Genomic DNA, 56,302 nt, shown 5'->3' with positions numbered 1-56,302 from the left:
ACATGCGCCGCGAAGGCTACGAGCTGGCCGTGTCGCGCCCGGAAGTGATCATCAAGGAAATCGACGGCCAGCTGATGGAGCCGATCGAGCAGCTGGTGGTGGACATCGAAGAAGTCCACCAGGGCGGCGTGATGGAAAAGCTGGGCACCCGCAAGGGCCAGTTGAAGAACATGGAATCGGACGGCAAGGGCCGCGTGCGCCTGGAGTACCAGATCCCGGCCCGTGGCCTGATCGGCTTCCAGAACGAGTTCAAGACCCTGACCCAGGGTTCGGGCCTGCTGTTCCACGTGTTCGACCACTACGGCCCGAAGGAACAGGGCGCCATCGCCAAGCGCATCAACGGCGTGATGATCGCCAATGCGCCGGGCGTCACGCCGGCCTACTCGCTGGGCCCGCTGCAGGAACGCGGCAAGCTCTTCGCTGCCGAAGGCGACAACGTGTATGAAGGTCAGCTGGTCGGCATCCACTCCAAGGACAACGACCTGACCGTCAACGCGATCAAGACCAAGCCGCTGACCAACATGCGCGCTTCCGGCAAGGACGATGCGATCCAGCTGACCCCGGCGATCAAGTACTCGCTGGAACAGGCCCTGGACTTCATCGAAGACGACGAGCTGGTCGAGATCACCCCGAAGGAGATCCGCCTGCGCAAGAAGTTCCTGACCGAGAGCGACCGCAAGAAGGCTTCGCGCGGCGGCTGAGCCAGCACCCCGTGAACCAGAGCGGCTACAACCCGGATCCACACCGGCATCCGGGTCTGCACGTCATCGCCCTGCTCGAAGCGAGCAAGGCGATGCTGGCGCTGTTGGCCGCCACCGGGCTGGAAGTGCTCGGACCGCAGCCGCTTCGGCACGGCATCATGGTCCTGATCCGGCGTTTCAGCCTGGATCCGGACCATGGCACCCTGCCCTCGCTGCTGCATATGATCAGCCCCGACGCGGTCCACCTGGCCGCGGCGGGGATGATCGGCTACGGCCTGCTGCACCTGGTCGAAGCCTGGGGCTTGTGGCGGGCCAAGGCCTGGGCCTCCTGGCTGGGCTGCCTGACTGCCTCGCTGTACCTGCCCTTCGACATCTTCGCGATCATCCGCCACCCCGGCTGGCCGTCGTGGACGATCCTGGCGATCAACCTGATCGTGGTCTACGTTCTCGCCCGCGACCTGCGCAAGCGCCACCGCTGAGCACCGGCTACACTGGGGATTGGAGCCGACCAAGCCGCCCCATGCGCCCGTCCTTGCCGCCTCTGCTGACCTGCCTGCTCGCCGCGCTGCCTGCGCTGCTTTCGGCTGGCTGCAGCCCGGCCACGCCCAGCGCGCATGCGGCCGAACCTGCGAGCCGCAACGTGCCGTTCCCGTACGCTGAAACCGATGTTGCCGACCTGCAGGCGCGGATGACCGCCGGTGAACTGGACAGCACCACCCTGACCCAGGCCTACCTGCAGCGCATCGCCGCCCTGGATCGGGCCGGCCCCCGCCTGCGCGCGGTGATCGAGCTCAACCCCGATGCCCTGAAGGAAGCCGCGGCGCGCGACCGCGAGCGCCGCGATGGACGCCTGCGTGGCCCGCTGCACGGCATCCCGGTACTGCTGAAGGACAACATCAACGCGGCGCCGATGGCCACCAGTGCCGGCTCTCTGGCCCTGCAGGGGTTCCGCCCTGACGATGCGTATCTGGTGCGGCGCCTGCGCGAGGCCGGGGCCGTGGTGCTGGGCAAGACCAATCTCAGCGAATGGGCCAATTTCCGCGGCAACGATTCGGTGTCCGGCTGGAGCGCGCGCGGCGGCCAGACCCGCAATCCCTATCGCCTCAGCCACTCGCCTTGCGGCTCCAGCAGCGGCAGCGCGGTAGCGGTCGCCGCCAACCTGGCCAGCGTGGCGATCGGCACCGAAACCGACGGCAGCATCGTCTGCCCTGCGGCGATCAATGGCATCGTCGGCCTCAAGCCGACCGTCGGCCTGGTCAGCCGCGATGGCATCATCCCGATTTCCTTCAGCCAGGATACTGCGGGGCCGATGACACGCAGCGTCGCTGACGCTGCGGCCGTACTGACCGCAATTGCCGGCCGCGATGATGCCGACCCGGCCACCGCAACCATGCCCGGCCGTGCGGTGTACGACTACACCGCGCGGCTGGATCCGCAGGGACTGCGTGGCAAGCGCATCGGCCTGCTGCAGACGCCGCTGCTGAAATACCGCGGCATGCCGCCACTGATCGAACACGCCGCCACCGAGCTGCGTCGGGCCGGTGCCGTCGTGGTGCCGGTGGAGCTGCCCAACCAGGGCGCCTGGGCCGACGCCGAACGCAAGGTACTACTGTACGAGTTCAAGGCCGGGCTGGAGCGTTACTTCAGCGCCCACCGCGCTCCCCTGCACAGCCTGGCCGAATTGATCGCCTTCAACCGGGCGCACAGCAAGCAGGAACTGGGCCTGTTCGGCCAGGAACTGCTGGTGGAAGCTGACGCTACCGCTGGCTTGGCCGACCCCGCCTATATCCGCGCACGCAGCGATGCGCGCCGGTTGGCGGGCCCGGAAGGCATCGATGCCGCCCTCGCCGCCCACCAGCTCGACGCCCTGGTCGCGCCTACCACCGGCGTGGCGTGGCCGATCCGCAGCGAAGGCGACGACTTCCCCGGCGAGAGCTACAGTGCCGCCGCCGTCGCCGGCTATCCCAGCCTCAGCGTGCCGATGGGCCAGATCGATGGCCTGCCGGTCGGCCTGCTGTTCATGGGCACCGCCTGGAGCGAACCGAAGCTGATCGAAATGGCGTACGCCTACGAACAGCGCACCCGCGCGCGGCGGCCACCGCACTTCGGCACCGACACGCTGATCGACGCCGGCGAGCCTTGATCCGGTAGTGCCGGCCGCTGGCCGGCGCTACCGTTCGGGTTCCGGCTCCATCGGCACGATTGCCGCCTCACCGTCTTCAGCCCCCGGCGAACGCACATCTGCAGTACGTGCGCGTGGACCACGCGGCATGTCCAGCTCGTCAGCATGCTGCAGCCGCGCACGCAGCTGCGGCAGCGACTGCGGATGCTCACGTGCGAGGAAATCGAGCATGCGCTCGCGTACCAGGCAACGCAGGTCGAACGCGTCGCCAGAGCTGCGCGCACTCACCAGCAGGCGCACCTGGATCGCACGCTCGCTGGTTTCGGTCACCTGGGTCACGCAGACCCGGCCATCCCACAATGCCTCACCCCGGCAGATGCGCTCCAGCTCAGCGCGGATCGCCGCGATCGGGGCACGATAGTCCAGCCACAGAAACGCCGTACCGAGCAGATCGGCGCTGCGCCGGGTCCAGTTCTGGAAGGGGTTCTCGATGAACCAGGTCAGCGGCACCACCATCCTCCGCTCGTCCCAGATGCGTACCACCACGTAGCTGCTGCCGATCTCCTCGATGCGTCCCCACTCGCCCTCGACGATCACCACATCGTCCAGCCGGATCGGCTGGGTCACTGCAATCTGCAGGCCAGCGATCAGGTTGCCGAACACTGGCTTTGCGGCGATACCGGCCACCAGGCCGATGAGGCCCGCCGAGGCCAGCAGCGCGGTGCCGATCTTCTGCACCATGGGGAAGGTCAGCAGCACCAGCGAAGTGCCCAGCACGATGATGCCGCCCATCAGCACACGGCTGAGCACCCGCGTCTGGGTCTGGATGCGGCGCGCTTCCAGATTATCGGAGACATCGATGGGATGGCTGCGCAGGATGGCCCGCTCACCCGCTGCCACTGCGCGTACCAGCAACCAGATGAAGCAGGCGGTCAGTGCGATATGCAGCACCCGTTGCAGGTTGCCCAGAAGGGGATCCTGCAGCGGCGTGGCCTGCAATGCAGGGATCAACAGCAGCAGCGGCCATGCGGTGGCCATTGGCAGCCCGAGCACACGCCCGATGCGCGCGCGCCGCCGATCACGCCCTTTCAGCCGATGGTAGATCCACAGGATCAGCCACGCGCCGATACCGCCCACCAATGCGGCCAAACCCAACGGCCATGCGTAGGCCTGTGCGCTCTGCCAGTGCACCGTTGCCACCTCCAGTCGAACAAGCAAGTGGACAGCCTCGCGCATGGCGCATGAGCGTCACGTCAGTCGTTTGTAAGGAGGGTGTTGGTCGGCAGGGCTTGTAGCCCTGCACCTGCCCAGAAGCCGAAGCAACAGCAACGGCAACAGCAACAGCCGAAGCAGAAGCGGGTTTGCTGTGGGATGGCGGGGTGGGTCCGGTTGCGGGGGGCGCTGCAAGTACCCCTCCGGGGCCCGGCCCAGCCGCTGGCGGCTGTGCGTTCGGGCGCTTGCGAAGCAGTGCTTCGCAAGCAAAGCGCCCTCACCCATGTAAGCTCGGTCGCCGCTTGCTCGTGTGCGCTTTCCTGCGCACACGGCAAGACCGGGGTTGGGCGTCCTGCCCAACCCGCCCGAGGCATGCCTCGGGCCCATGCGGCTCACGCCCCCGCAACCGGACCCACCCCGCCTACGACAGATCTCCGCGATCTGCAGTAGATCCGCGCCATGCGTGGATGAATCTCCATCGGAATCGAATATTTCGAATTGGATTCCAAAAGCATCCACGCATGGCGTGGATCTACCGTGTCGACCAAGGTCGACACTTACCCGCAGCCGCCGGAATTCGTCAGAGGCGGGGCGGTGTCGGAGTGCGGGGTGTCAGCCGCATGGGCCCGAGGCATGCCTCGGGCGGGTTGGGCAGGACGCCCAACCCCGGTCTTGCCGTGTGCGCAGAAAAGCGCACACGAGCAAGCGGCTGCCAAGCCTACAAGGACGTACTTGCGGCGTCCCCGCACTCCGATACCACCCCGCCTTCCCACGGAATGCCCGCGTTTGACGTTGAAGTTGACGTTGATTCGGCAGGTGCAGGGCTGCAAGCCCTGCCGCAACGCACTTACCGCACTTGCTCCTGCTTGCGCACGATCGCCATCGCGATCTCCAGCGACTGCTCGTAGTTCAACCGCGGGTCCACCGTCGAACGATACGCACGCTCCAGGTCGCGCTCGGTCAGTTCGCGCGCGCCGCCGATGCACTCGGTCACGTCCTCGCCGGTCAGTTCCAGGTGCACACCGCCCAGGCGCGTACCGGCGGCGGCATGCAGGTCGAACGACATCTCCACCTCGCCACGCACGTTGTCGAAGCGGCGTGTCTTGAAACCGTTGGCGGTGCTTTCGGTATTGCCATGCATCGCATCGCACACCCACAGCACGCGGCGACCATCACGCTTGACCGCGTCCAGCAGCGGCGGCAGTTTCTCTGCGATCTGCGTTGCGCCCATCCGGTGGATGAAGCTCAGGCGGCCCGGCTCGTCATGTGGGTTGAGCACATCGATCAGGCGCAGCAGCTGGTCCGGCGTCACCGACGGGCCCACCTTGATCGCAATCGGATTGCGCACGCCACGCAGGTACTCCACGTGCGCGCCATCGAGCGCGGCCGTGCGCATGCCGATCCACGGGTAATGCGTGCTCAGGTTCAACCAGCCCTGCTGGCGCGGCACCTGGCGGGTCAACGCCTGCTCGTAGGGCAGCAGCAGGGCTTCGTGCGACGTGTAGAAGTCGATGCGGTTGAGATTGTGCACGCGGGCCCCGGCCAGGGTCTCCATGAAGTGCACCGCATCGCCGATCGAGGCCACCATCTTCTGGTACTCGGCCGCCAGCGGCGAGTGGCTTACCCACTCCAGATTCCAGTATTCGGGGTGGTGCAGGTCGGCGAAACCGCCGTCGATCAGCGCACGCACGAAGTTCATCGTCATCGCCGAATGCGCGTGGGCCTGCAGCATCCGCTTCGGGTCCGGCAGGCGCGCCGCTTCGGTGAACGCCGGTGCGTTGATCACATCACCGCGGTAGCTGGGCAGGGTCACGCCGTCGCGGGTCTCGGTGTCGGCCGAGCGCGGCTTGGCGTACTGGCCGGCGAAGCGGCCCACGCGGATCACCGGCTGGCGCAGGCCGTGCACCAGCACCAGGCTCATCTGCAGCAGTACCTTCAGGCGGTTGGAGATGGTGCCCGATTCGCAGTCGCTGAAGTTCTCGGCGCAGTCGCCGCCCTGCAGCAGGAAGCGCTTGCCTTCCTGGGCCTCGGCCAGCTGCTGCTTCAACGCCAGGATCTCCCACGAGGTGACCAGCGGCGGCAGCCGCTTCAGCTCGTGCAGAGCGGCGTCCAATGCCACCGGGTCCGGGTAGGTCGGCATCTGCAGCGCGGTCTTGCCACGCCAGCTCTCCGGCGACCAGGCAGCGCCAGCGGTGGTCGCGGCGGGATCGGACGCGGGTGGAACGGCGGACAGGCTCATTGCAGACTTCCGGGGTGGGGGGCGGTCATGGTCGCAGAGCCAGCCGCTGACGCAAAGGCCCACACCCACCGCCCCAGCCACCTGAACGGCAGGGAAAGGCCAGCGCCGGCAGCCAGATCCAGCATGGTCAGCCGCACGGGACAGGCGCATGATTTGTTACGGAGTAACACTTCCACGTCATGGACCGGCCCCTTCCACGCCCAGCCGCCCCCTCTCTCACCATGAAGCCCTCACCCCTCGCTACCGGCATTGCCTTCGCCCTGGCCCTGGCCAGCCTGCCCGCCTTCGCCGCAACGACCGACGACACCTCTTCCTCCGTCAAGGATCTGGACGCAGTCACCGTCCACGCCCAGCTCGACCAGGCCCGCAACGCGCTGTCGCCGGACATCGGCAGCAGCCAGTACCAGATCACCGCCGAGGACATCCAGAAGCAGCCGCTGGGTGCCTCCGCGCCGCTCAGCCAGGTACTGCTGCAGGCCCCGGGCGTGGTCCAGGATTCCTATGGCGGCGTGCACGTGCGCGGCGACCACGCCAATCTGCAGTACCGCATCAATGGCGTGCTGTTGCCCGAATCGATCTCCGGCTTCGGCCAGACACTGGATGCCCGCACCATCAAGAGCATCCGCCTGATGGATGGCGCGCTGCCGGCGCAGTTCGGCGAGCGCACCGCTGCAGTGGTCGACATCACCACCCGCAATGGCGCCGAGCTCGGCAATGGCGGCAGCGCCGGTCTGACCGCAGGCTCGTTCGGCAAGATCAATCCGAATGCCTCGTGGTGGGGCAACCAGGGGCGATGGAGCTGGTTCCTTACTGGCAACTACGACCAGAACGAGGTTGGCCTGGAGAACCCGACCCGCTCGCGCAAGCCGCTGCACGACGACACCCACCAAGGCAAAGCGTTCGCTGACCTCACCTACCTGGTCAACGAGAACACGCGCCTGAGCGTGTTCGCCGGCTTCGCCAACAATCGCTTGCAGATCCCGGTCAACCCCGGCCAGACCCCGCAGTTCGGTTACCTGGACACCACCACCTTCGACTCCAGCCAGCTGGATGAAACCCAGCGCGAGACCACCCGCTTCGGCATGCTGGTGCTGCAGGGGGCGCTGGGCAGCACCGCCTACCAGCTGTCAGCCGGGCAGCGCTACAGCGATGTGGCGTTCAACCCGGATGTCATCGGCGACCTGGTATTCAGTGGCGTCGCCTCGCAGGTGCAGCGCAGCAACCGCGCCAACACGCTGCAGGCCGATTTCTCCACCCCGCTGGGCAGCGACCACACGCTGCGCTATGGCCTGTACGGCAATTACGAGAACGCGCGTGCGAACAACAGCAGCTGGGTGTTTCCGGTCGATGACGCCGGCCAGCAATCCAGCACCACGCCGCTGCTGATACCTGACCACAGTGCCTTCCATGCCAGCACGCAGGCGTTGTACGTGCAGGATGAATGGAAGATCGGCGACGACTGGACCGTCAACTACGGCCTGCGCGGAGATCGCTACAAGGCCTTTGGCCACACCGAGGGCCAGCTCAGCCCCCGCGTGGGCGTGGCCTGGAATGCCAGCGACAGCACCACCGTGCATGCCGGCTATTCGCGTTACTTCACGCCACCGGCCAGTGAGCTGATCGCCAGCAGCGACATCGCGCTGTACGACGGCACCACCAACCAGCAACCCAGCGGCGGCAACAACACGCCACTGGCCGAGCGCAGCGACTACTACGACATCGGCGTGTCGCAGCAGGTGGGCGAACACCTGACCCTGGGCCTGGATGCCTATGACCGACGCGTCGCGCGCCTGCAGGACGAAGGCCAGTTCGGTGCCGCCTACATCTACTCGACGTTCAACTACCGCCGCGGCCATATCCATGGCCTGGAGTTCAGTGCCGACTACAGCGACGGTCCGTTCAGCGCCTACGTCAACGCAGCGTACAACAAGGCCATCGGCACCCAGGTCATCACCAGCCAGTACAACCTCGATCCGGACGCGCTGGCCTATGTGGCCAACCATTGGATCCACCTCGACCACGACCAGAAGCTGACCTCATCGGGTGGCTTCAGCTACGCCTTTGCCGGACACAACCGGGTCGGCGCCAACTACGTGTTCGGTAGCGGCCTGCGTTCGGACATCGAGGGCGTGCCCAACGGCGGCGAGCTGCCGTCCTACCTGCAGGTGAACCTCAGCGCCGGGCATGACTTCAATGCCGGCAGCGGCCATCCGCTGCATGTGCAGCTGGCGGTCATCAATGCATTGGACCGCAGCTACCAACTGCGCGATGGCGGTGGCGTCGGCGTGTTCGCCCCGCAGTGGGGACCGCGCCGTGGCGCCTACCTGAGCCTGCAGCAGGATTTCTGAGGACGCCAGGGTGCCTGGGGTCGGACCCCTTTCCGCAGGAGAGGGCTCCGACCCCGCCTTAGTTCAGCGCTTGACCTTGCGCAGCGACACCACCAACGCCCACAGCGCCAGCAGCACGAACCACACGCCCGACCACATCGGCATGGTCAGGCCCAGGAACGTCCAGTCGATATTGCCGCAGTTGCCGGTACCGGTCAGCACCGTGCGGAATACTTCCAGCGGCCCCATGGTCTCGCGCAGGAAGCTCAGCGGCGGGCCGCAGGTCGCACCCATCTCCGGTGGCAGCATCTGCACGTAGACGTGGCGCGCAGCGATGCCTACGCCGACCGCGGCGGCAATGAAGGCGAGCACGCCGTAGGTTGCCCGGCCAGGACGGTTGGAGGGCCCGTGCAGTGCACCGATCAGGAACAGCAGGCCCAGCGCGGCGAACGCCAGCCGCTGGAAGATGCACAGCGGGCACGGCTCCAGGCCCATCTTCAGCTGCAGGAAGATCGCGTAGCCCAGCAGGCCCGCGCAGATCAGGAAGCCCAGGAAGAACTGGGCGCGGAAGGGCCAGCGCAGTGGATTCATCGTCAACGCTCGAATGGATCAAGGCGCCAAGCGTAACCGAGAGTGCATGCCATTCGAACCGCCACAGGTGACGCCTGTCGGAACGGTGCGGGTCAGATCCCGCAGAAACGCAAAAGCCCGGCAGAGGCCGGGCTTTCGCTGTGTCGCGTTGGAGCGGTCCGATTACTCGGCCACTTCCTCGGCCACGACCGGACGGTCAACCAGCTCGACGTAGGCCATCGGCGCGTTGTCGCCAGCGCGGAAGCCACACTTCAGCAGGCGCAGGTAGCCGCCCGGACGGTTCGCGTAGCGCGGGCCCAGGATGGTGAACAGGTTGCCCACGGCTTCGTTGTCGCGCAGGCGAGCGAAAGCCAGACGGCGGTTGGCGACGGAGTCGACCTTGGCCAGGGTGATCAGCGGCTCGGCAACGCGGCGCAGTTCCTTGGCCTTCGGCAGGGTGGTCTTGATCAGCTCGTGCTTGAACAGCGAGGCGGCCATGTTCTTGAACATCGCTTCGCGGTGGGCGCTGGTGCGGCTGAACTTACGGCCAGACTTCTGGTGACGCATGGTGATATTCCTTGGTTAATGATGAGGCTGTGCGGATCGTTGTCGCCATCCTGGCGTTGCTGCGCGGACTGCGGATGGTCCTGGCCGCCCGTCCTGGACGACCTGCCCGCGAACCTGGGGTTCGTCGTGGCATGTTGTGTTGCGTTGAAGGCCCCACCGCGAACGGTGGAGCCTTCAGGCATTGCCGATATCAGCCCAGCATGCCGTGGCTGGCGACGCCGGCCGGCGGCCAGTTCTCCAGCTTCATGCCGAGCGACAGGCCGCGCTGAGCCAGCACTTCCTTGATCTCGGTGAGCGACTTCTTGCCCAGGTTCGGGGTCTTCAGCAGCTCCACTTCGGTCTTCTGGATCAGATCGCCGATGTAGTAGATGCTTTCAGCCTTCAGGCAGTTGGCCGAACGCACGGTCAGCTCCAGATCGTCGATCGGGCGCAGCAGCACCGGATCCACGCCGTTGTTGGCCGGCTTGGCCGCACCGCGGTCGCGGTGGGTGAAGTCACCGAACACCGACAGCTGGTCGCTGAGGATGTCGGCGGCGGTGCGCACGGCTTCCTCGGCATCGATGGTGCCGTTGGTCTCGATATCGATGACCAGCTTGTCCAGGTCGGTGCGCTGTTCGACACGCGCCGCTTCCACGGCATAGGCGACACGGCGGACCGGCGAGAACGAGGCATCCAGGACCAGGCGGCCGATGGCACGGGTTTCTTCGTCCGGACGACGACGCGCGGCAGCCGGCTGGTAGCCGAAACCACGTTCGATCTTCAGACGCATGTTGATTGCCGTGTCCTTGGTCAGGTGGCAGATCACATGGTCGCCGTTCAGGATCTCCACATTGTGGTCGACCTTGATGTCGGCAGCGGTGACAACGCCCGGGCCCTGCTTGGACAGGGACAGGGTGGCGCTGTCGCCGGAGTGCATACGGATGGCCACATCCTTCAGGTTGAGCAGGACTTCGAGCACGTCCTCCTGCAGACCTTCGACCGTGGTGTACTCATGCAACACGCCGTCGATTTCGACTTCCGTGATGGCGAAGCCCGGGATGGACGACAGCAGCACGCGACGCAGGGCGTTGCCCAGCGTATGCCCGTAACCCCGCTCCAAAGGTTCGATAACGACCTTTGCACGGGTGTCGGTAAGGCGTTCGATCTGCGGACCGCGAGGACGCAGAACCTGGTTGGCGGTAACCGTCATGTTGCGGGTTCTCCTAGTGAACCCCCGGCCGTCGCCGGGGGCTCTCCAATGTGAATTACTTCGAATACAGCTCGACGATCAGCGCTTCGTTGATGTCCGCAGGCAGATCCGAACGATCCGGAACAGCCTTGAAGATGCCGGTGAACTTGCCGGAATCCACTTCAACCCACGACGGGCTCAGGTCATGCTGGGCGGCGACGGTCAGGGCTTCCTGGACGCGCAGCTGCTTGGCAGCCTTTTCGGACAGAGCGATGGCGTCGCCAGCCTTGACCTGGTACGAAGCCAGGTTGACCGACTTGCCATTCACGGTGACGCCGCGGTGCGACACCAGCTGACGGGCAGCCGGACGGGTCACGGCGAAGCCCATGCGGTAGACGACGTTGTCCAGGCGGGTTTCCAGCAGCTGCAGCAGGTTCTCGCCGGTGTTGCCCTTCTTGGTCGAGGCCTTCTTGTAGTAGTTGCGGAACTGACGCTCCAGCAGGCCGTAGATACGCTTGACCTTCTGCTTTTCACGCAGCTGGGTGGCGTAGTCGGACAGCTTGCCCTTGCGGGCAGTGGCGCCGTGCTGGCCGGGCTTCTGCTCCAGCTTGCACTTGGAGTCCAGCGCACGCGCCGGGCTCTTCAGGGACAGGTCGGCGCCTTCGCGGCGGGCGAGCTTACAGGTAGGACCGATATAACGAGCCATTTCTTATCGCTCCCTTTAGACGCGACGCTTCTTCGGCGGACGGCACCCGTTGTGCGGGATGGGCGTCACGTCGATGATGTTGGTGATCTTGTAGCCGACGTTGTTCAGCGAACGCACGGCCGACTCACGGCCCGGACCCGGGCCCTTGATGCGGACTTCCAGCGACTTCACGCCGTAGTCCAGCGCAGCACGACCGGCCTTTTCAGCAGCCACCTGGGCAGCGAACGGGGTCGACTTGCGCGAACCGCGGAAGCCAGCGCCACCGGAGGTCGCCCACGACAGAGCATTGCCCTGGCGATCGGTGATGGTGACGATGGTGTTGTTGAACGAAGCGTGGACGTGGGCAACGCCGTCGGTGACGACGCGCTTGATCTTCTTCTTGGTCTTAGCAGCGGGCTTAGCCATTTCTCAGTCCCTTACTTCTTGATCGCCTTGCGCGGACCCTTGCGGGTGCGGGCGTTGGTACGGGTGCGCTGGCCACGCAGCGGGAGGCCACGACGGTGACGCAGGCCGCGGTAGCAGCCCAGGTCCATCAGGCGCTTGATCGCGATGCCGATCTCACGGCGCAGATCGCCTTCCACGATGTACTTGCCGACTTCGGCGCGCAGGCGCTCGATTTCCGGCTCCGACAGATCGCGGATCTTGGTGGTCGAAGCAACGCCTGCGACTTCGCAGACCTTCTTCGAACGGGTACGGCCGATGCCGTAAATGCTTTGCAACCCGACCCAGACGTGCTTCTGGGCTGGCAGGTTGACGCCTGCAATACGCGCCATGACGCGGTTCTCCAGCTGAGTGATGGCCGACAGCGCGCCTCGGGCACGCCAATCCGGCAGGATGGATCAAAAAAGTGAACTAGCGATACTAACAAGGTTCCGGTTTACATGGAAGCCCGTGAAACCATTGGTTTCATGAACCCGGCCTGGGGAGTGTGCCCAGGCTCCGGCGCCGGATGGGGTTGGACCTGGGGTTTCCCCCGGGGCCGCCCGCGCTACTCCAGCGCGGGACCACCTCATCACACCCCCACCCGGAACCGCTGCGGGGGCCGCCCTTCGTTTGTGTGGCCGGAATCCGCGAAGCGGAGGGACCATCACGTCAGGAAGACGAAAGTATAACAGGCCTATCAGCCGCGGGCAAAACCGCCGCGGTTGCCGCCCTTCAGGTTGGCCTTCTTCAGTAGGCTCTCGTACTGGTGGGACATCAGGTGTGCCTGCACCTGGGCGATGAAGTCCATCACCACCACCACCACGATCAGCAGCGACGTGCCACCGAAGTAGAACGAGGCATTCAGCTGCGTGCGCATCAGTTCCGGCAGCAGGCAGACGATCACCAGGTAGGCCGAGCCGGCCGCGGTCAGGCGGGTCAGCACGCCGTCGATGTAGTCGGCGGTGGCCTTGCCCGGACGGATGCCCGGAATCAAAGCGCCCGACTTCTTCAGGTTGTCGGCGGTTTCCTGCGAATTGAACACCAGCGCCGTATAGAAGAACGCGAAACCGGTGATCAGCGCAGCGAACACGATCATGTGCAGCGGCTCGCCCGGGCCCAGGGCATTGGCGACCTTCTGCAGGACCTGACCGAAGCTGCTCTGGTTGGCAGCCTGGCCGGACCACATGGCCAGGGTGGCCGGGAAGGCCAGCAGGCTCGAGGCAAAGATCGCCGGGATGACGCCGGCCATGTTGAGCTTCAGCGGCAGGAACGAGGTCTGGTTCATGTACGCGTTGCGACCGCCCTGGCGGCGCGCGTAATTGACCGTGATCCGGCGCTGGCCGCGCTCCACGAACACCACGAAGAAGGTGAAAGCGAGCACGACGATAGCGATCAGCAGCAGCTGGATGAACTGGATGTTGCCGTCGCGGTAGGCGTCGAAGGTGTGGATGACCGCACCCGGCAGGCCGGCGACGATACCGGCGAAGATGATCAGCGACACGCCGTTGCCGATACCGCGTTCGGTGACCTGCTCACCGACCCACATCAGGAACATGGTGCCGGCAGTCAGTGCGACCACCGCGGTGAGCACGAAGCCCATGCCGGGGGCGTACACGACCGGAGCGCCCGACGGCGAAACCTGCCCCTGCAGGGCCAGCGCGATCGAACCGCCCTGCACCACTGCCAGCAGCACGGCGCCGATGCGCGAATACTGGGTGATCTTGCGGCGGCCGGACTCACCTTCCTTCTGCATCGCCTTCAGGGCGGGGAAGATGTGCACGGCCAGCTGCATCACGATCGATGCCGAGATGTACGGCATCACGTTCAGCGCAAAGATGCTGAAACGGTGCAGGGCGCCGCCCGAGAACATGTTGAACATGTCCACGATGCCGCCGCCCTGCTGTTGCATCATGGCAAGCATGGCATCGGGATTGACGCCCGGCACCGGCACGTAGCAGCCGATGCGATAGACGATCAAAGCCCCGACGACGAACAGCAAACGTTGGCGAAGTTCAGTGAACTTGCCCATTCCGCCCGCGAGGTTACCGATGCCAGCTTGCGCCATGATTTTCTTACTCCGTTACGCTGCCGCCGGCAGCTTCGATCGCAGCCTTGGCACCAGCCGTGGCAGCAATACCCTTCAGGGTGAACGCCTTGGTCACTTCGCCCTTGACGACGACCTTGGCCTTCTTGGCAGTGCTCGGGACCAGCTTGGCAGCACGCAGGGCGGCGAAGTCGATCTCACCGGCCGGCAGCTTGTCCAGCGCGTACAGCAGCACTTCAGCGGTGTCCTTGGCGATCGGCGAACGGAAGCCGATCTTCGGCAGACGACGCTGCATGGGGGTCTGGCCGCCTTCGAAGCCAGCCTTGATCTTGCCGCCACCCTTGCGGGCGAACGAACCCTTGTGGCCGCGGCCGGCAGTCTTGCCCAGGCCCGAGCCGATACCGCGGCCGACGCGGGTGCGCTCGGTGCGGGCGCCCGGTGCCGGGCTCAGTTCATTGAGACGCAGAGTCATGGTCGATTACTCCTCAACCTGGACGAGGTACTGAACCTTGTTGATCAGGCCGCGCACCTGCGGGCTGTCCTTCAGTTCACGCACATCGTTGAGCTTGTTCAGGCCCAGGGCACGCACCGACAGGCGGTGACGCGACTGGGTGCCACGCAGGCCACGCACCAGGCGGACCTTCACAGTCTTGTTGGACTCATTAGCCATGGTTGAGTTCCTCCACCTTCTTGCCGCGCTTGGCCGCGATGCGGGCCGGCGACTGCGCAGCAGTCAGGCCCTTCACGGTGGCGCGCACCAGATTGATCGGGTTGCGCGAACCGGTGGCCTTGGCCAGCACGTTCTTCACGCCAACGGCTTCCAGCACGGCGCGCATGGCACCGCCGGCGATGACGCCAGTACCTTCCGAAGCCGGCTGCATGAACACGCGGGCTGCGCCGTGACCATCCTTGATGGTGTGCCACAGGGTGCCGTTGTTCAGGTCAACGCTGACCAGGTTCTTGCGGGCCTGTTCCATCGACTTCTGGATGGCGACCGGCACTTCGCGGGCCTTGCCATAACCGAAACCGACCTTGCCTTCGCCGTCGCCGACAACGGTCAGGGCGGTGAAGGTGAACTGGCGGCCACCCTTGACGGTCTTGCTGACGCGGTTGACCGCGACCAGCTTTTCGATCATGCCGTCGTCGATCTTCTCTTCGCGGTTACGGTCGCGATCGCGACCCCGCTGCTGACGCTCTTCTGCCATGTTGATTCCTTGGTTGTTTGGGTATGTACGGCTCGGGGCCGCTTATGGTTGTGGAGTGACGCATTGTTCCGGTGGGCCGCTGCAGAAGAGCGGCGCCGTCCAGCCTCGCTCAGGCTGGCGAGCAGGTGGGCAGGAGGCCATCGGCCCCTGCCCTGATCCCTTAGAACTGCAGGCCGGCTTCGCGGGCGGCTTCTGCCAGGGCCTTGATGCGGCCGTGGTAGCGGTAGCCCGAACGATCGAAGGCAACCTTCTCGATGCCGGCGGCCTTGGCGCGCTCGGCAACGATGCGGCCGACCTTGGCAGCGGCATCGGCGTTCTTGCCGTTCTTCAGGCCTTCCTTGACGTCGGTCTGGGTGGTGTTGGCGGCAGCCAGCACCTTCGAACCGTCAGCGGTGAAGACCTGGGCGTACAGGTGCTGGCCGGTGCGCAGCACCGACAGGCGGGCGACGCCGAGCTCACGGATGTGGGCGCGGGTCGACTTGGCGCGACGCAGGCGGGCGATGTTCTTGTTCATGATGTTTTTTCCTTGAAAGCGGAAGCGCCTAATTAGGCCTTCTTGGCTTCCTTACGGATGATGACTTCGTCGGAGTACTTCACGCCCTTGCCCTTGTACGGCTCCGGCTTGCGGAACGCACGGATCTTGGCGGCGACTTCACCGACGACCTGCTTGTCAGCGCCCTGGACCAGGATCTCGGTCTGGGTCGGGGTGGAGATGGTGATGCCTTCCGGCGCCACGAACACGACCGGATGCGAGAAACCGAGCGACAGGCTCAGATCCTTGCCCTGCATGGCAGCACGGTAACCCACGCCGACCAGCTCCAGCTTGCGCTCGAAGCCTTCGGACACGCCCTTGACCATGTTGGCCAGGATCGCGCGCACGGTACCGGTCAGCGCGACCAGGTCGGCGCTCTCGGTGCTCAGGGTGGCAACGCCGCTGTCGACGTTGATGGCAATACCGGCCGGCTTGACCAGCGACAGGGTGCCCTTCGGGCCCTTGACGGTGATGCTTTCCGACTGGACGTTCAGTTCGACCTTACCCAGGGTGACGGGCTTCTTGGCTACGCGGGACATAGTTCTACTCCTTTCGCCTTAGGCCACGAAGCACAGGACTTCGCCGCCGACGCCCAGCTGGCGCGCCTGCGCATCAGTCATGATGCCCTTGGAGGTGGAAATGATGGAGATGCCCAGGCCATTCATGACCTTCGGCAGCTCGCTCTTGCCGCGGTACTGGCGCAGGCCCGAACGCGAGAAGCGCTTCAGGGTCGCGATGACCGGCTTGCCTTCGAAATACTTCAGCACGATTTCCAGCTCGGACTTGTTGTTTTCCAGCTGGGTCACGCGCAGGTCGGTGATGTAACCCTCGTCCTTCAGGACCTGGGCGATCGCAACCTTGATCTTGGACGACGGCGCTTTCACCGTCTGCTTGCCAACCGCAGCCGCATTCTTGATGCGGACCAGCAGGTCGGCGATGGGATCAGTCATGCTCATATGAGTACCTTTGAGTGCACCGATATCCGCTTTCGCGAAAATCTGTTGTCTCCTGGAAACGGGCCAGGTCCCTTGATGCAGCGGGCCGGGGCCCACTCCTACAACCCCGTTTGCGCAGGGCAAGACGCGGGAGTATACGCCAAAAGAGCCCGACTTGCGCCGGGCTCTTCGGGTTTTTTCGCAGAAAGGAAGCTGAACGCCTCCCTCCCCGGTTCAGAAGCCCCCGAGGGGGCTCCTGATCGCAGGGCCGGCTGGGATTACCAGCTGGCCTTGCGCAGGCCCGGGACGTCGCCACGCATGGTGGCTTCGCGCAGCTTGTTGCGGCCGAGGCCGAACTTGCTGTACACGCCACGCGGACGACCCGACAGCTCGCAACGGTTGCGCTGACGGCTCGGCGACGAATCGCGCGGCAGCTTGGCCAGCTTGGTTGCGGCGTCGATCTTCTCTTCGTAGGTCGCGTCCACGGAGGACACGATCTTCTTCAGAGCCGCACGCTTCTCAGCGTACTTCTTGGCCAGCTTTTCCCGCTTGATGTCGCGGTTGACCATGGAGGTCTTTGCCATTTCGGTTTCCTCGACAGATCAGTTACGGAACGGGAACTTGAACGCTGCCAGCAGCGCCTTCGCTTCCGCGTCGGTCTTCGCAGTGGTGGTGATGGCGATATCCATACCGCGGATCGCGTCGACGGCGTCGAAGTCGATTTCCGGGAAGATGATCTGCTCCTTCACACCCATGTTGAAGTTGCCGCGGCCGTCGAAGGAACGACCGGAAACACCACGGAAGTCGCGCACGCGCGGCAGCGAGATGTTGATCAGGCGGTCCAGGAACTCGTACATCTTGTGGCGACGCAGCGTGGTCTTGCAGCCGATCGGCCAACCATCACGGATCTTGAACGACGCAACCGAGATACGCGACTTGGTGACAACCGGCTTCTGGCCGGAAATCTTGGTCATGTCCGCGACGGCGTTTTCCAGGATCTTCTTGTTGGTGGCAGCCTCGCCGACACCCATGTTCAGGGTGACCTTGACGAGCTTCGGTACTTCCATCGGATTGGTGTAGCCGAACTGCTTCATCAGCGCCGGCACCACTTCTTCCTTGTAGATCTTTTCGAGACGGGAAGTCATCTTCACATTCCTCAGGCGTCGAGCGCCTCACCGCTGGAGCGGAACACACGCAGTTTGCGTCCATCCTCCAGCACCTTGAAGCCAACGCGTTCGCCCTTGCCCGAAGCCGGGTTCAGCACGTTCACGTTGGAGATATGGATCGAAGCTTCGCGCTCGACCACGCCGCCGGCAACACCTGCCTGCGGGTTCGGCTTGGTGTGGCGCTTGACGATGTTCACGTTGGCCACGACCACGCGGTCGCCGTCGACGCGGACGACTTCGCCCTGCTTGCCCTTGTCCTTGCCAGCGTTGACGACAACCTGGTCGCCCTTCTTGATACGGTTAGCCATGATTATCTCCTGTCGCTCACAGCACTTCGGGAGCGAGCGAGACGATCTTCATGAACTTCTCCGAACGAAGTTCACGGGTCACCGGCCCGAAGATACGGGTACCGATCGGCTCCTGCTTGTTGTTCAGCAGGACGGCAGCGTTGCCGTCGAAGCGGATCAGCGAACCGTCGGCGCGACGCACACCCTTGCGGGTACGCACCACGACGGCGTCATACACTTCACCCTTCTTGACCTTGCCGCGCGGAATTGCATCCTTCACGGTGACCTTGATGATGTCGCCGATACCGGCGTAACGGCGCTTGGAACCACCCAGCACCTTGAAGCACATCACCTGCTTGGCACCCGAATTGTCCGCGACGTCAAGGTAGCTCTGCATCTGGATCATGATTCAGACTCCTTATTCAGCCGCACGCGTGATGACTTCCACCACGCGCCAGTTCTTGGTCTTGGACATCGGAGCAATCTCGGTCACGCGGACGACGTCGCCTTCCTTGCAGGCGTTGTCGGCATCGTGGGCGTGCAGCTTGGTCGAGCGCTTGATGTACTTGCCGTACAGCGCGTGCTTGACCTGACGCTCAACCAGGACGGTAACCGTCTTGTCCATCTTGTTGCTGACGACACGGCCTTCGACCGTGCGCAGCGTCTTCTTTTCAGTATTGTCGCTCATAGCGGCCATCCTTACTTCGTGCTGCCGAGCAGGGTCTTGACGCGAGCAATCTCGCGACGGACCCGGCGAATGTCGTGGGTCTTCGGCAGCTGGCCGGTGACCTGCTGCATACGGACAGAGAACTGTTCCTTACGCAGGTCGATCAGGTGGGCCTTGAGTTCGTCAGCCGACTTTTCACGGAGAGTTTTGATATCCATCAGCGCACCGTACGGGTCACGAAAGTGGTGGTGACCGAGAGCTTGGCGGCGGCCAGGCGGAACGCCTCGCGAGCCACTTCCTCGGAAACACCCTCGATTTCATAGATCATGCGGCCGGGCTGGATCTGGGCCACCCAGTATTCCACGTTACCCTTACCCGAACCCATTCGGACTTCGATGGGCTTCTTGGTGATGGGCTTGTCGGGGAACACGCGGATCCACATCTTGCCGCCGCGCTTGACGTAGCGGCTGATCGAGCGGCGGGCCGCTTCGATCTGGCGCGCGGTCAGCTGACCGTGTGCGGTTGCCTTCAGGCCGTATTCGCCGAAGCTGACAGCGTTGGCGCTCCAGCTCAGGCCATCGTTACGGCCCTTGTGTACCTTGCGGTACTTGGTTCGCTTGGGTTGCAACATTGTCGTTACCTCGCTTCACGGGCCGGGCGCTGACGGTCACCACGGTCGCCGCGATCGTGACGATCGTTGCGCGACGGGGTGTCGTCCTGCTTTTCCTGGCCAACCTGGGAGAAATCGAAGACCTCGCCCTTGTAGATCCAGACCTTGATGCCGATGATGCCGTAGGTCGTCTTGGCTTCAGCGAAGCCATAGTCGATGTCGGCACGCAGGGTGTGCAGCGGCACGCGGCCTTCGCGGTACCACTCCGAACGGGCGATTTCTGCACCGTTGAGGCGGCCACCGACGTTGACCTTGATGCCCAGGGCACCCAGGCGCATCGCGTTGCCGACCGAGCGCTTCATTGCACGGCGGAACATGATGCGACGCTCCAGCTGCTGGGCGATCGACTCGGCAACGAGCTGCGCGTCCAGTTCCGGCTTGCGCACTTCGGTGACGTTGATGTGCGCCGGGACGCCCATCATCTCGCTCACTTCCTTGCGCAGCTTCTCGATGTCCTCACCGCGCTTGCCGATCACCACGCCCGGACGGGCGGTGTGGATCGTCACGCGAGCGGTCTTGGCCGGACGCTCGATCAGGATCTTGCTGATGCCGGCCTGAGCCAGCTTCTTGCGCAGCATGTCGCGCACTTTCAGGTCGGCTGCCAGGTAACCGGCGAACTCGGCCTTGTTGGCGTACCACTTGGAGTTCCAGTCCTTGGAAATGCCGAGGCGGATACCAATCGGATGAACTTTATGACCCATGGTCTTTTCCTTATCCGCTTACTTGGCGGCGCCCACAACCACAGTGATGTGGCTGGTGCGCTTGAGGATGCGGGTACCGCGGCCTTTCGCCCGCGCCATGAAACGCTTCAGGGTCGGACCTTCATCAACCATGATGGTCTGAACCTTCAGCTCGTCGACGTCGGCGCCCTGGTTGTTCTCGGCGTTGGCAATTGCCGACTCCACCACCTTCTTGATCAGGTGGGCAGCCTTCTTGTCCGAGAACTTCAGCAGGTTGACCGCACGTTCGGCCGGCAGACCGCGCACCTGGTCAGCGACCAGACGAGCCTTCTGCGGGGAGATGCGCGCAGTGCGCAGGATGGCTTTCGCTTCCATTGTCATCTCTCCTTACTTGCCCGACTTCTTGTCACCACCGTGACCCTTGAAGGTCCGGGTGATGGCAAATTCGCCGAGCTTGTGGCCGACCATGTTCTCGTTGACGAGAACCGGGATGTGGTTCTTGCCGTTATGCACGGCAATGGTGATGCCTACCATGTCAGGCAGGATCATCGAACGGCGCGACCAGGTCTTGATCGGCTTCTTGCTGCCCGCAGCGGCCTCCACCTTCTTGACGAGGTGGTGATCGACGAACGGGCCCTTCTTGAGTGAACGTGCCATGGTCGATTAGCCCCTACGATCGCGGACGATGAACTGCTGAGTGCGCTTGTTATGGCGCGTCTTGTAACCCTTGGTCGGGACACCCCACGGGGTGACCGGATGCGGGTTACCCTGGCCGGCCTTGGCCTCACCACCACCGTGCGGGTGGTCAACCGGGTTCATGGCAGCACCACGAACGGTCGGGCGGACGCCGCGCCAACGCTTGGCACCGGCCTTGCCCAGCTTTTCCAGGCTGTGCTCGTCGTTGCCGACTTCGCCGATGGTGGCGCAGCACTCGACCGGAACCTTGCGCATTTCACCCGAGCGCAGGCGCAGGGTGGCGTAGATGCCTTCACGAGCCACCAGCTGCACGGCCGCACCAGCGGCACGAGCGATCTGAGCGCCCTTGCCCGGCTTCAGTTCGATGCAGTGGATGGTGGTGCCGACCGGGATGTTGCGCAGCGGCAGGGTGTTGCCGGCCTTGATCGGGGCGTCCGAACCAGCGATCACCTGATCACCAGCCTTCAGGCCCTTCGGGGCGATGATGTAGCGACGCTCACCGTCGACGTAGCACAGCAGAGCGATGTGGGCGGTGCGGTTCGGATCGTATTCGATGCGTTCCACGCGCGCCGGGATGCCCAGCTTGTTGCGCTTGAAGTCGATGATGCGGTAGTGCTGCTTGGCACCACCACCGACGTGACGCACGGTGATGCGACCGTGGTGGTTACGACCACCCGAGCGGCTCTGCGACTCGACCAGCGCGGCGTGCGGAGCACCCTTGTGCAGGTCGGGGGTGACCACGCGCACGGCCGAACGGCGGCCGGGGGAGGTGGGCTTGAATTTCATCAATGGCATGGGATGTACCTCAGGCCTTGGCCGTTACATCGATCGACTGGCCGTCGGCCAGGCGAACGTACGCCTTGCGCCAATCGCCGCGGCGGCCAGCACGGTTACGGAAGGACTTGTTCTTGCCCTTGACGTTGACCACGTTGACGGCTTCGACCTTGACGTCGAACAGCTGCTCAACCGCGGCCTTTACATCGGCCTTGGTGGCTTCGTTCGAAACTTCGAAGACATACTGATTGGAGAGTTCCTGCAGGCGCGCGGTCTTTTCCGAGACACGCGGGGCACGCAGCACGCTGAAGATTTTTTCGTTGCTGTTCATGCCAGCCACTCCTCGACCTTCTTGACCGCGTCAGCGGTGATGACGACCGTGTCGGCACCCACCAGCGAGACCGGGTCCAGACCCTGCACGTCACGCACCTGCACGTACGGCAGATTGCGGGCGGACAGGTACAGGTGCTCGGACGCTTCCTCGGTGACGATCAGCGGGCGCTTGCCCACTTCCAGGCCGGCCAGCTTGGCGATCAGACCCTTCGTGCTGGTGGCTTCGACGTCGAAGGCCTCCACGATGGTCAGACGGCCCTGACGGTTCAGCTCGGACAGGATCGCGCACATGGCGGCACGGTACTGCTTGCGATTGACCTTCTGCTCGAAGCTGCGCGGCTTGGCCGCGAAGGTGACACCGCCGCCGACGAAGATCGGAGCCGTCAGTGCGCCATGACGCGCGCCGCCGCCCTTCTGCTTCTTCGACTTCTTGGTGGTACCAGCCACTTCGGAGCGAGTCTTCTGTGCCTTGGTGCCGGCGCGACCGGCGTTGCGGTAAGCAACGACGACCTGGTGGACCAGATCTTCGCTGAAATCGCGACCGAACACGGCTTCGGAGACCGAGACCTTGTTGTTGCTACCCGTGATAACGAGTTCCATCGTCATCTCTCCTTATGCCTTGCTCGCCGGACGGACGATCACATCGCCACCCGCCGCGCCCGGAACGGCGCCGCGAACCGCGATCAGACCGCGCTCGACGTCGACCTTGACCACTTCCAGGTTCTGGGTGCTCTGCTGCACCGCGCCCATGTGGCCCGACATCTTCTTGCCCGGGAAAACGCGACCCGGGGTCTGGCGCTGACCCAGCGAACCCGGCGCGCGATGCGACAGCGAGTTACCGTGGGTTGCATCGCCCATACGGAAGTTGTGGCGCTTGATGGTGCCCTGGAAGCCCTTACCCTTGGTGACACCCTGGACGTCGACGATCTGGCCGACTTCGAAGATGTCCGCCTTGACTTCGCCGCCAACGGCGAAATCGCCGAGCTGCGCGTCTTCAACGCGGAATTCCCACAGGCCACGACCCGCTTCCACCTTCGCCTTGGCGAAGTGGCCGGCTTCCGGCTTGTTGACCAGGGCAGCGCGACGCGCGCCGACGGTCACCTGCACGGCGCTGTAGCCGTCGGTTTCGACGGTCTTGATCTGCGCGATGCGGTTCGGGGTTGCTTCGATCAGGGTCACCGGGATGGAGCGGCCATCTTCAGTGAACACGCGGCTCATGCCGGCCTTGCGGCCCACGAAGCCCAACGAATACTTCTTCGTCATGGTCGTAGTCCTCAGGTCAGCTTGATCTGAACGTCGACGCCGGCAGCCAGTTCGAGCTTCATCAGCGCGTCCACGGTCTTGTCATTCGGGTCAACGATATCGAGCACGCGCTTGTGCGTGCGGGTCTCGTACTGGTCACGCGCGTCCTTGTCGACGTGCGGGGAAACGAGAACGGTGTAACGCTCGATCTTGGTCGGCAGCGGGATCGGGCCACGCACTTGCGCGCCGGTCCGCTTTGCCGTTTCAACGATCTCGCTGGCCGAACGGTCGATCAGACGATGATCGAACGCTTTCAGCCGGATCCGGATCTTTTGGTCCGCCATGGCGGTAGGTTCCTTCGTTAAAAGAGCGACAGACAAAGCCTCTGGGTTGCTTTGCCCCATGAAATTCCTGAATACGGACGGCCCGCAGTCCTGCAGGCCGCCAAGGTCAATCCGTGGACCTCAAAAACGTAGGCAGACCAGTTACCCGGCCTGCCCAGACGTAGAAGCATAATGGCACGCAAGGCAGCTGTCAACAGTCACCTGTTGACGCCGCCTGAATGGCATTGACCCTTCCTGGTCCGGGGAACACAAGGCACATCCTGTGCCTGCTTTCCCATTTGATACGCCCCGATGCCCTACCCAGGCAACATCGGGGCGCAGATACTACCAGATTACTCGATGATCTTCGAGACCACGCCGGCGCCGACGGTACGACCGCCTTCGCGGATGGCGAAGCGCAGGCCTTCGTCCATGGCCACCGGGTTGATCAGGGTGACTTCCATCTTGACGTTGTCACCCGGCATCACCATTTCGACGCCTTCCGGCAGCTTGGCGGCACCGGTGATGTCGGTGGTGCGGAAGTAGAACTGCGGACGGTAACCGTTGAAGAACGGGGTGTGGCGGCCGCCCTCGTCCTTCGACAGGACGTACACTTCGCCTTCGAACTTGGTGTGCGGCTTGATCGTGCCCGGCTTGGCCAGCACCTGGCCACGCTCGACGTCGTCACGCTTGGTGCCGCGCAGCAGCAGGCCAGCGTTGTCGCCTGCCTGACCCTGGTCCAGCAGCTTGCGGAACATTTCAACGCCGGTCACGGTGGTCTTCTGCACCGGACGGATGCCGACGATTTCGATTTCGTCGCCAACCTTGATCACGCCGCGCTCGATACGACCGGTCACCACGGTGCCGCGGCCCGAGATCGAGAACACGTCTTCCACCGGCATCAGGAACGGCTTGTCGATCGCACGCTCCGGCTCCGGAATCCAGCTGTCCAGCGCGTCGACCAGCTTCAGGATGGCCGGCACGCCGATGTCGCTCTGGTCGCCTTCCAGCGCCAGACGGGCCGAACCGGCGATGATCGGGGTGTCGTCGCCCGGGAACTCGTACTTGCTCAGCAGCTCGCGCACTTCCATCTCGACCAGCTCGAGCAGCTCGGCGTCGTCCACCATGTCGGCCTTGTTCAGGAACACGACGATGTACGGCACGCCGACCTGGCGCGACAGCAGGATGTGCTCACGGGTCTGCGGCATCGGGCCGTCAGCGGCCGAGCACACCAGGATCGCGCCGTCCATCTGGGCGGCACCGGTGATCATGTTCTTGACGTAGTCAGCGTGGCCCGGGCAGTCAACGTGGGCGTAGTGACGGGTCGGGGATTCGTATTCGACGTGCGCGGTCGAGATCGTGATGCCACGCGCCTTTTCTTCCGGCGCGGCGTCGATCGAGGAGTAGTCCTTGAACTCGCCACCGAAGCGCTCGGCACCGATCTTGGTCAGTGCGGCGGTCAGCGTGGTCTTGCCGTGGTCGACGTGACCGATGGTGCCGACGTTGACGTGCGGCTTGGTGCGTTCGAACTTACCCTTTGCCATTGTTCTATACCTTGATTGTTCGTAAGTGGTTTCAAGAGAGGCTGAGCGAAGCTCAGCCCTTCTTCATGACGGCTTCGGCGATGTTGCTCGGAGCCGGCTCGTAGTGATCGAATTCCATGGTGAAGGTGGCGCGGCCCTGGGTCTGCGAACGCAGCGCAGTGGCGTAGCCGAACATTTCACCCAGCGGGATCATCGCGTTGATGATGCTGGCCGAACCGTCACCGGTGGTGTCGGAACCCTGCAGCACGCCGCGACGACGGCTGACGTCGCCCATCACGTCACCCTGGTAATCCTCCGGGGTCACGATCTCGACCTTCATGATCGGCTCCAGCAGCACCGGCTTGGCCTTGGCGAAGCCCTGCTTGAAGGCCATCGACGAAGCCAGCTTGAACGCCATTTCCGAGGAGTCGACGTCGTGGTACGAACCGAACACCAGCTTCACCTTGACGTCCACGACCGGGAAGCCAGCCAGCGGGCCGCTGGTGATGGTTTCGCGCAGGCCCTTCTCGACCGACGGGATGAATTCCTTCGGGATCACGCCGCCGGTGATGTCGTTGATGAACAGGAAGTCGTCCTTGATCATCGGAGCGATCTTCGGATCGGCACGGTCGGCAGCGGTGATCGGCGACAGCTCGATCACGACGTGACCGTACTGACCCTTACCACCGGACTGCTTGGCGTGCTTGTAGTCCGACTTGACGTCGGCCAGGGTGATGGTTTCGCGGTAGGCCACCTGCGGCGCGCCGACGTTGGCTTCAACGTTGAACTCGCGCTTCAGGCGGTCAACGATGATGTCCAGGTGCAGCTCGCCCATGCCCGAGATGATGGTCTGGCCGGATTCTTCGTCGGTCTTGACGCGGAACGACGGATCTTCCTGCGCCAGGCGGCCCAGGGCCAGGCCCATCTTTTCCTGGTCCGACTTGGTCTTCGGCTCGACGGCCATCGAGATCACCGGCTCCGGGAACGTCATGCGCTCCAGGATGATCGGGGCGTCCACGGCGCACAGGGTGTCGCCGGTGGTGGTGTCCTTCAGGCCCACGGCAGCGGCGATGTCACCAGCCAGAACTTCCTTGATTTCCTCGCGGTTGTTCGAGTGCATCTGCAGGATGCGGCCGATGCGCTCCTTCTTGCCCTTCACCGAGTTCAGCACGGTGTCGCCACCGTTCAGGGTGCCCGAGTAGACACGGAAGAAGGTCAGCGCGCCGACGAACGGGTCGGTGATGATCTTGAAGGCCAGCGACGAGAACGGAGCCTTGTCGTCCGACTTGCGGGTCATTTCGACGGTGTCGTCGTCAACGTCCACGCCCTTCACGTCCGGCACGTCGACCGGCGACGGCAGCAGCTGGATCACGCCGTCCAGCATGGCCTGCACGCCCTTGTTCTTGAAGGCCGAGCCGCAGTACATCGGCACGATCTCGGTGGCCAGGGTGCGGGTACGCAGGGCGTTGATGATTTCAGCCTCGGCCAGCTCTTCGCCGCCCAGGTACTTTTCCATCAGCTCTTCGCTGGCTTCGGCAGCGGTCTCGACCATGAACTGGCGAGCCTCTTCAGCCGGGCCCTGCAGTTCGGCCGGGATGTCGCTGTATTCGAACTTCATGCCCTGCGAAGCTTCATCCCAGTGGATGGCCTTCATCTTCAGCAGGTCGACGACGCCCTTGAAGTTGTCTTCAGCGCCGATCGGCAGCTGCATCGGCACGGCAACCGCACCCAGCTTGGCCTTCAGCTGGCCGACGACCTTCTGGAAGTTGGCACCGGTGCGGTCCATCTTGTTGACGAACGCGATGCGCGGCACGTGGTACTTGTTTGCCTGGCGCCACACGGTTTCCGACTGCGGCTGCACGCCACCGACGGCGCACAGGACGAAGACGGCACCGTCGAGCACGCGCAGCGAACGCTCCACTTCGATGGTGAAGTCGACGTGCCCGGGGGTGTCGATGATGTTGAAGCGGTGCTCCGGCAGGGACTTGTCCATGCCCTTCCAGAACGCGGTGGTGGCAGCGGACTGGATCGTGATGCCACGCTCCTGCTCCTGCTCCATCCAGTCCATGGTGGCGGCGCCGTCGTGCACTTCACCGATCTTGTGGCTCTTGCCGGTGTAGAACAGGATGCGCTCGGACGTGGTGGTCTTGCCGGCATCGATGTGAGCCATGATGCCGAAGTTACGGTAACGCTCGATGGGAGTGGAACGGGCCACGGGAGCCTCTCAGATTTCTTGGATTTCGGATGGCCGAACGCCGCCTTTCGGCGGCCTTCGGATTGGCGCAGTCCTTCTGGGACCGCGAGGCAGCACGCACCGAAGTGGTGCTGCCCTGCCTGTTTTACAAGGCCGTCAAACTCACCAGCGGTAGTGCGCGAATGCCTTGTTGGCTTCGGCCATGCGGTGGGTTTCTTCGCGCTTCTTGATGGCGCCGCCGCGGTTTTCCGAGGCGTCGATCAGTTCAGCAGCCAGCTTCTTCGGCATGGTGTTCTCACCACGCTTGCGCGCGGAGTCGATCAGCCAGCGCATGGCCAGGGCCATCTTGCGCGACGAACGCACTTCGACCGGCACCTGGTAGGTGGCACCACCGACGCGGCGCGACTTGACTTCGACCGCCGGAGCGACGTTGTCCAGAGCCTTCTGCACCAGTTCAATGGCGTTGGCGCTGCTGTTCTTCTCGGTGATCACGTCCATGGCGCCGTACACGATCTTTTCGGCGACGGACTTCTTGCCGCTCTGCATGACCATGTTGATGAAACGGGCGATGGTTTCGCTTCCGTGCTTCGGATCGGGCAGGACGGAACGCTGCGGAGTATTACCCTTACGCGACATAGTGCTCTCTCCTTATGCCTTCGGACGCTTGGCGCCGTACTTGGAACGGGCCTGGCGACGCTTGGCAACGCCGGCGGCGTCGAGCGAGCCACGAACGGTGTGGTAACGCACACCCGGCAGGTCCTTGACGCGACCGCCGCGGATCAGGACCACGGAGTGCTCCTGCAGGTTGTGGCCTTCACCACCGATGTAGGAAATCACTTCTTCCTGGTTGGTCAGGCGGACCTTGGCAACCTTGCGCAGAGCCGAGTTCGGCTTCTTCGGAGTGGTGGTGTAGACACGGGTGCAGACGCCACGGCGCTGCGGGCACTTGTCGAGCGCCGGCGAGGCACTCTTGTAGGTGGTCGCTTGCCGCGGCTTGCGGACCAGCTGGTTGATCGTCGCCATCAGTAGGTTCTTCTGATTGGTGGCCGGAAAATCCGGCCAGAGATGCGGAAATGTTAAAGCAGGCCGAAATTTTGGCCTGCTGAGACAGACGATTGTAGCAACCTGCAAGGAAAGCAGTCAAACGCCTCCTGTCAAGCCCGTCCCTGATCCCGGGACGTTACTGGGGGGCCTCCATGTACCCCGTTCAGGTTGGCTGGGTCGATCGCGGACGATCTCCCCTGCCCTTTCCCAATCCCATCGATGGACCGACGGGGTGGTCCGGCCTTGCGGCCGGACCGGATACCTCATTCTTCGCCCGAGGCCTGTTCAGCTTCGGCTTCAACCACCGGGGACTCGACCGCAGCCGGGGTGCCGGCCAGGGTCTGCATTTCCGAGTCGGTGAGACCGGAAGCGCCGCGACGGCGGCTGCTGTGGTAGGACAGGCCGGTACCGGCCGGAATCAGGCGGCCGACGATGACGTTTTCCTTCAGGCCACGCAGGTTGTCCTTGGTACCGCGGACGGCAGCCTCGGTCAGCACTCGGGTGGTCTCCTGGAAGGAGGCCGCCGAGATGAACGATTCGGTCGCCAGCGAGGCCTTGGTGATACCCAGCAGGACCGGATCGAAGCGCGCCGGCAGTTCGTTGCGGGTCGACAGGCGCGCATTCTCCTCGATAACGCGCTGGCGCTCCACCTGTTCGCCGTTCAGGAACTTGCTGCTGCCCTGGTCGGTGATCTCGACCTTGCGCAGCATCTGGCGGGTGATCACCTCGATGTGCTTGTCGTTGATCTTCACGCCCTGCAGGCGGTACACGTCCTGGATTTCCTTGACCAGGTAGGCAGCCAGCGGCTCGACACCCAGCAGGCGCAGGATGTCCTGCGGGCTCGGCTCGCCGTCCACGATGGTTTCACCCTTGGTGACATGCTCGCCTTCGAACACGATGACCTGGCGGTACTTCGGGATCAGCTCTTCGTGCTCCGAACCATCAGTGTCCTTGATGATCAGGCGCTGCTTGCCCTTGGTGTCCTTGCCGAAGCTGATGATGCCCGAACGCTCGGCCAGCACCGCTGGATCCTTCGGCTTGCGCGCTTCGAACAGGTCGGCCACGCGCGGCAGACCACCGGTGATGTCGCGGGTCTTCGACGCTTCCTGCGGGATCTTGGCGACGACGTCGCCCACGCCCACCGGGGCGCCGTCCTGCAGGTTGACGATCGAACGCGGCGGCAGCAGGTACTGCGCCGGCAGGTCGGTGCCCGGGATCGACAGGTCGTTGCCCTTGGCGTCGACGATGCGCACGATCGGGCGCAGGTCCTTGGCCTGGGTACCACGACGCTTCGGATCGGTGATTTCGCGCGAGGCCAGGCCGGTCAGCTCGTCGGTCTTCTCGATGACGGTGACGCCGTCGACGAAGTCGATGAAGCGGATGAAGCCGGCCACTTCCGACACGATCGGGTGGTTATGCGGATCCCAGTTGGCCACGGTCTGGCCAGCCTTGATCGCATCACCGTCCTTGGACGTGATGGTCGCACCGTACGGCAGCTTGTAACGCTCACGCTCACGGCCGTGCGCATCGAGCACCGAGATTTCGCCCGAGCGCGACACCGCCACCAGCGAGCCGTTGGCGTGCTCCACGGACTTGAGGTTGCTGAACTTGACCGAGCCGGTGGTCTTGACGGTGATGTTGTCGACCGCAGCAGCTCGCGACGCCGCACCACCGATGTGGAACGTACGCATGGTCAGCTGGGTACCCGGCTCACCGATGGACTGGGCGGCGATGACGCCGACCGCTTCACCGATGTTGACCAGGTGGCCACGCGCCAGGTCGCGGCCGTAGCAGCGCGAGCAGACACCGAAGGCCGATTCACAGGAGATGGTCGAGCGGACCTTGATGGTCTGCACGCCGGCATCTTCCAGCTTGGCAACCCAGGCTTCGTCCAGCAGGGTGTTGCGGGTGACGATCGGATCTTCGTCGTTGCCCGGCAGGAACACGTCCTCGGCAACCACGCGGCCCAGCACGCGATCCTTCAGCGGCTCGACCACGTCGCCGCCTTCCACGATCGGGGTCATGATCAGGCCTTCGGTGGTACCGCAATCCACTTCGGTGATCACCACGTCCTGCGCCACGTCGACCAGGCGACGGGTCAGGTAACCCGAGTTCGCGGTCTTCAGCGCGGTATCGGCCAGACCCTTACGGGCACCGTGGGTGGAGTTGAAGTACTCCTGCACGTTCAGGCCTTCGCGGAAGTTCGCCTTGATGGGCGTCTCGATGATCGAGCCGTCCGGGCGGGCCATCAGGCCACGCATGCCGGCCAGCTGACGGATCTGCGCCTGCGAACCACGCGCACCGGAGTCGGCCATGATGTACAGCGAGTTCATCGACTTCTGGTCGATGGTCTCGCCCTTGGCATTGACGACCTTCTCGGTACCGATGGTGTCCATCATCGCCTTGGCGATGCGCTCGTTGGTGCGCGACCAGATGTCGACCACCTTGTTGTAGCGCTCGCCGGCGGTGACCAGGCCCGACTGGTACTGCTCCTGGATTTCCAGCACTTCGGCTTCGGCCTCGGTGAGGATGCCCTTCTTCTCGTCCGGGATCAGCATGTCGTCGATGCCGATCGAGACGCCGGCGCGGGTCGCATAGGCGAAGCCGGTGTACATCAGCTTGTCGGCGAACACGACCGTGTCCTTCAGGCCGAGCTGGCGGTAGCTGGAGTTGATCAGGCGGCTGATGTTCTTCTTGGTCAGCTCGACATTGGCCAGCGCGAACGGCAGGCCTTCCGGCAGGATTTCAGCCAGCAGGGCGCGACCGATCGTGGTGTCCACGATCGAGGTCTTGTTCTGCTTGTTGCCGTCTTCGTCGGTCACCACCTCGGTGATGCGGACCTTGACCTTGGCGTGCAGTTCCACCACGCGGTTGTCGTAGGCGCGCTTGACTTCGGCGATGTTGGCGAAGGCCATGCCCTCGCCCTTCTTGTTCTCCAGCGAGCGGGTCATGTAGTACAGACCCAGCACGACGTCCTGCGACGGCACGATGATCGGCTCGCCGTTGGCCGGCGACAGGATGTTGTTGGTCGACATCATCAGCGCACGCGCTTCCAGCTGGGCTTCCAGCGAGAGCGGCACGTGGACGGCCATCTGGTCACCGTCGAAGTCGGCGTTGAACGCGGTGCAGACCAGCGGGTGCAGCTGGATGGCCTTGCCCTCGATCAGTACCGGCTCGAACGCCTGGATGCCCAGGCGGTGCAGGGTCGGCGCACGGTTCAGCATCACCGGATGCTCGCGGATGACCTCTTCCAGGATGTCCCAGACTTCGGCTTCTTCGCGCTCGACCAGCTTCTTGGCGGCCTTGATGGTGGTGGCCAGGCCACGACGCTGCAGCTTGGCGAAGACGAACGGCTTGAACAGCTCAAGCGCCATCTTCTTCGGCAGGCCGCACTGGTGCAGGCGCAGGTACGGGCCGACCACGATGACCGAACGGCCCGAGTAGTCGACGCGCTTGCCGAGCAGGTTCTGGCGGAAGCGGCCCTGCTTGCCCTTGATCATGTCGGCCAGCGACTTCAGCGGGCGCTTGTTGGTGCCGGTGATGGCACGACCGCGGCGGCCGTTGTCCAGCAGTGCATCGACCGATTCCTGCAGCATGCGCTTTTCATTGCGCACGATGATGTCCGGCGCGCTCAGTTCGAGCAGGCGGCGCAGGCGGTTGTTGCGGTTGATGACGCGGCGGTACAGGTCGTTCAGGTCGGAGGTCGCGAAGCGGCCACCATCCAGCGGGACCAGCGGACGCAGGTCCGGCGGCAGCACCGGCAGCACGGTCATGACCATCCATTCCGGACGGTTGCCCGATTCCAGGAAGGCTTCGATCAGCTTGATGCGCTTGGTGAGGCGCTTGAGCTTGGTTTCCGAACCGGTAGCGGCGATCTCCTCGCGCAGGCGGGTCATCTCCGACTGCAGGTCGATCGTGCGCAGCAGTTCGTAGACGGCCTCGGCGCCCATGGCGGCGTCGAAGTCGTCGCCGTGCTCCTGGCGGGCCTGCAGGTACTGTTCTTCGGTCAGCAGCTGGCGGCGCTCCAGGGCGGTCAGGCCCGGCTCGGTCACCACGTACGCTTCGAAGTACAGCACGCGCTCGATGTCGCGCAGGGTCATGTCCAGCATCAGGCCAATGCGCGACGGCAGCGACTTGAGGAACCAGATGTGCGCGACCGGCGAAGCCAGGTCGATGTGGCCCATGCGCTCACGACGCACCTTGGCCAGGGTCACTTCGGTGCCGCACTTTTCGCAGACCACGCCGCGGTGCTTCATGCGCTTGTACTTGCCGCACAGGCACTCGTAGTCCTTCACCGGGCCGAAGATGGCGGCGCAGAACAGGCCGTCGCGTTCCGGCTTGAAGGTACGGTAGTTGATGGTTTCCGGCTTCTTCACTTCGCCGAAGGACCACGAACGGATCAGGTCCGGCGAGGCCAGCGCGATCTTGATCGCGTCGAAGTCCAGCGTCTGGCGCTGCTGGTTGAAGAGGTTGAGCAGGTCTTTCATGGTGTTCTCCAGAAGGAGGAATGCTGTGTCGATGGGCTTTCAGTTCACTGCCAGCGGCGCGGCGGCGGACCGCCGCGCCGGCATGGATCAGTTGTCTTCCAGTTCCATGTTGATGGCCAGCGAGCGGATTTCCTTCACGAGCACGTTGAAGGATTCCGGCATGCCCGCGACCATCTCGTGCTCGCCGTCGACGATGTTCTTGTACATCTGGTTGCGGCCCTGCACGTCATCGGACTTCACCGTCAGCATTTCCTGCAGGGTGTAGGCCGCGCCGTAGGCTTCCAGCGCCCAGACTTCCATTTCACCGAAGCGCTGGCCGCCGAACTGCGCCTTGCCGCCCAGCGGCTGCTGGGTGACGAGCGAGTACGGACCGGTCGAACGGGCGTGCATCTTGTCGTCGACCAGGTGGTTCAGCTTCAGGTAGTGCATGTAACCGACGGTGGTATGGCGGTCGAAGGCTTCACCGGTGCGGCCGTCGTACAGCTGGGTCTGGCCACTGCTCGGCAGGTCGGCCAGTTCCAGCATGCGCTTGATTTCCGCTTCGGTGGCGCCGTCGAAGACCGGGGTGGCCATCGGCACGCCGTCGGTCAGGTTGCGGGCCAGGCGCAGCAGTTCCTCGTCGCTGAACTGCGACAGGTCGACACGGTTGGCCACGTTGGTGTCGTCGTGGTTGTAGATGTCGTCCAGGAACTTGCGCAGGTCGGCCACCGCGGCCTGTGCTTCCAGCATCGCCTGGATCTTGCGACCCAGGCCCTTGGCGGCCCAGCCCAGGTGCACTTCCAGGATCTGGCCGATGTTCATACGCGACGGCACGCCCAGCGGGTTCAGCACGATGTCCACGGTCTCGCCCGAGGCCATGTACGGCATGTCCTCGACCGGCACCACGTTGGACACCACACCCTTGTTGCCGTGGCGGCCTGCCATCTTGTCGCCCGGCTGGATGCGGCGCTTCACCGCCAGGAACACCTTGACCATCTTCAGCACGCCCGGGGCGAGGTCGTCGCCCGCGGTGATCTTGCCGCGCTTGTCGGCGAAGCGACGCTCGAATTCCTTCTCGTGCGCCTGGATCTGCTTCTGGGCGCGCTCGATGGCTTCCGAGGCGTCCTCGTCCTTCATGCGCAGGGCGAACCAGTCAGACTTCTTCAGGCCGTCGAGGAAGGCGTCGGTGATCACGTCACCCTTCTTCAGGCCAGCACCACCATTGACCACCTTGCCCACGATCTGCGAACGCAGACGCATGTAGATGGCCGCTTCCAGGATGCGGAACTGGTCATCGAAGTCCTTCTTGACGCGCTTGATTTCGGACTCTTCGATCTGGCGCGCGCGCTTGTCCTTCTCGATGCCGTCGCGGGTGAAGACCTGCACGTCGATGACGGTGCCGTCCATGCCCGGCGGAACGCGCAGCGAGCTGTCCTTAACGTCCGAAGCCTTCTCGCCGAAGATCGCGCGCAGCAGCTTCTCTTCCGGGGTCAGCTGGCTTTCGCCCTTCGGGGTGACCTTGCCGACCAGGATGTCGCCGGCGCGCACTTCGGCACCGATGTACACCACGCCGCTCTCGTCCAGGCGGTTCAGCGCCTGCTCGGAGACGTTCGGGATGTCGGCGGAGATTTCCTCCGGCCCCAGCTTGGTGTCACGCGCGACGCAGGTCAGCTCTTCGATGTGGATCGTGGTGTAGCGATCCTCTTCCACCACGCGCTCGGAGAGCAGGATGGAGTCTTCGAAGTTGTAGCCGTTCCACGGCATGAACGCGATCAGCATGTTCTGGCCCAGGGCCAGCTCGCCGATGTCGGTGGACGGACCGTCGGCCAGCACGTCACCGCGGGCGATGACGTCACCCACCTGGACCAGCGGACGCTGGTTGATGCAGGTGTTCTGGTTCGACCGGGTGTACTTGACCAGGTTGTAGATGTCCACGCCGGCGTCGGTGGCGCCAACGATCTCTTCCTCATTGACCTTGACCACGATGCGGGCGGCGTCGATCTGCACGATCTCACCACCACGACGGGCGTTCACGGTCACACCCGAGTCACGCGCCACGGCGCGCTCGATGCCGGTACCGACCAGCGGCTTCTGCGAACGCAGGGTCGGCACGGCCTGACGCTGCATGTTGGCGCCCATCAGTGCGCGGTTCGCGTCATCGTGCTCCAGGAACGGAACCAGCGCGGCCGCGATCGAGACGGTCTGCATCGGCGAAACGTCCATGAAGTGGACTTCCGCCGGCGGCTTCAGCAGCGATTCGCCCTGGAAGCGGCACGGAACGAACTGCTCGGTCAGGGTGCCCTTGGCGTCGGTCAGCGCGTTGGCCTGCGCAATGACGTACTCGTTCTCTTCAATGGCCGACAGGAACTCGACTTCGTCATAGACCTTGCCGTCCACGACCTTGCGGTACGGGGTCTCGAGGAAACCGTACTTGTTGGTGCGGGCGTACACGGCCAGCGAGTTGATCAGGCCGATGTTCGGGCCTTCCGGGGTTTCGATGGTGCAGACGCGGCCGTAATGGGTCGGGTGCACGTCGCGCACTTCGAAGCCGGCGCGCTCACGGGTCAGGCCGCCCGGGCCCAGGGCCGAGACGCGGCGCTTGTGCGTCACTTCCGACAGCGGGTTGTTCTGGTCCATGAACTGCGACAGCTGCGAGGAGCCAAAGAACTCCTTGATGGCTGCGGCGACCGGCTTGGCGTTGATCAGTTCCTGCGGGGTCAGGCCTTCCGACTCGGCCATCGACAGGCGCTCCTTGACCGCACGCTCGACGCGGACCAGGCCAACGCGGAACACGTTCTCGGCCATTTCGCCGACCGAACGCACGCGACGGTTGCCCAGGTGATCGATGTCATCGACCACGCCGCGACCGTTGCGGATCTCGGTCAGGACCTTGATCACGTCCAGGATGTCGGAGCTTTCGCCGTGGGCAGCGACCAGGCGCTTGGACTCTTCGTCGTTGCGCTCGCCGAAGTACTTGCTGTCGTACAGCACGGCTTCGCCGGTGGTTTCCTTGCGGCCCACGCGACGGTTGAACTTCATGCGGCCGACCGCGGACAGGTCGTAGCGCTCGAAGGTGAAGAACAGGTTGTGGAACAGGTTCTGCGCGGCATCCTTGGTCGGCGGCTCGCCCGGACGCATCATGCGGTAGATCTCGACCAGGGCTTCCAGCTGGGTCTTGGTCGGGTCGATACGCAGGGTGTTGGACAGGTACGGGCCACGATCCAGGTCGTTCACCCACAGGGTGCCCACGGCATCCACACCGGCCTTGCGGAAGGCCTGCAGCTGCTCGTCCGTGATCTCGTCGTTGGCCTGGGCCAGCAGTTCGCCGGTCGAGGCATCGACCACGTCGTGCGACAGGATGCGGCCGACGATGTAGTCGTCCGGCACGGCCAGGGCAGCGATGCCCGAGGCTTCCAGCTGCTTGATGTGGCGCGCGGTGATGCGCTTGCCGGCTTCCACGATGACCTTGTCGCCGTCGGCGAGGTCGAAGCCCAGGGTCTCGCCACGCAGGCGCTCCGGCACCAGCTCCAGCTGGACGCCTTCATCCGGGTTGATGTGGAAGGTGTTGATCTCGAAGAACTCGGCCAGCATCTCTTCGTTGCTGTAGCCGAGCGCGCGCAGCAGGATCGACACCGGCAGCTTGCGGCGGCGGTCGATACGGGTGAACAGCGCGTCCTTCGGGTCGAACTCGAAGTCCAGCCAGGAGCCGCGGTAGGGAATGATGCGGGCGCTGTACAGCAGCTTGCCCGAGCTGTGGGTCTTGCCACGGTCGTGGTCGAAGAACACGCCCGGCGAGCGGTGCAGCTGGGAGACGATGACGCGCTCGGTGCCGTTGACGATGAAGGTGCCGTTCTCGGTCATCAGCGGGATTTCGCCCAGATAGACCTCCTGCTCCTTCACGTACTTGATGGCCTTGGTCGACGACTCACGGTCGTAGATCACCAGGCGCACGGTCACGCGCAGCGGGGCGCCGTAGCTCATGCCGCGCTGGCGGCACTCACGCTCGTCGAAGACCGGTTCGCCCAGCTTGTAGCCGACGTATTCCAGGGCAGCGTTGCCGCTGTAGCTGGCGATCGGGAAGACCGACTTCAGCGCAGCGTGCAGGCCGTGGTCCGTGCGCTTGGCCGGATCGACGTTTTCCTGCAGGAATTCACGATAGGAATCCACCTGGATGGCGAGCAGGAACGGCACTTCGAGAATCGAGCGCTGCTTGCCGAAATCCTTGCGGATACGCTTTTTTTCGGTGAACGAATAGGACGTCATGAGGTCTTCCACCTTGTTGTGCGGATCGTGCGCCCACGATCCGAAGGGAACTTGAAATTGTCAGTTGGAAGTCGCTGGTATTGCCGGCACCAGCACGCCTTCTCCCGCTACTTCCAACTGCCAACTCGTCTGCTACCACTCCCCCGCTGCCGCGCTCGGCGCTGGCCTGCCGGGGTTTGACTGCAGCCCGTGTTGGGCTTTTTCCTGCTTTTTTCACATCCACGCATGGCGCGGATCTACAACACCGCAACAACGACCAAAGGCCGGGGGCTTACGCCCCCAGCCTTGGCTGCATCGCCGCGAATCGGTGACGATGCAAGGTAACTGCTTACTTGACTTCGACAGTCGCGCCAGCAGCTTCCAGGTCCTTCTTCATCTTCTCGGCTTCTTCCTTCGAAGCGTTGTCCTTCAGGACGCCGCCGGCTTCGGCCAGGTCCTTCGCTTCCTTCAGGCCCAGGCCGGTGATGGCGCGGACGGCCTTGATGACTTCGACCTTCTTCTCGCCGGCAGTCTTCAGGGTGACGACGAATTCGGTCTGCTCTTCAACAGCAGCAGCCGGGCCAGCGGCAGCAGCCACGGCAACCGGAGCAGCGGCGGAGACGCCGAACTTCTCTTCGATGGCCTTGACCAGCTCCATCACTTCCATCAGGGACTTCTCGGCGATGGCGTCGACGATCTGTTCGTTGGTAAGGGACATGATTAATACCTTTGGATGATTTTCTGGATTGAGGTTCCGTCAGGAACCACGGTAAGTCGAAACTCAGGCGGTCTCGGCGGCCGGCTCGGCAGCGTCAGCGGCGACATCGCCGCCCCCCTGCTTCTCGCCAACGGCCTTGATGGCGCGGGCAAACATCGTGACCGGCTCGGTCAGGACGCGGGCCAGCATGGCCAGGGCCTGGTCGCGGGTCGGCAGCGAGGCCAGCACTTCGACGTGGCTTGCCGGGAACACTTCGCCACCGATGGCGACGACCTTAGCCTTCAGCTTGTCGTTGCCCTTGGCGGCTTCCTTGATCAGGCGACCGGCAGCGCCGGGCTCCTCGAGCGAGAACGCGTACAGCAGCGGACCAACCATCTGGTCCTGGGCGACTGCGAACTCGGTGCCTTCAACGGCGCGCGAAGCCAGGGTGTTCTTGACAACCTTCAAGAAAACACCGGTTTCACGAGCCTGCTTGCGCATCGCGGTCATCTGGGCGACCGTGGTGCCAGCGTATTCGGCTGCGATCAAGGAGTGGGCCTTGGCGGCGACGTCTGCCAGCTCGGCGACTACTTCTTGCTTCTGGGACAGATTGAGAGCCATTGCACTCCTCCTATTGAACTCCGCTTACGGCTCCTGCCGTGTGCGGTCCTGTGCGGCATCCATCCTGGACGCCGGGAACATCGGGATGATGTTCCGGGGGTGGGCCGTTCTAGACCTGGAGTGGGCCAACCTGGGAAACCCAGACGTGCGTGAACCAGAAAAACTCCAGAAGGGCACCATCTACGCAGGGTGATTCCGGGGAATCGATTAAGCGCTCCTGACTGCTCCGGCGGCGACTCCTTGCCAGATCGAGCTTCCATGCCCGTCGCCGGTATTGCCACGACCGCGCCTGCGGTCTTTGACGGCTACCGCGGGCGATGCACTGCCAGCGATGCCTTCAAATGTCACGGTCACGGCACCCGGGGCACCGTGACCGCTTGAAACAATTACTTCAGGGTCAGCGACGACTGGTCGACGGTGACGCCCGGGCCCATCGTCGAGCTGACCGAAACCTTCTGCAGGTAGGTGCCCTTCGAGGTGGCCGGCTTGGCCTTGATCAGGTCCAGCAGCAGCGCGGTCAGGTTCGACTTCAGCGCGTCTTCGGCGAAGTCGGCCTTGCCGATGGTGCAGTGGATGATGCCGGCCTTGTCGGTGCGGTAACGGACCTGACCCGACTTGGCGTTCTTCACGGCTTCACCCGGGTTCGGGGAAACGGTGCCGACCTTCGGGTTCGGCATCAGGCCGCGCGGGCCCAGCACGGTGCCCAGCTTACCGACGACGCGCATGGCGTCCGGGGTCGCGATGACGACGTCGTAGTTCAGATCGCCGGCCTGCATCTTCTCGGCCAGGTCATCCATACCGACGGCGTCGGCGCCAGCAGCCAGGGCTTCGTCAGCCTTGGCACCGGCCGGAGCGAACACGGCGACGCGGACCGACTTGCCGGTACCGGCCGGCAGCACGGTGGAGCCACGGACCTGCTGGTCGGACTTCTTCGCATCGACGCCCAGGCGCACGGCGACGTCGATCGACTCGACGAACTTGGCCTTGGTGGCGGTCTTCAGGATGTTGATCGCGTCCTCGAAGGCGTATGCCTTGCCCGGAACGACGGCGGCCTTGATGGCCTTCTCACGCTTGGTCTGTGCCATCTTATTAACCCTCCACCACGAGGCCCATGGAACGGGCAGAGCCAGCGATGGTACGCACGGCGGCGTCCAGGTCGGCGGCAGTCAGATCCGGTTCCTTCGCCTTGGCGATCTCTTCCAGCTGCTTACGGGTGACCTTGCCGACCTTCTCGGTGTTCGGGCGCTTGGAGCCCGACGAGATGCCAGCGGCCTTCTTCAGCAGGGTGGTAGCCGGGGTGCTCTTGGTGATGAAGGTGAACGTACGGTCCGAGTAGGCCGTGATGATCACCGGAACCGGCAGACCCGGCTCGAGCTTCTGCGTGGCAGCGTTGAACGCCTTGCAGAATTCCATGATGTTCAGGCCACGCTGACCCAGCGCAGGACCGACCGGCGGCGAGGGGTTGGCCTGACCGGCCTTCACCTGCAGCTTGATGTAACCGACAACTTTCTTTGCCATGTGAGTGCTCTCCGGGTGCTAGCGCCTTTCGACAACAGGCTCCCCATCGGACCGGGAATCACGCGTCCCGGCATCGCGTTTTGAAATCATGCTGAAGGCCACCTTGCGGCGGCCTCGTCCTGCTGGCTTCCCCAGCGGGGAGCCGCGCACTATAACAGGTTTTTTCTTCACATGCCTGAAGCGGCAGGTAAACGAACGGAACCGGGCCAGGCCCGGTTCCCTTTGGAGAGTCGAGCCATGCCCGACTACCACACCATCCAGACCCCGGAGTCGAGCATGGCTCGACTCGACAGGACAGGTCAGACGGCCTTTTCGACCTGGCCGAACTCGAGCTCGACCGGAGTGGCACGACCGAAGATCAGCACCGAGACGCGCAGACGGCTCTTCTCGTAGTTGACTTCTTCGACGACGCCATTGAAATCGTTGAACGGACCGTCGGTGACGCGGACCATCTGGCCCGGCTCGAACAGCACCTTCGGACGCGGCTTCTCGACACCTTCCTGAACGCGATTCAGGATGGCTTCGGCCTCGGAATCGGCGATCGGCAGCGGACGATCGGCGGTGCCGCCGATGAAGCCCATGACCCGCGGGGTTTCCTTGACCAGATGCCAGCTTTCGTTGTCGATGCGCGGAATGCCGGCTTCCTCGTGGGTCTCGATCTGGACCAGCACGTAACCCGGGAAGAACTTGCGCTCGGAACGGCGCTTCTGGCCGGCGCGCATCTCGACCACTTCCTCGGTCGGGACCAGGACGTCGCCGAAGCGCTCTTCCATGCCGTCACGGACGATGCGATCGCGCAGAGCCTGCGCCACCGACTTCTCGAAGCCCGAATAGGCGTGAACGACGTACCAACGCTTCATGCAATTCTCCTTAGCGGCTCAGGAACCACTGAGTCAGTTTCTGGATCAGGAAGTCGAAGCCACCCAGCAGAAGACTGAGGATGAGCACCACGACGATCACGACCCAGGTCATGCGGACGGCTTCCTGGCGCGTCGGCCAGACCACCTTGCGCAGTTCGAAGCGCGACTCGGAGAGGAATTCGCGGGTGTCGCGCCCCTTGCCGGTCAGCATGAACACGCCGATACCGCCAACCAGACCGACCACGACCGCCAATGCACGCAGCTGACCCGCCCACGCACCCAGCTGGGCGGCGCGACCGGAGTCGGCGGAGAACCAGAACCAGACGAACAGACCGGCCAGCACCAGCAGCGATGCGGCGACATACTTGACGATATCTCCACCGTTGGCGGAGTTGTCCTTGGAGTGTTCGATCTTGCTATTCATCCGGCTGTGTCTGCTTTAGCGGCCCAGGCCGCTGGATAAGGTGGGCAGATGGCACGCCAGGAGGGACTCGAACCCCCAACCTGCGGTTTTGGAGACCGCTGCTCTGCCAATTGAGCTACTGGCGTACGTTGAAAACTTGCCTTCCCTTAGACGGCGAAGGCGGACCGAGGTTCCCGGCCCGCCATTCGCGTAACCGGCGGCGCTATGCAACCACCGGTACTGCAGGCTTACTCGATGATCTTCGAGACCACGCCGGCGCCGACGGTACGGCCGCCTTCGCGGATGGCGAAGCGCAGGCCTTCGTCCATGGCCACCGGGTTGATCAGGGTGACTTCCATCTTGACGTTGTCACCCGGCATCACCATTTCGACGCCTTCCGGCAGCTTGGCGGCGCCGGTGATGTCGGTGGTGCGGAAGTAGAACTGCGGACGGTAGCCGTTGAAGAACGGGGTGTGGCGACCGCCCTCATCCTTCGACAGGACGTACACTTCGCCTTCGAACTTGGTGTGCGGCTTGATCGTGCCCGGCTTGGCCAGCACCTGGCCACGCTCGACGTCGTCACGCTTGGTGCCGCGCAGCAGCAGGCCAGCGTTGTCGCCTGCCTGACCCTGGTCCAGCAGCTTGCGGAACATTTCAACGCCGGTCACGGTGGTCTTCTGCACCGGACGGATGCCGACGATTTCGATTTCGTCGCCAACCTTGATCACGCCGCGCTCGATACGACCGGTCACCACGGTGCCGCGGCCCGAGATCGAGAACACGTCTTCCACCGGCATCAGGAACGGCTTGTCGATCGCACGCTCCGGCTCCGGAATCCAGCTGTCCAGCGCGTCGACCAGCTTCAGGATGGCCGGCACGCCGATGTCGCTCTGGTCGCCTTCCAGCGCCAGACGGGCCGAACCGGCGATGATCGGGGTGTCGTCGCCCGGGAACTCGTACTTGCTCAGCAGCTCGCGCACTTCCATCTCGACCAGCTCGAGCAGCTCGGCGTCGTCCACCATGTCGGCCTTGTTCAGGAACACGACGATGTACGGCACGCCGACCTGGCGCGACAGCAGGATGTGCTCACGGGTCTGCGGCATCGGGCCGTCAGCGGCCGAGCACACCAGGATCGCGCCGTCCATCTGGGCGGCACCGGTGATCATGTTCTTGACGTAGTCAGCGTGGCCCGGGCAGTCAACGTGGGCGTAGTGACGGGTCGGGGATTCGTATTCGACGTGCGCGGTCGAGATCGTGATGCCACGCGCCTTTTCTTCCGGCGCGGCGTCGATCGAGGAGTAGTCCTTGAACTCGCCACCGAAGCGCTCGGCACCGATCTTGGTCAGTGCGGCGGTCAGCGTGGTCTTGCCGTGGTCGACGTGACCGATGGTGCCGACGTTGACGTGCGGCTTGGTGCGCTCGAACTTACCCTTGGCCATGGCTGCTTATCTCGAATTCGTCTGAGAGGTGATGCTTGAGATGGTGCTCACGAAAGGAATCGAACCTTCGACCTCTTCCTTACCAAGGAAGTGCTCTACCGACTGAGCTACGTGAGCCGAGTTTTGCATTATGACATGAACTCGATAATATTCAAAGTTCATTCAATGGAGCGGGAGACGGGAATCGAACCCGCACCATCAGCTTGGAAGGCTGAGGTTCTACCATTGAACTACTCCCGCGCCGGGAATGTCACAACGTGAAACTGGTGGAGGGAGGTGGATTCGAACCACCGAAGGCGTAAGCCAGCAGATTTACAGTCTGCCCCCGTTGGCCGCTTGGGTATCCCTCCTTACCACCCCAACCCGTTGCCGCCGAAGCGTTGCGGTGTGTGGTGGTGAGCCGCTTATTCTGCTGATCAGGCGGGGGGCTGTCAACGCTTTTTTCCATCTTTTTCACACGTTGTCGCAAACCCATTGATACGCAAGGTTATTGCCCAGGGACCGACAGGGTCTCGCTGGCGAAAATTGCGACATGGGGGACGCCATCGGCGCCGATCCAGCCCCGATACATGCCCTGGGTGTTGAACGGCATGGCCATTTTTCCGTCTGCGGCAAGCACGATCGCGCCGCCGTCGCCGCCCATCTTCGGAATCATCTCGTTGATCACGCCCCTGCCGGCCTGCTCCGGCGTCTGCCGCTGGTAGCGCATGCGCGCACAGATCTCGTGCGCGGCCGCAGTCCGGATGTAGTACTCGCCCCAGCCGGTGCCCGATACCGCGCAGCCCGCGTCGGCCCAGGTACCGGCACCGATGATCGGCGAATCACCCACACGGCCATAGCGCTTGTTGGTCATGCCACCGGTGGAGGTGCCGGCGGCAAGCTGCCCCTGCGCATCCAGGGCAACCGCGCCCACCGTGCCGAAGTGCCTTGCGGTCTCCAGGTCGGCGTGCGCCTGGCCACTGGCCTCTTCCTTCAATGCGCGCTGCAGTTGCTGCCAGCGCTTGTCGGTACGGAAGTAGGATGGATCGACAAGGCCGATGCCCTGCTCCACCGCGAATGCCTCGGCACCCTGCCCGACCATCATCACGTGCCTGGACTTCTGCATCACGGCCTGGGCCAGCAGGATCGGGTTGCGCACCCGCTGCACGCCGGCCACCGCACCTGCAGCCAGGGTGGCGCCATCCATCACTGCGGCATCCAGTTCGTTGTGGCCGTCATGGGTGAACACCGCGCCCTTGCCGGCGTTGAAGGTCGGATCGTCCTCCAGCACGGTGATTGCCGCAGTGACGGCTGCAAGCGCCGGGCGACCGGCCGCCAGTTCGGCATGGCCCTTCAGCAGCGCCGCGCGCAAGGCGTCGCGCGCAGCCTTCTCTTCAGCCGGCGACAGGTCCTTGCGCTCGACACCGGCGCCGCCGTGGATGACCAGCAACGGCGAGGCGGCCGGGGCGGCCTGGGCAAGCAACGGCAGGGACAGCAGCGCGGACAGCACCAGGCGCAGTTTCATCGGGTACATCTCCAGCAGGTGTAGTGAAAGGACGCACCGGTAGTGCCGGCCGCTGGCCGGCACCGGTCGCATCAGGAAGGTGGGTTGCCGGCCAGCGGCCGGTACTACCGAAGCGTGAACTCAATCTCGCCGTCGCTGACGTCGGCCACGGCCTGGTAATCGGCCTCGGCCTGGAAATCATCCAGCCGCATGCGGCTGCCGCTGGCGACCACCGTCACCGGCACCGCATGGAAGCGCAGCGGTTCCCCCTCGACCAGGCGATCGGCGTCGCGGCCGGGGCTGACCACCCAGACCTTGCCTTCGCCATCTGCGCTGTAGACCTGGGCCCGGCCATCGGGCTCAACGCACAGGGCGGTGTCCTCATCGACGCCGATGCCGACGATGTCAGGGTCGCCGCTGTCCTGGGCGGCACGTGCCACGAACACGATCAGGCGGCCGAGCCGGTCCCGCTTGTCGAAATGGGTGTCGGTGACCACGCGCTGCAGGTAGGGCATCTGCAGGAAGCCGCTGTCCAGGGTCACGGCACTGCCCATCGGGTCGGCCAGCGCACCGGCCGAGGTGATGCTGCCGCCATCCATGGCGCCATAGGCATAGCCGCCGAGGATGGCCAAGCCAGCGCTGGTACCGGCAATCGGCTTGCCGGCGCGCACATGGGCGTTGAGTGCACGGTTGAGTGCGGTGCCCTTCCAGAAGCGGATATAGCGGGACTGGTCGCCGCCGGCAATGAAGATGGCATCGGCCGCGGCGACCACGCGCAGCACCGCCGGATCATCGGCACCGCGGCGGCTGTCGAAGACCAGGGTCTGCACTGCGGTAGTGCCGCCGATCTCGCGGTACAGGCGGTCCTGCAGTTCGTCGCCACCGGAGGCGCGCAGAATCAGCACACGGCCATTGCCGGCCTGCTTCAGCCACCACTGGAAGGCCTCCGGCACCCACTCGCCACCGCCCATCAGCATCATGGCGGGCGCGCGCGGACCGGGACGCGGGGATTCCAGATCGCCGATTTCGTAATAGGCGAAGCCGGGGCCCTGCAGGTCCTGCGCGGGCGCGGCCAATGGCCAGGCCAGCACCAGCAGCGCCAGCCAGGCGAAGGGGCCAGGCAGGGTCCGGTCGAGGCGTCGCATCTTGATCTCCCTGAACAAAATCGACTTGCAAGCGTTTTCACTCTTTGCCAGATAGGGGCCCAGTAGTCAAGGACATGAAAAAGGCGTTAAATGCGCGCGCCCATTCCGGAAGTCTGAATGGGGGACAGGGCCCCTCCTCTGCGGGCCGGCTTCATTTCCGAGAATTCCTCATGCGTAGACAGGCGATGGCGTGGTCGATCCAGCTGGCGTTGGTGGGCGTGGCTGCTTCTGCGGCGGCCCAGGCACCGGCTTCCTCTTCGGTGCAACAACTGGACGCGGTGCAGGTCACCGGCTCGCGCATTCCGCGCGCCCAGGTGGAAGGCCCCGCTCCGATCACGGTGATCAATGCCGAGCAGATCCGCTCCAGTGGCTTCACCAGCGTGCCGGACGTGCTGCGTGCAATGACCCAGAACGGCGGTGAGACGCAGAGCCAGCAGTCTTCCAGTGGCGCCGACTTCTCGCCGGGCGCCCAGCAGGTGGACCTGCGCGGCCTTGGCCCGAACCACACGCTGGTGCTGGTCAATGGTCGGCGTATTGCCGATTTCCCGATGCCGTTCAAGGGCCGCAGCAACTTCACCGATGTCTCCAACATCCCGCTGGGCATGATCGAGCGCATCGAAGTACTGACCGGCAGCGCCTCGGCCATCTACGGCTCGGACGCGATCGCCGGCGTGGTCAACTTCATCCTGAAGAAGAAGGCCGACGGCACCACGATCAACATGCGCATGGGCACCACCAGCGAAGGCGGCGGCGAGTCGTTCGACATGAGCCTGGCCAGCGGTTTCAGCCGTGGCAACTTCAACGCCGTGTACAGCGTCGAGCTGCAGTCGCAGACCCCGCTGTGGGCCTATGACCGTGACATCCAGGACTCGACCCGGGATGGCCCCACCGAGGGTTCGCGCATCGCGCGCCGTGCCTATCTGCGCACCGACTACAACGATGACTACCTGGACCCGGGCGCCGCCACCTGCGAAGCGCTGTCCGGCCAGAACCAGGGCAGCACCTATCGTGCCTACCGCCCGAAGTACGGCTACTACTGCGGCAGCGACAGCTCGATCGGCTACGGCACCATCCTCAGCAAGCGCCGCGGCGCCAACGGCTACGCGTCGCTGAGCTACGACTTCGACAATGGCCAGCAGTGGTTCGCCGACGTGCAGCTCGGCTACCACACGATGTCGCTGATGCGCGACGTCACCCAGTGGGGCCGCATGGATGCCAACGGTGATGAGTCGGGCTACTTCAACAACGAAGCCACTGGCGAGATCGAGTTCTGGCAGCGCCAGTTCTCGCCCGAGGAAATGGGCGGCCTGCGCAACGCCATGGTGCGCAGCACTCAGAAGACCTTCAGCGTGACCACCGGCTTCAAGGGCAACCTGATTGGCAACTGGGATTACGAAGCGGCGTTGAGCCATTCGCAGTACCGGTCGCGCATCAGCTGGGCACAGATCATTGCCGCCAAGGCCAACGACCTGTTCCTCGGCCCGCAGCTGGGCGTGGATGACGACGGTTTCCCGGTCTACAACGCCGATCCGTCACGGCTGTACCGTCCAATGACCCGCGCCGAGTACGACTCGATCGCCGCGCGTACCACCTACACTCCTAAGTCGCGCACGGAGACCGCCGCCTTCACCCTGACCAACTCGGCCCTGTTCGCTCTGCCGGGGGGCGACGCCGGGTTTGCCGCGACCGTGGAAGTGGGCCAGCAGGCCTATTCGCTGAACCCCGATCCGCTGGCGACCGGGTACTACTACTACAGCTGGAAGGATTCGGACGGCAAGGGTTCGCGCAACCGCTGGGCGACGGCTGCGGAGCTGCGCATGCCGCTGCACGACACGGTCAACCTGAGCATGGCGGGCCGCTACGACCAGTACCGCTATTCCGGACACAGCATCGGCAAGGCGACCTGGAGCGGCGGCCTGGAATGGCGCCCGATCGATACCCTGCTGGTGCGCGGCTCCTACGGCACCGCATTCCGTGCACCGGACCTGCACTATGTGTTTGCCGGACCGGGCAACGACGAGACCAGCGCCGAGGATCTGTACACCTGCCGCCTTGAGGAAGCCAGCGACTGTTCCGATTACGAGCGCAACCTGATCCGCAGTCGCACCGGCAACCGCCAGCTCGACCCGGAAACCAGCACCTCGTGGAGCGCCGGCATCGTCTGGTCGCCGGCGATCGGCCTGGACCTGTCGGTGGACTGGTTCGACATCGACATGCGCAACCAGGTGCAGGACATGGACGTGCGCACGCTCCTGGCCAACGAAGCAAACTGCCGCCTGGGCAGCGCCGACATCAATTCGCCGACCTGCGTGGACGCGCTCGCCCGCATCACCCGCAGCAACGACGGACGCCTGTATGGCGTGCACGTGGAGCCGATCAACGTCGCCCGCGAATCCACCTCCGGCATCGACGTCGGCCTGCGCTATCGCCTGCAGACGGGCATCGGCGATTTCATCTTCAACGGCACGCACACCTGGGTGAAGAAGCATGATTTCCAGCGCTACCCCGGCGACCGCACCGAAGACCAGTTCGCGGTCAACAGTGGCTTCGACATTCCGCGCACCAAGACCAGCCTGAGCGTGACCTGGGAGAAGGATGCGTGGTCGGCAACGGTGTACGGCTCGCGCCTGGGCAAGCTGCCGACCTCGGACAGCTACGACCAGGTGTTCGACTGGGATAGCGGCGACAGCCCGTACGTGACGGCGAGCTATCGCTACAACGCCTCGCTGCAGTACCGCTTCGACGACCACTCGCGCCTGTCGCTGTCGGTGGTCAATGTGTTCAACAAGATGCCGCCGAAGGACCGTACGTACACCGCTTACCCATACTACGACGTGTCCTGGTTCGACAGTGTCGGCCGCACGATCAACCTGCAGTACACCCACAAGTTCGGTGGCAGCGCACTGTAAGTGCTTGGCCAGCGCCGATACAGGGGACCCCCGCTTTGGCGGGGGTTCTCTTTTCCGCCGCCTGAACGGTACCCACGCGCAGGCTCCGGCCTGACCGGCCAGCGGGGGATTTTAGGAAACAGCTGATTCCGCGCCATCAGCGCCGCTCCCTAGCATCGTTGCATGCTCCGCTTTCCCCGCCCTTCGCTGCAGCAGGCCGTGCCATCAACCACCGCGTCGGTGTTGCTGCGCTGCCTGACCGTCTGCGTCTTCATCTGCCTGGCCGCCGCGGCCGGATTCTACCTGCTCACGGCATTCACCGAAGACATCTCGACCCATCGCCGCGAGATGAATGCAGCGGCCTACAAGGCACAGATCTATTTCGACCAGCGCGAAGCCCTGCTGCGCTACCTGGGTGATTCGGTGCTGGCCGGCAACCCGGATGCACCAGCCGCAGACAGCGAGGGCGTGCGACAGCTGCCGCTGGATGGTCCCGGTGGCCAGCCGGGCCAGCGGCTGCTGCTGTCAGCGCGCGCTGAGCACACGCTGCAGGCACTGCAGACGCACCTGCTGCTGATCGATGCACACGGCGCGCATTGGCTGGCCGGGGGCGAGGTCGACGTCGACCTGGTGCACCTGCCATCGCTGCGTGCGCTGCAGGCACGCAGCGGCAGCCTCGAGGGTGCAGACCCGGTGTACTGGCTGCGGCCGGGTGACAGTGGCGTTGCGCTGGCGCAGCCGGTACAGGCGGGCCCCCAACCGGCGCAGTGGCTGGTGCTGCTGCTCGATGGCGCGGCGGCGGCGAGCATGATCGACGGCCAGGGCATTGGCGGTTATGCGCTGCTCGACCGTGCTGGGCAGCCTGCATTATCCAGCCAGGCACCGCGGCTGGATGGTGCGGGCTGGAAGACCCTGCGGGAGCGCCAGGACGACAGCTTCGGCACGTTGTGGAGCGGCGGCCTGCCGCGCGGCGTAGCGCTGGTGAAAAGTGTCGGCAATGACGGCTGGCGGTTGGTCTACCACCTGCCGCCACAGCTGCTGCTGGGCGACCTGGCCGTGCCCCTGCTGGTCTGCGTGCTCTTGCTGCTGCTGGCCGGTGTTGCGCTGCGCCTGATACGGCATCGCGTGGAGCTCCAGCTGATCGAGCCGGCCCTGCAGCAGCACCGCCGCCTGCTGGAGAACCTGGACTTCAGTTCGACGGTGATCGACATGGCGCCGGTCGGCATCTGCGTCCTGCGCCGCAGCGACCGCGCGTTGCTGCTCTCCAACCAGCTGCTGCGCGACTGGCTCGGCGAAGAAGGCGAACACAGCGACTGGCAGGCACCATGGCGCGGACATGCCGGCGAACGCGGGCGTGGACTTGAATTCACCGCCCGCGATGGGCGCCAGCTGCAGGTGCTGCACGCGGCCTGCCGCTACCAGGGCGATGACGTGCTGCTATGCGTCTTCCATGATATTTCCCGGCACCGCCAGGCACAGGCCGCACTGTCGTCGGCACGCCAGGCCGCCGATGCGGCCAACCAGGCCAAGAGCGCGTTCCTGGCCACCATGAGCCATGAGATCCGCACCCCGCTGTATGGCGTGCTGGGCACGCTGGAGCTGCTGGGGCACACCTCGCTGGACGCCCGGCAGTCGCAGTACCTGCGCACCATCGAGAGTTCCTCGTCGGTCCTGCTGCAGTTGATCAGCGATGTGCTGGATGTTTCCAAGATCGAGTCAGGCCAGCTCAGCCTGGAGCCGACGGCATTCTCGCCGCGCGAGCTGACCGAGAGCGTGCTGCGCAGCTTCGCCGCGTCGGCCACCTGCAAGGGCCTGCAGATCCTGGTCTGTACCGATCCGAGCCTGCCGACACGGGTGCTCGGTGATGCCGACCGCATCCGCCAGGTGCTGGGCAACCTGCTCAGCAATGCAATCAAGTTCACCGAGCATGGCCGGGTGGTATTGCGCGTGCGCCAGGTGCAGCGCGAAGCTGAATCGAGCGTGCTGGCCTGGCAGGTGACCGATACCGGCGTGGGCATCGCTGCGGAGGAACAGGCGCGGTTGTTCGAACCGTTCCGCCAGGTCCGCGGCGCAGCCAGCGCGCAGGGCACCGGCCTGGGCCTGTCCATCAGCGACCGCCTGGTACGTCTGATGAGCGGCGAGCTGCAGGTGGTGAGCGAACCCGGGCTGGGCAGCAGCTTCAGCGTCCGCCTGCCGTTGCCGGTGCTGGCCGCTGCCGAGGATGGCCCCACACTACTGCCGGAACCACCGATCCTGGTGCGCGGCCGCGACCGCGAGCTGGTCGACAGTGCCTGTGGCTGGCTGTGTCGCTGGGGCGCCAACGCGCAGCCCCTGCTTGGCGACCCGGCGTTGCTGGACCATGACGGTGCGATCCTGATGGATGGCGAAGCCGGGATGCCGCTGGCCTGGTCGGGCCCGCGCGTGGTGGCTTCGATCGAGGGCGGTGACCAGCCGATCACTGCCGGTGATGGCAGCCTGGTGGTGACCCTGCACAGCATGACCGCGATCGGCAAGGCGCTGGCCAGCGTGCAGCACCAGCGTGCAGCGCAGCCGGTGGCCACGCGTACGGCACCACCGATGCCTCTGGGCCTGCGTGTGCTGGCCGTCGAGGACAACCCGATCAACCGGGTGATCCTGGCCGAGCAGCTGCGCACCCTCGGCTGCGACGTGGAGCTGGCACAGGATGGCATGGAAGCGTTGCAGCGGTGCCGTGAGCAGTGCTTCGATCTGGTGGTGACCGATATCAACATGCCGCGCATGGACGGCCACGCGCTGGCCCGCCAGCTGCGCGATGACGGCAACCCGGTACCGGTGATCGGCGCCACCGCCAATGCCACCGCAGAGGAGCGCGAGCGCTGCCTGGCCAGTGGCATGCAGGGCTACCTCAGCAAACCCGTCGACATCGCCCGCCTGCGCAAGGCGCTCACCGCCCTGCGCCAAGGAGACCCCGCATGACCCAGCGCGTCCTGATCCTGGAAGACCAGCCCTTCCAGCGTGGTTTCCTGGCCAATCTGTTCGGCAGCCGCGCCGGTGTCCAGGTCGATGCCTGCGAAGACGTGGATGCCGCCATCGCACTGTGTGCCTGCCAGCCCTACGACCTGGTGGTCAGTGACCTGCTGATGCCCGGGCAGGACGGCATCCAGTTCATCCAGGCACTGGCGGCGCAACCACGCCCGCCGCGCCTTGCCGTGGTCAGCGCGGCCCCGCGGCGGATGATGACCTCGGCACGGCTGATGGCCGAATCGCTGGGGCTGGATGTGATCGGCCTGCTGCCCAAGCCGGTGGCGGCCGCCGACGTGGACGCGCTGTTCGAGGCGCTGGCGCAGGCGCGCCCGGCCACCGACAAGGCCCCCTCACTCGCGGCAGCGGCAGTCCCCGAACCGGATGCGTCGCAGCTGCGCCAGGCGATGGCCGATGGCAGCCTGACGGCGTGGTCCCAACCCAAGAAGTCACTGCAGTCCGGACGGGTGGTGGCGGCCGAAGCACTGGTGCGCTGGCGCCACCCGCAGCTGGGCACGCTGGCCGCCGGCAGCTTCCTGCCGGCGATCTGCCGCTACGGGCTGGAGGGCGACCTGCTGCGGATGATGCTCAAGGCCAGCATCAGCGCACAGGCGCGTTGGCGCAAGCAGGGCTTCCGGGTACCGGTGTCGATCAACCTGCCGCCTCATCTGCTGGAGCAGTCGGACCTGCCCGATGAGCTGCTGGCGCTGACCCTGGCCCACGGCGGGACGCCCGGCGAGTTGTGCTTCGAACTGATGGAGAACAGCACCACGCGGCACGTCAGCGACTTCTATGCCGGTGCCTGCCGGCTGCGCATGAAGGGCTTCGGCTTGGCCCAGGATGATTTCGGGCAGGGCCTGAGCTCGGTCCACAACCTGGTCAATACCCCCTTCACCGAGGTCAAGATCGACCGCGCGCTGGTCAGTGGCTGCGCCCGAGACCCGGCCCTGCACCTGACCCTGTCGACGGTGATCGCACTGGCCAACCAGCTGGGCCTGATCATCGTGGCTGAGGGCGTGGAAAGTGATGCCGACCTGGCCGCACTGCGGCAGTTAGGGTGCAGCCAGGTGCAGGGGTTCCTGATCTCGCAGGCGCTGCCGTCGGACGAATTCAACCGTTTGCTGGACGAGGAAGCACCGCAACTGGACGAAAGACCGCGGGCCGCCCTGCGCTGACGCGGATTCCACGACGGCTTCACAAAAACATCAAGCGGCATTGATGATCCTGTCTATGCAGTAGCGGCGGACTTCGCGCCGCCACCGGTGCCGATGTCCGCCCCATGCCCTGAGACCTGCCATGCCGGCCGAGGCCGCTCCTGTACGCCGACTCGCTCGCCGCTCGCTCCGCGTCCATGCCCTGTTGATCGGCGTGGTGGTGCTGGCGACCCTGCAGGCCGGACTGCTGCTGTCGGCCGGCTCGCAACTGTTGAACGAAGAGCGCAGCAAGATCGAGTACCACTTCCGCCGCCTGGACGGTACGTTGCGCGAGCAGGAGCGCTTCCTGCGCCAGTGGCGGCTGCATGATGTCGGCGTACGAGGCCAGCCGGTTGCCGATGCCAGCGTGGAACTGCAACGCGGTCCGTTGTATGCCAACTTCGCGGTGATCGGGAGCGAGGGGGCCGGTCGTTCGCCACCGACCGAGCTGGGCGACCGGTTCCTGCGCTTCTACGGCACGTTCTGGTCCGCTTCGCGCTACCCACCACCGCAATGCCTGCTGGTCGATGGCCAGGGCACACGCGGGCTGCTGGCACCGGTACAGACCGTCGGTACCGATGCAAGCCAGAACAGCCCGCATCACCTGCGACCGGCGATCGCCGACATCCACCGCGCACTGGGTACGCGGCCCACGCTGCAGCGCGGCGGCATCGCCTGGGTAAGCGTGCCGTGGCGCGACCGGCAGACCTGGCTGCTCGCCATCGCCCACACCCCGCAGGATGCGCGCCTGTGGGGTGAGGACGGCAAGGATTCGCAGGCCGCGCTGGCGTGCCTGCTCGATCCGGCACGTGTCGATGACTACCGGCAGGTGCTGGGTGTTCCGGTGTTCCAGCGGCTGTCGCTGTTCGATGCCGATGGCCAGCGCCTGCTGGGCGATGCAGCAGACGCCAGTGACGCTGGCACCTCCTGGAAGGCTGGCCTTGCAGGCCTGCAGTTCCGCATGCGCAGCGAGCGCGGCTGGCTGGCGGTGTACCACGTCAGCTGGCGGCAGGTGTTCCAGCACCCACAGGGGCCCTTGCTCGGTGCGACCGTGGTGGCCCTGCTGCTGGCACTGGGTGGCACGCTGGTGCTGCGCGCGTATCGGCGTTCGGTCATCGAGCCGCTGCGCAGCAACCACGCGCGGCTGCTGGAAAGCGAAGCCTTCAGCCGCACCATCCTGGACAACGCGCCGATCGGGCTGTGCCTGCTGCACCGTACCGATGGCAATGTGCTGCTGGACAACACCCTCGCCCGCCGCTGGCTGGGCGAAGACCACCACAGCGGAGGCTGGCATGGCCCTTGGCGGCGCAGCGTGCTGTCCGCTGGAGGCACCACGCTCGGCGATGGGCTGGCCTACACCACGCCCGAAGGCCGCCACCTGCTGGTGACCGCGACGCCGGCGCGCTATCGCGGCGAGCCGGCGGTGCTGTGTCTGTTCATCGATCTCAGCAGCCAGCACGAAGCCGAGCAGGTGCTGCAGCAGGCGCGCCGTGCCGCCGACCAGGCCAACCGGGCCAAGAGCCAGTTCCTGGCCACCATGAGCCACGAGATCCGCACGCCGCTGTACGGCGTGCTCGGCACCCTCGAACTGCTCGGACTCACGCCACTGGATGCGCGTCAGCGGGACTACCTGGGGACGATCCAGCGTTCGTCCTCGACGCTGATGCAACTGATCAGCGACATCCTCGATGTCAGCAAGGCCGAGGCCGGGCAACTGAGCCTGGAACCCAGCCCGTTCGATCCAGTGCATCTGACCGAGGATGCGCTCGACTCGTATGCTGCCGCGGCCGCCAGCAAAGGGCTGCAGTTCTACGCCTGCATCGATGCCGACGTGCCGTCCGTGGTGTGCGGTGATGCGGCACGGATCCGCCAGATACTCAACAACCTGATCAGCAACGCGCTGAAGTTCACTGACAGCGGACGCGTGGTGGTGCGCGTCTCGGCACGCTGGCAAGAGCAGCGCTGCTGGCTGCAGTGGCAGGTCGCCGATACCGGCATCGGCATTGCCAGCGAGCACCAGGCACACCTGTTCGAGCCGTTCTTCCAGGCCAACCCGGGCACCGATGCGATGCGCGGCACCGGCCTGGGCCTTTCCATCTGCGCGCATCTTGTGGCGTTGATGGAAGGCCAGCTGCGCGTGGTCAGCGAGAGCGGCCTGGGCAGCAGCTTCAGCGTAGAACTGCCGCTGCCCCCGGCGCCGGCCGATCCGCAGCAATCTCCTGCGCCGCAGTTGCCTGCGGGCCTGCAGGTACAGGTGCGGGGCGGTGTGCGCGAGCTGGTCCAATCGCTGTGCGAGCGCCTGCAGCAGCGCGGTGCCTTGGCCAGCGTATACCGCGATGAAAGCGCGGCGGGCTTGCCGTCGTCCACCGTGCTGCTCGACCTGGTCCTGGACGACGCGTTGCCCGGGTGGGTGGATGGACCGCGTGCGGTTGCCTGCCGCGACGGCGGCGTGCGGCCACGGCAGATCGATGGCGCCTGGCAGGTTGGCCTGCACCGGTTCGACGCGATCGTGCTCGCGTTGGCTGCCGCCAGTGGCCAGCCGCTGGCGGCCAGCGCCGAAGGGCGCCTGCCGGCGACGCGCCGTTTCGGCCTGCAGGTGCTGGTGGCCGAGGACAACCCGATCAACCAGGCGATCCTGCGCGACCAGCTGGAACAGCTCGGCTGCCGCGCCGTGGTCGCCAGCGACGGCAATGAAGCGTTGGGCTACTGGCATCAGGACGAGTTCGCGCTGGTGCTGACCGACCTGAACATGCCCGGGCTGGATGGCTATGGCCTGGCGCGCGCCTTGCGGGCGCGCGGTGTCAGCGTGCCGATCCACGGCGCCACCGCCAATGCCGACCCGGCCGAACGCCAGCGCTGCCAGGAATCGGGCATGCAGGGCGTGCTGGTCAAGCCGATCACGCTGGAAGCGCTGCAACGCCTGCTGATCCAGATCACCCGGGGCGATGCAGCGGTTGCCGCGCCACCGCAAGCACCGGAATCCACCGATACGGGCGATGATGATCTCCCGCTGCAGGTTCCCGCGAAGATGCAGGCGTTGTTCGTGCAGACCATGCAGGCCGACCTGGACAGCCTGCGCCAGTCGATTGCCAGCGCCGATCCCGCGCGCGTGGTGCAGGTACTGCATCGCATCCGTGGCGCACTGGTCATCGTGGGCGCACCCGCCCTGGTGGACAGCGGCCTGCAGATCGAGCACAGCCTTGCGAGCGGCGATGACCTGACCACCCAGGCGGCGTCGCTTGCCCGCTTCCAGCGACGCCTCGAACAGCTGTTGCATCCGCTGCTTGATGCGGCCTCCCCTTCCCCACCTGACGACCCGACCCTGCCATGACCACACGGATCCTCATCGCCGACGACCACCCGATCGTGCTTGCCGGCATCCGCGACGTATTGGCCGGGGAACTGGATCTGGACGTGGTGGGTGAGGCGGCCGACCCGGCGACGCTGATCGAACTGATGACCCGCACCCGCCCACAGGTCGTGATCACCGACTACAGCATGCCGGGGGGCGACCGCTTCGGTGACGGCATCAAGCTGATCTCGTTCCTGCGCCGCAGCTTCCCGGAGACGCGCCTGCTGGTGCTGACGATGGTGTCCAATCCGTCGTTGGTTGCAGCCATGTATGCCGCCGGCGCCGGCGGCGTCGTGCTCAAGAGCCATGGATTGGGCAGCCTGGTACAGGCCCTGCGCGTGGTGCTGGCCGACCGCGTCTACCGGCCACCGGGCCTGCTGCCGGTCGCGGCGAGCGAACCAGCCGATGCCGATGCGGTCCGTGCACGCCTGTCGCCGCGCGAACTGGAAGTGATCCGACTGTTTACCGGCGGCATGAGCGTGGGCGACATCGCACGCCAGCTGCAGCGCAGCGCCAAGACGGTCAGCACGCAGAAGATCAGTGCGATGCGCAAGCTCGGCGTGGACAGTGACCAGGCACTGATCGAGTACTGCCTGCAGGCCTCGTTGTTCGCCTGAGGCCCACTCCAGGCTGAATCCTGCAGGC

54 protein-coding genes and 4 tRNA genes (1 of these 58 running past the window's edge) are annotated in these 56,302 nt (G+C 64.8%); 9 read left to right on the top strand and 49 right to left on the bottom strand.

Features of this window, described 5'->3' with window-relative positions:
• The 3 genes in view from typA to WDC87_RS05060 are tightly spaced (at most 41 nt apart) and all read left to right on the top strand, a layout consistent with a single transcriptional unit that may run on beyond the window.
• Positions 1-701 carry the 3' portion of a translational GTPase TypA gene (gene typA / locus WDC87_RS05070; protein ID WP_061480552.1) on the top strand. 1,147 nt of this gene lie to the left of the window's left edge, so the window shows 701 of its 1,848 coding nt (coding positions 1,148-1,848); its start codon lies off the left edge, out of view; its stop codon occupies positions 699-701.
• An 11-nt stretch (positions 702-712) separates the two neighbouring features.
• A complete protein-coding gene (locus WDC87_RS05065; protein ID WP_005415426.1) occupies positions 713-1,180 on the top strand; it encodes a DUF2127 domain-containing protein in 468 nt (155 codons plus the stop codon).
• A gap of 41 nt (positions 1,181-1,221) precedes the next feature.
• Complete coding sequence (locus WDC87_RS05060; RefSeq protein WP_072169161.1) at positions 1,222-2,844, top strand: amidase; 1,623 nt, start codon at positions 1,222-1,224, stop codon at positions 2,842-2,844.
• A gap of 27 nt (positions 2,845-2,871) precedes the next feature.
• On the opposite strand, the gene WDC87_RS05055 is transcribed toward WDC87_RS05060, so the two are convergent.
• Together WDC87_RS05055 and WDC87_RS05050 are read right to left on the bottom strand one after the other, a co-directional pair.
• The gene (locus WDC87_RS05055; protein ID WP_194433967.1) at positions 2,872-4,059 is read right to left on the bottom strand and encodes a mechanosensitive ion channel family protein; all 1,188 of its coding nucleotides are present in this window, start codon (positions 4,057-4,059) and stop codon (positions 2,872-2,874) included.
• An 823-nt stretch (positions 4,060-4,882) separates the two neighbouring features.
• Positions 4,883-6,274 carry a 3-deoxy-7-phosphoheptulonate synthase class II gene (locus tag WDC87_RS05050; RefSeq protein WP_072169160.1) on the bottom strand — a complete coding sequence of 464 codons (1,392 nt, stop codon included), beginning with the start codon at positions 6,272-6,274 and terminating at the stop codon, positions 4,883-4,885.
• Positions 6,275-6,495: 221 nt separating this feature from the next.
• Here WDC87_RS05050 and WDC87_RS05045 point away from each other — a divergent pair, with 221 nt between their 5' ends.
• Positions 6,496-8,622, top strand: coding sequence for a TonB-dependent receptor (locus WDC87_RS05045; protein WP_072169159.1), 2,127 nt, complete (start codon positions 6,496-6,498; stop codon positions 8,620-8,622).
• A 63-nt stretch (positions 8,623-8,685) separates the two neighbouring features.
• On the opposite strand, the gene WDC87_RS05040 is transcribed toward WDC87_RS05045, so the two are convergent.
• From WDC87_RS05040 to WDC87_RS04810, 47 genes are all read right to left on the bottom strand, one after another.
• Entirely contained in the window at positions 8,686-9,192 is a 507-nt protein-coding gene (locus tag WDC87_RS05040) for a disulfide bond formation protein B (RefSeq protein ID WP_005415421.1), read from the bottom strand.
• A gap of 162 nt (positions 9,193-9,354) precedes the next feature.
• Positions 9,355-9,738: a 50S ribosomal protein L17 gene (rplQ, locus tag WDC87_RS05035; RefSeq protein ID WP_005408217.1), complete on the bottom strand. Its 384-nt coding sequence runs from the start codon at positions 9,736-9,738 to the stop codon at positions 9,355-9,357.
• Positions 9,739-9,928: 190 nt separating this feature from the next.
• The gene (rpoA, locus tag WDC87_RS05030; protein WP_005408216.1) at positions 9,929-10,927 is read right to left on the bottom strand and encodes a DNA-directed RNA polymerase subunit alpha; all 999 of its coding nucleotides are present in this window, start codon (positions 10,925-10,927) and stop codon (positions 9,929-9,931) included.
• 55 nt (positions 10,928-10,982) lie between these two features.
• Positions 10,983-11,612 (bottom strand): 30S ribosomal protein S4, encoded by a 630-nt coding sequence (gene rpsD / locus WDC87_RS05025; RefSeq protein ID WP_004145446.1) that lies wholly within the window; start codon positions 11,610-11,612, stop codon positions 10,983-10,985.
• Positions 11,613-11,627: 15 nt separating this feature from the next.
• Positions 11,628-12,017 (bottom strand): 30S ribosomal protein S11, encoded by a 390-nt coding sequence (rpsK, locus tag WDC87_RS05020; protein ID WP_004145443.1) that lies wholly within the window; start codon positions 12,015-12,017, stop codon positions 11,628-11,630.
• A gap of 11 nt (positions 12,018-12,028) precedes the next feature.
• The gene (rpsM, locus tag WDC87_RS05015) at positions 12,029-12,385 is read right to left on the bottom strand and encodes a 30S ribosomal protein S13 (protein WP_004154500.1); all 357 of its coding nucleotides are present in this window, start codon (positions 12,383-12,385) and stop codon (positions 12,029-12,031) included.
• A 347-nt stretch (positions 12,386-12,732) separates the two neighbouring features.
• The gene (secY, locus tag WDC87_RS05010) at positions 12,733-14,100 is read right to left on the bottom strand and encodes a preprotein translocase subunit SecY (protein ID WP_005415420.1); all 1,368 of its coding nucleotides are present in this window, start codon (positions 14,098-14,100) and stop codon (positions 12,733-12,735) included.
• 7 nt (positions 14,101-14,107) lie between these two features.
• Positions 14,108-14,551, bottom strand: coding sequence for a 50S ribosomal protein L15 (rplO, locus tag WDC87_RS05005; RefSeq protein WP_004154498.1), 444 nt, complete (start codon positions 14,549-14,551; stop codon positions 14,108-14,110).
• A gap of 6 nt (positions 14,552-14,557) precedes the next feature.
• The gene (gene rpmD, locus WDC87_RS05000; RefSeq protein ID WP_005408214.1) at positions 14,558-14,749 is read right to left on the bottom strand and encodes a 50S ribosomal protein L30; all 192 of its coding nucleotides are present in this window, start codon (positions 14,747-14,749) and stop codon (positions 14,558-14,560) included.
• A complete protein-coding gene (rpsE, locus tag WDC87_RS04995; protein WP_005415419.1) occupies positions 14,742-15,284 on the bottom strand; it encodes a 30S ribosomal protein S5 in 543 nt (180 codons plus the stop codon). The genes rpmD and rpsE overlap by 8 nt, the downstream gene beginning before the upstream one ends.
• A 160-nt stretch (positions 15,285-15,444) precedes the next feature.
• Positions 15,445-15,798: a 50S ribosomal protein L18 gene (gene rplR / locus WDC87_RS04990; RefSeq protein ID WP_004154495.1), complete on the bottom strand. Its 354-nt coding sequence runs from the start codon at positions 15,796-15,798 to the stop codon at positions 15,445-15,447.
• Positions 15,799-15,830: 32 nt separating this feature from the next.
• The gene (gene rplF / locus WDC87_RS04985) at positions 15,831-16,355 is read right to left on the bottom strand and encodes a 50S ribosomal protein L6 (protein ID WP_049416175.1); all 525 of its coding nucleotides are present in this window, start codon (positions 16,353-16,355) and stop codon (positions 15,831-15,833) included.
• Positions 16,356-16,373: 18 nt separating this feature from the next.
• Positions 16,374-16,772: a 30S ribosomal protein S8 gene (gene rpsH, locus WDC87_RS04980; protein ID WP_005408210.1), complete on the bottom strand. Its 399-nt coding sequence runs from the start codon at positions 16,770-16,772 to the stop codon at positions 16,374-16,376.
• A gap of 257 nt (positions 16,773-17,029) precedes the next feature.
• Positions 17,030-17,335: a 30S ribosomal protein S14 gene (rpsN, locus tag WDC87_RS04975; RefSeq protein ID WP_005408209.1), complete on the bottom strand. Its 306-nt coding sequence runs from the start codon at positions 17,333-17,335 to the stop codon at positions 17,030-17,032.
• Positions 17,336-17,353: 18 nt separating this feature from the next.
• Positions 17,354-17,896: a 50S ribosomal protein L5 gene (gene rplE / locus WDC87_RS04970; protein ID WP_005415416.1), complete on the bottom strand. Its 543-nt coding sequence runs from the start codon at positions 17,894-17,896 to the stop codon at positions 17,354-17,356.
• Positions 17,897-17,907: 11 nt separating this feature from the next.
• On the bottom strand, positions 17,908-18,225 hold the full coding sequence (rplX, locus tag WDC87_RS04965) for a 50S ribosomal protein L24 (RefSeq protein ID WP_004154490.1): 318 nt from the start codon (positions 18,223-18,225) through the stop codon (positions 17,908-17,910).
• A 16-nt stretch (positions 18,226-18,241) separates the two neighbouring features.
• Positions 18,242-18,610: a 50S ribosomal protein L14 gene (gene rplN / locus WDC87_RS04960; protein WP_010483978.1), complete on the bottom strand. Its 369-nt coding sequence runs from the start codon at positions 18,608-18,610 to the stop codon at positions 18,242-18,244.
• A gap of 12 nt (positions 18,611-18,622) precedes the next feature.
• Entirely contained in the window at positions 18,623-18,892 is a 270-nt protein-coding gene (gene rpsQ / locus WDC87_RS04955) for a 30S ribosomal protein S17 (RefSeq protein ID WP_004154489.1), read from the bottom strand.
• An 11-nt stretch (positions 18,893-18,903) separates the two neighbouring features.
• Positions 18,904-19,089: a 50S ribosomal protein L29 gene (gene rpmC / locus WDC87_RS04950; protein WP_004154487.1), complete on the bottom strand. Its 186-nt coding sequence runs from the start codon at positions 19,087-19,089 to the stop codon at positions 18,904-18,906.
• Entirely contained in the window at positions 19,089-19,502 is a 414-nt protein-coding gene (gene rplP, locus WDC87_RS04945) for a 50S ribosomal protein L16 (RefSeq protein ID WP_004154486.1), read from the bottom strand. Before rplP ends, rpmC begins: the two co-directional genes overlap by 1 nt.
• A 5-nt stretch (positions 19,503-19,507) precedes the next feature.
• Positions 19,508-20,242, bottom strand: a complete 735-nt coding sequence (gene rpsC / locus WDC87_RS04940; protein ID WP_005415414.1) for a 30S ribosomal protein S3 — start codon at positions 20,240-20,242, stop codon at positions 19,508-19,510.
• A gap of 18 nt (positions 20,243-20,260) precedes the next feature.
• Positions 20,261-20,596 (bottom strand): 50S ribosomal protein L22, encoded by a 336-nt coding sequence (rplV, locus tag WDC87_RS04935; protein ID WP_004145348.1) that lies wholly within the window; start codon positions 20,594-20,596, stop codon positions 20,261-20,263.
• A 12-nt stretch (positions 20,597-20,608) separates the two neighbouring features.
• Complete coding sequence (gene rpsS, locus WDC87_RS04930) at positions 20,609-20,878, bottom strand: 30S ribosomal protein S19 (protein ID WP_005415413.1); 270 nt, start codon at positions 20,876-20,878, stop codon at positions 20,609-20,611.
• Between the two features lie 6 nt (positions 20,879-20,884).
• Positions 20,885-21,712 carry a 50S ribosomal protein L2 gene (rplB, locus tag WDC87_RS04925; protein ID WP_004145339.1) on the bottom strand — a complete coding sequence of 276 codons (828 nt, stop codon included), beginning with the start codon at positions 21,710-21,712 and terminating at the stop codon, positions 20,885-20,887.
• A gap of 10 nt (positions 21,713-21,722) precedes the next feature.
• On the bottom strand, positions 21,723-22,022 hold the full coding sequence (rplW, locus tag WDC87_RS04920; RefSeq protein WP_004145338.1) for a 50S ribosomal protein L23: 300 nt from the start codon (positions 22,020-22,022) through the stop codon (positions 21,723-21,725).
• On the bottom strand, positions 22,019-22,624 hold the full coding sequence (rplD, locus tag WDC87_RS04915; protein ID WP_005415412.1) for a 50S ribosomal protein L4: 606 nt from the start codon (positions 22,622-22,624) through the stop codon (positions 22,019-22,021). Before rplD ends, rplW begins: the two co-directional genes overlap by 4 nt.
• A gap of 12 nt (positions 22,625-22,636) precedes the next feature.
• On the bottom strand, positions 22,637-23,287 hold the full coding sequence (rplC, locus tag WDC87_RS04910) for a 50S ribosomal protein L3 (protein WP_004145336.1): 651 nt from the start codon (positions 23,285-23,287) through the stop codon (positions 22,637-22,639).
• Positions 23,288-23,298: 11 nt separating this feature from the next.
• Positions 23,299-23,610 (bottom strand): 30S ribosomal protein S10, encoded by a 312-nt coding sequence (gene rpsJ, locus WDC87_RS04905; RefSeq protein ID WP_005408208.1) that lies wholly within the window; start codon positions 23,608-23,610, stop codon positions 23,299-23,301.
• Positions 23,611-23,942: 332 nt separating this feature from the next.
• Positions 23,943-25,133, bottom strand: coding sequence for an elongation factor Tu (gene tuf / locus WDC87_RS04900; protein ID WP_065178958.1), 1,191 nt, complete (start codon positions 25,131-25,133; stop codon positions 23,943-23,945).
• 52 nt (positions 25,134-25,185) lie between these two features.
• Complete coding sequence (gene fusA / locus WDC87_RS04895) at positions 25,186-27,327, bottom strand: elongation factor G (RefSeq protein ID WP_072167920.1); 2,142 nt, start codon at positions 27,325-27,327, stop codon at positions 25,186-25,188.
• Between the two features lie 141 nt (positions 27,328-27,468).
• A complete protein-coding gene (gene rpsG / locus WDC87_RS04890; RefSeq protein ID WP_004145321.1) occupies positions 27,469-27,942 on the bottom strand; it encodes a 30S ribosomal protein S7 in 474 nt (157 codons plus the stop codon).
• Positions 27,943-27,954: 12 nt separating this feature from the next.
• Positions 27,955-28,329 carry a 30S ribosomal protein S12 gene (gene rpsL / locus WDC87_RS04885; RefSeq protein WP_004145320.1) on the bottom strand — a complete coding sequence of 125 codons (375 nt, stop codon included), beginning with the start codon at positions 28,327-28,329 and terminating at the stop codon, positions 27,955-27,957.
• A gap of 284 nt (positions 28,330-28,613) precedes the next feature.
• Positions 28,614-32,837: a DNA-directed RNA polymerase subunit beta' gene (gene rpoC, locus WDC87_RS04880; protein WP_061480645.1), complete on the bottom strand. Its 4,224-nt coding sequence runs from the start codon at positions 32,835-32,837 to the stop codon at positions 28,614-28,616.
• A gap of 87 nt (positions 32,838-32,924) precedes the next feature.
• Entirely contained in the window at positions 32,925-37,079 is a 4,155-nt protein-coding gene (gene rpoB / locus WDC87_RS04875; protein WP_005415409.1) for a DNA-directed RNA polymerase subunit beta, read from the bottom strand.
• Positions 37,080-37,407: 328 nt separating this feature from the next.
• Positions 37,408-37,776, bottom strand: coding sequence for a 50S ribosomal protein L7/L12 (rplL, locus tag WDC87_RS04870; RefSeq protein ID WP_005415408.1), 369 nt, complete (start codon positions 37,774-37,776; stop codon positions 37,408-37,410).
• A 63-nt stretch (positions 37,777-37,839) separates the two neighbouring features.
• Entirely contained in the window at positions 37,840-38,376 is a 537-nt protein-coding gene (rplJ, locus tag WDC87_RS04865; protein WP_010480377.1) for a 50S ribosomal protein L10, read from the bottom strand.
• A gap of 386 nt (positions 38,377-38,762) precedes the next feature.
• Entirely contained in the window at positions 38,763-39,461 is a 699-nt protein-coding gene (gene rplA, locus WDC87_RS04860; protein WP_005415407.1) for a 50S ribosomal protein L1, read from the bottom strand.
• A gap of 4 nt (positions 39,462-39,465) precedes the next feature.
• Positions 39,466-39,894, bottom strand: a complete 429-nt coding sequence (gene rplK / locus WDC87_RS04855; RefSeq protein ID WP_004145248.1) for a 50S ribosomal protein L11 — start codon at positions 39,892-39,894, stop codon at positions 39,466-39,468.
• A 299-nt stretch (positions 39,895-40,193) separates the two neighbouring features.
• Positions 40,194-40,754 (bottom strand): transcription termination/antitermination protein NusG, encoded by a 561-nt coding sequence (gene nusG / locus WDC87_RS04850; protein WP_004154362.1) that lies wholly within the window; start codon positions 40,752-40,754, stop codon positions 40,194-40,196.
• Positions 40,755-40,764: 10 nt separating this feature from the next.
• On the bottom strand, positions 40,765-41,178 hold the full coding sequence (gene secE / locus WDC87_RS04845; RefSeq protein WP_004145202.1) for a preprotein translocase subunit SecE: 414 nt from the start codon (positions 41,176-41,178) through the stop codon (positions 40,765-40,767).
• Positions 41,179-41,227: 49 nt separating this feature from the next.
• Positions 41,228-41,303: transfer RNA gene (locus WDC87_RS04840), tRNA-Trp, on the bottom strand.
• A gap of 102 nt (positions 41,304-41,405) precedes the next feature.
• Positions 41,406-42,596 (bottom strand): elongation factor Tu, encoded by a 1,191-nt coding sequence (tuf, locus tag WDC87_RS04835; protein WP_065178958.1) that lies wholly within the window; start codon positions 42,594-42,596, stop codon positions 41,406-41,408.
• Between the two features lie 41 nt (positions 42,597-42,637).
• Positions 42,638-42,713 (bottom strand) — tRNA-Thr (locus WDC87_RS04830).
• Between the two features lie 49 nt (positions 42,714-42,762).
• Positions 42,763-42,836 (bottom strand) — tRNA-Gly (locus tag WDC87_RS04825).
• 24 nt (positions 42,837-42,860) lie between these two features.
• Positions 42,861-42,946: transfer RNA gene (locus tag WDC87_RS04820), tRNA-Tyr, on the bottom strand.
• A 137-nt stretch (positions 42,947-43,083) separates the two neighbouring features.
• Positions 43,084-44,100 carry an isoaspartyl peptidase/L-asparaginase gene (locus WDC87_RS04815; RefSeq protein WP_088496501.1) on the bottom strand — a complete coding sequence of 339 codons (1,017 nt, stop codon included), beginning with the start codon at positions 44,098-44,100 and terminating at the stop codon, positions 43,084-43,086.
• 104 nt (positions 44,101-44,204) lie between these two features.
• Positions 44,205-45,224, bottom strand: coding sequence for a cyanophycinase (locus WDC87_RS04810; RefSeq protein ID WP_005415405.1), 1,020 nt, complete (start codon positions 45,222-45,224; stop codon positions 44,205-44,207).
• 170 nt (positions 45,225-45,394) lie between these two features.
• Between WDC87_RS04810 and WDC87_RS04805 the strand changes: the two genes are divergently transcribed.
• From WDC87_RS04805 to WDC87_RS04785, 5 genes are all read left to right on the top strand, one after another.
• Complete coding sequence (locus tag WDC87_RS04805) at positions 45,395-48,133, top strand: TonB-dependent receptor (RefSeq protein WP_301655190.1); 2,739 nt, start codon at positions 45,395-45,397, stop codon at positions 48,131-48,133.
• 162 nt (positions 48,134-48,295) lie between these two features.
• Positions 48,296-51,067 (top strand): response regulator, encoded by a 2,772-nt coding sequence (locus WDC87_RS04800; RefSeq protein WP_088496493.1) that lies wholly within the window; start codon positions 48,296-48,298, stop codon positions 51,065-51,067.
• Positions 51,064-52,287, top strand: a complete 1,224-nt coding sequence (locus WDC87_RS04795; protein ID WP_252745172.1) for an EAL domain-containing response regulator — start codon at positions 51,064-51,066, stop codon at positions 52,285-52,287. Before WDC87_RS04800 ends, WDC87_RS04795 begins: the two co-directional genes overlap by 4 nt.
• 121 nt (positions 52,288-52,408) lie before the next feature.
• The gene (locus WDC87_RS04790) at positions 52,409-55,636 is read left to right on the top strand and encodes a hybrid sensor histidine kinase/response regulator (RefSeq protein ID WP_088496491.1); all 3,228 of its coding nucleotides are present in this window, start codon (positions 52,409-52,411) and stop codon (positions 55,634-55,636) included.
• A complete protein-coding gene (locus WDC87_RS04785; RefSeq protein ID WP_049416983.1) occupies positions 55,633-56,274 on the top strand; it encodes a response regulator in 642 nt (213 codons plus the stop codon). The genes WDC87_RS04790 and WDC87_RS04785 overlap by 4 nt, the downstream gene beginning before the upstream one ends.
• Positions 56,275-56,302: the final 28 nt, after the last annotated feature.

It is taken from the genome of Stenotrophomonas maltophilia group sp. Smal12, from assembly GCF_037079935.1.
Classification (GTDB): domain Bacteria; phylum Pseudomonadota; class Gammaproteobacteria; order Xanthomonadales; family Xanthomonadaceae; genus Stenotrophomonas; species Stenotrophomonas sepilia.
Note: the sequence above shows the minus strand (reverse complement) of the source record. Positions and strands in the feature narration are given on the sequence as shown.

Excerpts from the sequence above, each read along its gene's own strand:
- WDC87_RS04795 (WP_252745172.1), top strand. The coding sequence starts at position 51,064 with ATGACCCAGCGCGTCCTGATCCTGGAAGACCAGCCCTTCCAGCGTGGT.
- rpsS (WP_005415413.1), bottom strand. The coding sequence starts at position 20,878 with ATGGCACGTTCACTCAAGAAGGGCCCGTTCGTCGATCACCACCTCGTC.
- WDC87_RS04790 (WP_088496491.1), top strand. The coding sequence starts at position 52,409 with ATGCCGGCCGAGGCCGCTCCTGTACGCCGACTCGCTCGCCGCTCGCTC.
- WDC87_RS04800 (WP_088496493.1), top strand. The coding sequence starts at position 48,296 with ATGCTCCGCTTTCCCCGCCCTTCGCTGCAGCAGGCCGTGCCATCAACC.
- secE (WP_004145202.1), bottom strand. The coding sequence starts at position 41,178 with ATGAATAGCAAGATCGAACACTCCAAGGACAACTCCGCCAACGGTGGA.
- WDC87_RS05040 (WP_005415421.1), bottom strand. The coding sequence starts at position 9,192 with ATGAATCCACTGCGCTGGCCCTTCCGCGCCCAGTTCTTCCTGGGCTTC.
- rplK (WP_004145248.1), bottom strand. The coding sequence starts at position 39,894 with ATGGCAAAGAAAGTTGTCGGTTACATCAAGCTGCAGGTGAAGGCCGGT.
- rpsQ (WP_004154489.1), bottom strand. The coding sequence starts at position 18,892 with ATGAGCGACAATACTGAAAAGAAGACGCTGCGCACGGTCGAAGGCCGT.
- rplJ (WP_010480377.1), bottom strand. The coding sequence starts at position 38,376 with ATGGCTCTCAATCTGTCCCAGAAGCAAGAAGTAGTCGCCGAGCTGGCA.
- tuf (WP_065178958.1), bottom strand. The coding sequence starts at position 25,133 with ATGGCAAAGGGTAAGTTCGAACGCACCAAGCCGCACGTCAACGTCGGC.
- rpsN (WP_005408209.1), bottom strand. The coding sequence starts at position 17,335 with ATGGCAAAGACCTCCATGGTCAACCGCGACATCAAGCGGGAAAAGCTG.
- rpsL (WP_004145320.1), bottom strand. The coding sequence starts at position 28,329 with ATGGCGACGATCAACCAGCTGGTCCGCAAGCCGCGGCAAGCGACCACC.
- WDC87_RS04815 (WP_088496501.1), bottom strand. The coding sequence starts at position 44,100 with ATGAAACTGCGCCTGGTGCTGTCCGCGCTGCTGTCCCTGCCGTTGCTT.
- rpsD (WP_004145446.1), bottom strand. The coding sequence starts at position 11,612 with ATGGCTCGTTATATCGGTCCTACCTGTAAGCTCGCCCGCCGCGAAGGC.
- WDC87_RS05055 (WP_194433967.1), bottom strand. The coding sequence starts at position 4,059 with ATGCGCGAGGCTGTCCACTTGCTTGTTCGACTGGAGGTGGCAACGGTG.
- rplR (WP_004154495.1), bottom strand. The coding sequence starts at position 15,798 with ATGAACAAGAACATCGCCCGCCTGCGTCGCGCCAAGTCGACCCGCGCC.
- rplW (WP_004145338.1), bottom strand. The coding sequence starts at position 22,022 with ATGAACAGCAACGAAAAAATCTTCAGCGTGCTGCGTGCCCCGCGTGTC.
- WDC87_RS04805 (WP_301655190.1), top strand. The coding sequence starts at position 45,395 with ATGCGTAGACAGGCGATGGCGTGGTCGATCCAGCTGGCGTTGGTGGGC.
- rpoC (WP_061480645.1), bottom strand. The coding sequence starts at position 32,837 with ATGAAAGACCTGCTCAACCTCTTCAACCAGCAGCGCCAGACGCTGGAC.
- WDC87_RS05060 (WP_072169161.1), top strand. The coding sequence starts at position 1,222 with ATGCGCCCGTCCTTGCCGCCTCTGCTGACCTGCCTGCTCGCCGCGCTG.
- rpsJ (WP_005408208.1), bottom strand. The coding sequence starts at position 23,610 with ATGGCGGACCAAAAGATCCGGATCCGGCTGAAAGCGTTCGATCATCGT.
- rpsG (WP_004145321.1), bottom strand. The coding sequence starts at position 27,942 with ATGTCGCGTAAGGGTAATACTCCGCAGCGTTCCGTCCTGCCCGATCCG.
- rplX (WP_004154490.1), bottom strand. The coding sequence starts at position 18,225 with ATGGCTAACCGTATCAAGAAGGGCGACCAGGTTGTCGTCAACGCTGGC.
- rplL (WP_005415408.1), bottom strand. The coding sequence starts at position 37,776 with ATGTCCCTTACCAACGAACAGATCGTCGACGCCATCGCCGAGAAGTCC.
- WDC87_RS05045 (WP_072169159.1), top strand. The coding sequence starts at position 6,496 with ATGAAGCCCTCACCCCTCGCTACCGGCATTGCCTTCGCCCTGGCCCTG.
- rpsC (WP_005415414.1), bottom strand. The coding sequence starts at position 20,242 with ATGGGTCATAAAGTTCATCCGATTGGTATCCGCCTCGGCATTTCCAAG.
- rpoA (WP_005408216.1), bottom strand. The coding sequence starts at position 10,927 with ATGACGGTTACCGCCAACCAGGTTCTGCGTCCTCGCGGTCCGCAGATC.
- rplV (WP_004145348.1), bottom strand. The coding sequence starts at position 20,596 with ATGGAAGCGAAAGCCATCCTGCGCACTGCGCGCATCTCCCCGCAGAAG.
- secY (WP_005415420.1), bottom strand. The coding sequence starts at position 14,100 with ATGGCGCAAGCTGGCATCGGTAACCTCGCGGGCGGAATGGGCAAGTTC.
- rplO (WP_004154498.1), bottom strand. The coding sequence starts at position 14,551 with ATGACTCTGCGTCTCAATGAACTGAGCCCGGCACCGGGCGCCCGCACC.
- rpsK (WP_004145443.1), bottom strand. The coding sequence starts at position 12,017 with ATGGCTAAGCCCGCTGCTAAGACCAAGAAGAAGATCAAGCGCGTCGTC.
- rplB (WP_004145339.1), bottom strand. The coding sequence starts at position 21,712 with ATGCCATTGATGAAATTCAAGCCCACCTCCCCCGGCCGCCGTTCGGCC.
- rplC (WP_004145336.1), bottom strand. The coding sequence starts at position 23,287 with ATGACGAAGAAGTATTCGTTGGGCTTCGTGGGCCGCAAGGCCGGCATG.
- WDC87_RS04810 (WP_005415405.1), bottom strand. The coding sequence starts at position 45,224 with ATGCGACGCCTCGACCGGACCCTGCCTGGCCCCTTCGCCTGGCTGGCG.
- rpsE (WP_005415419.1), bottom strand. The coding sequence starts at position 15,284 with ATGGCAGAAGAGCGTCAGCAGCGGGGTCGCGATCGCGACCGTAACCGC.
- rplA (WP_005415407.1), bottom strand. The coding sequence starts at position 39,461 with ATGGCACAGACCAAGCGTGAGAAGGCCATCAAGGCCGCCGTCGTTCCG.
- WDC87_RS04785 (WP_049416983.1), top strand. The coding sequence starts at position 55,633 with ATGACCACACGGATCCTCATCGCCGACGACCACCCGATCGTGCTTGCC.
- rpmD (WP_005408214.1), bottom strand. The coding sequence starts at position 14,749 with ATGGCTAATGAGTCCAACAAGACTGTGAAGGTCCGCCTGGTGCGTGGC.
- rplQ (WP_005408217.1), bottom strand. The coding sequence starts at position 9,738 with ATGCGTCACCAGAAGTCTGGCCGTAAGTTCAGCCGCACCAGCGCCCAC.
- tuf (WP_065178958.1), bottom strand. The coding sequence starts at position 42,596 with ATGGCCAAGGGTAAGTTCGAGCGCACCAAGCCGCACGTCAACGTCGGC.
- rpoB (WP_005415409.1), bottom strand. The coding sequence starts at position 37,079 with ATGACGTCCTATTCGTTCACCGAAAAAAAGCGTATCCGCAAGGATTTC.
- rpsM (WP_004154500.1), bottom strand. The coding sequence starts at position 12,385 with ATGGCGCGTATTGCAGGCGTCAACCTGCCAGCCCAGAAGCACGTCTGG.
- rpmC (WP_004154487.1), bottom strand. The coding sequence starts at position 19,089 with ATGGATATCAAAACTCTCCGTGAAAAGTCGGCTGACGAACTCAAGGCC.
- rplN (WP_010483978.1), bottom strand. The coding sequence starts at position 18,610 with ATGATCCAGATGCAGAGCTACCTTGACGTCGCGGACAATTCGGGTGCC.
- rplD (WP_005415412.1), bottom strand. The coding sequence starts at position 22,624 with ATGGAACTCGTTATCACGGGTAGCAACAACAAGGTCTCGGTCTCCGAA.
- rplF (WP_049416175.1), bottom strand. The coding sequence starts at position 16,355 with ATGTCCCGCGTAGCCAAGAAGCCCGTCACCCTGGGTAAGGTCGAACTG.
- rplP (WP_004154486.1), bottom strand. The coding sequence starts at position 19,502 with ATGTTGCAACCCAAGCGAACCAAGTACCGCAAGGTACACAAGGGCCGT.
- rpsH (WP_005408210.1), bottom strand. The coding sequence starts at position 16,772 with ATGAGCATGACTGATCCCATCGCCGACCTGCTGGTCCGCATCAAGAAT.
- rplE (WP_005415416.1), bottom strand. The coding sequence starts at position 17,896 with ATGACTTCCCGTCTCGAAAAGATCTACAAGGAAGAAGTGGTGCCGGCG.
- nusG (WP_004154362.1), bottom strand. The coding sequence starts at position 40,754 with ATGAAGCGTTGGTACGTCGTTCACGCCTATTCGGGCTTCGAGAAGTCG.
- WDC87_RS05050 (WP_072169160.1), bottom strand. The coding sequence starts at position 6,274 with ATGAGCCTGTCCGCCGTTCCACCCGCGTCCGATCCCGCCGCGACCACC.